Source organism: Streptomyces sp. NPDC038135, from assembly GCF_055601245.1.
Map to the genome: position 1 here is coordinate 201,059 of NZ_JBVJXS010000007.1, position 56,101 is coordinate 257,159.

A 56,101-nucleotide genomic window follows, 5' to 3' on the forward strand; every position below is an offset into this window, starting at 1 on the left:
CCAGGGCCGGGACGCCAGGGCCGACGGACCAGGCCGGGAGGCAAGGGCCGGGGAGCCGGCGCGGGCCAGGGCCGGGAGGCCGGGGCGGGGCCGGGAGGCCGGGGCCGACGGACCAGGGCCGGGACGCCAGGGCCGACGGACCAGGCCGGGAGGCAAGGGCCGGGGAGCCGGCGCGGGCCAGGGCCGGGAGGCCGGGGCGGGGCCGGGCCCGGGAGGCCCGGGCGGGCCGGCGCGCGGACGGGCGGTCACCCTTCCGTGTGGGCGAGTTGTCCACAATCCGCCGACCGTCCACCGGCGCCGGCGGGGTCCGGCACGAGGCGTCATCGTGGCACCGCAAGCCGATCTCCCTCGTCGCCGGCGGTGAATCCCATGGCTCTGGCCTCGTCGTACCCCGCTCCTCCCACGCCCTCGTCCCCGCACCCGCGCTCCCCCGCCCCGCCGGCCGTCCGGCTGCCCCGCCCGCTGGGCACCGACGCCCCGGCGATCTGTGAGGTGCCGCCCTTCGCCCCGGTGCGGGTGCGCGGCGGGCGGTACGGACTGGAGCGGCTGGTACGGCGACGCGGGCCGGTCCTCGCCGCCGGGCTCCTCGTGACCGCGGCCGCGCTGGTGGCGGCAGGGCCCCGGTCCGCGGGCGAGCCGCACCGGAGCGACCGGGCCCGCGGCCATCCGGCCACCCGTTCCGTGCGTGTCCCTCGGGCGGCGGACCTGGTCACGGCGCCGGTGCGCATCGCCGACGCCGCCACCGTGCGGCTGCTGCGGCCGGGCGACCGGGTCGACGTGATCGCGGCCGAGGACGCGTCGGCCGGCGGCGTCGCCCGGGTGCTCGTGCGCGGGGCGCGGGTGACGAAGGTGCCCGAGCCGCTGACGGGAGCGGCCGAGAGCGGGGCGCTGGTCGTGCTGTCGGTGCCGCGGCCCGCCGCGGCGGGGCTCGTGGGGGCGAGCGCCACGGCACGGCTGGCGGTGACGCTGTGCTGAGCCGCGCGGCCCATTACGCCTTCAGTCCGTTCTCCCGACCTTGGGACAAGCTGCCGAATTGGACATGGGGACCCCAGCGTGCCGTAGGTTGCGGAGCGTTTTGTTCCGCGTCCTGTGCACGTGAGGAGTGCCCTCGAGGTGATCGAGAAGAAGGAACCCACCGTCTGGCAGGGCTTCAAGGCCTTCCTGATGCGGGGGAACGTCATCGACCTCGCGGTCGCGGTGGTGATCGGCACCGCGTTCACGAACATCGTCAACTCGGTGGTGAAGGGTCTCATCAACCCGCTGGTCGGGGCCATCGGCACGAAGAACCTGGATCACTACACCTCCTGCCTGAGGGACCCGTGCGTGGTGAACCCGGACGGGTCGGTCAAGAGCGGTGTGCCGATCATGTGGGGCTCGGTCGCCGGGGCCACGCTCAGCTTCGTGATCACGGCCGCGGTGGTGTATTTCCTGATGGTCCTGCCGATGTCGAAGTACCTGGCGCATCAGGAGGCCCGCAAGAAGGCGCGCGAGGGCACGCACGAGGTCATCGAGGTGACCGAGCTGGCGGTCCTCAAGGAGATCCGCGACACCCTGGTCGCGCAGCGCACGGCGGGCCACGACCGGCGCTAGGCCGTGTCCGCAAAGTCGCGTCTGCGTCACGACGCCCGGCACGCACTCTCGCCGCACCGGCCGAAAGCCCGAGTACACCCAGTACGAGGGCATCCGGCCGGCACTCCCCCAGCCTTCGGCCGGGGGACCCCCAGAGCACGCACCGGACGCCGCGACGCCCGCCCTGCGGGCGAACGACGCGACTTTGCGGACACGACCGAGCGGCGCCGCCCGCGGTTCAGATGTGGTGGGGCGGCTTCTCGTCGAGGAAGCGCCTCAGGTCGGCGGCGCCGTCGCCGTCCGGGCGCTCGCCCCACCCGCGGTCGGTGTCGTCCGAACTCTGCCGGTTCAGCGGATCGTCGAAGATCAGCGCGGCCTTCGGATCGCGCTGCTCGGGCTCGGGGGCGGTGCTCATGCCTCAAGGGTACGGCCCCGGCCCGCCGCCCTCCCGGCCTCGTGAATCCGGTCACAAGATTTCGCCGCCGTCTTCTGCTCTCCTGGGAGACATGACGTCGAGTTCCGCTCCGTCGCCCGCCTCGCCGGGCGCACAGCAGTCCCAGCCGCTCCTGCGGCGGCTCACCGCGCGCGGGCGCGACGAGGCCCACCGGGTCTCCTCGCCGCTGGAGCTGTTCTTCGACCTCTGTTTCGTCGTGGCCATCGCCCAGGCGGGCGCCCAGCTCGTGCACACGGGGGCCGCCGGCCACGTGGCCGACGCGATCCTCAACTACGCGATGGTCTTCTTCGCCATCTGGTGGGCGTGGATGAACTTCACGTGGTTCGCCTCGGCGTACGACAACGACGACGCGCTCTACCGGGTCGTCACCCTGGTGCAGATCGCCGGTGTGCTGGTGCTGGCCGCGGGTGTGGCCCCGGCGTTCGAGCGCCATGACTACCTGGTGGTCTGGCTCGGCTACGTGATCATGCGGCTGGCGATGGCCGCGCAGTGGCTCAGAGCGGCCGGATCGGCCGAGGGCGCGGAGCGGACCACCGCGCTCAGATACGCCGGCGGTGTGCTGCTGTGCATGGTCGGCTGGCTCGGTCTGGTGCTGCTGCCCGAACCGCTACGGCCCTGGCTGTTCCTGGTGATGGCCGTCGCGGAGCTGTGCGTGCCGGTCTATGCGGAGAAGGCCCACGCGACGTCCTGGCACGCCCATCACATCGCCGAGCGGTACGGCCTGTTCACGATCATCGTGCTCGGCGAGTCGATCGCGGCGGCCACGGTCGCCGTGAAGTCGGCGGTGAGCGAGCACGACGCGCTGGGCGAGCTGCTGCCCCTCGCGGCGGGCGGCCTGCTGATCGTCTTCTCCGCCTGGTGGATCTACTTCGTGGTGCCCATCCACGGCCATCTGCGTTCCAGCACCCGGGCGTTCCTGTGGGGCTACGGCCACTACCTGATCTTCGCCTCGGCCGCCGCGATCGGCGCCGGTCTGGAGGTGGCGGTGGAGCAGACGGTCGGCCGGACGCGCATCTCGACGCTGTCGGCCGCGGCGGCCGTGACACTGCCGACGGCGCTGTACCTGCTGACGGTGTGGGCGCTGCACTCGCGGCACTTCAAGGCCGGCATAAGACAGCAACTGGTGCTCCCGGTCACGGCGCTGCTGGTGATCTGCTGCACCTTCCTGGGCGAGTGGGCGGTGCTCGCGGCGGGGCTGGTGTCGGCGGCCTCGGTGGCGACAGGGGTGACCCTGACGGCGCGCCGGGCCGCCCGCGGGCGGCACTCGGACACCGCCTCACCTGCCGCCTGACGCACCCTCACCCACGCCCGCCCGTGCCTCTCCCGCGCGGGCCGGCTGGGCCACACTGGCCCGCATGACAGTCGACGCTCTGACGGACGTCGCCGGAGTGCGGGTGGGGCACGCCACCCGCACCGGGGACGGCTGGCTCACCGGCACCACGGTCGTGCTCGCGCCGGAAGGGGGTGCCGTCGCCGCCGTGGACGTGCGCGGCGGCGGCCCCGGCACCAAGGAGACCGACGCCCTCGACCCCCGAAACGTGGTGCAGCGGGTGGACGCCGTCGTGCTGACCGGCGGCAGCGCGTACGGGCTCGACGCGGCGTCCGGGGTGATGGCCTGGCTGGAGGAGCGGGGGCGCGGGGTCCCGGTGGGGGCGGATCCGGCGCACGTGGTGCCGGTGGTCCCCGCCGCCTGCGTCTTCGACCTGGGCCGGGGCGGCGACTTCCGCGCCCGCCCGGACGCGGCGACGGGACGCGCGGCGGTGGAGGCCGCGGCGGCGAGCGCCCGGGGCGCCCGGGTGCCGGAGGGGTCCGTCGGGGCCGGCACGGGTGCGGTCGCGGGCGGGCTGAGGGGCGGGGTGGGCACCGCGAGCACGGTCCTGGACTCCGGGGTGACGGTGGCCGCGCTGGTGGTCGTGAACTCCGTGGGGTCCGTCGCGGACCCCGCGACGGGCGTGCTCTACGGCGAGTTGTTCCAGGGCCGGGTGGAGTACCCGGAGGCGCGGGTGCACGAGGCCGCGCGCCGGCGCCTCGCCGAGGTGGCGGCCGGGAACGCGCCCCCGCCGCTCAACACGACGCTCGCGGTGGTCGCGACCGACGCGGACCTGGGCAAGGCGCAGGCGCAGAAGCTGGCGGGCACCGCGCACGACGGCATCGCGCGCGGCGTGCGGCCGGTGCACCTGCTGCACGACGGGGACACGGTGTTCGCGCTGGCGACGGGCGCGCGCCCGCTCGGCGGCGGGCATCCGCTGGAGCTGAACGACGTCCTCGCGGCCGGCGCGGATCTGGTGACGCGGGCGATCGTCCGGGCGGTGCGCGCCGCCGAGCCGTTCTCGGGTCCCGGCGGGGTGTGGCCGTCGTACGAGGAGCTGTACGGCGCGCGGCGGGCGCCGGGCGCGTAACGGGCGCGGTCGCGGCGGCGGGACCCCGGGAAGCGTGACTCCGGGATGCGGATTGTCGCGGTTCTGTCACCAGACGACGCCAACGGGCACCGGCGGGAACCCCATCGGCGCCGCGGGCCTCTTTTCCCACGCACTGGAGCGGATCAAGCACATCACACGAACTGGGAGCAGCCCGTGACAACGCCGGACATCGCAACGCGGCGCGTACTGGGGGCCTGTGCCGCCCTGGTGGTCGGCGCCCTCACCCTGACGGCCTGCGGCGGCGACGCCAGCGCCACGGGCGAGGACGGAAAGAACGGCGAGGGCTCGGCCAAGAACTCCACGGCGACGATCGTGATCTCGGCGAAGGACGGTTCGACCGGCGCGTCCATCAACGCCACCGGCGTCAAGGTCAGCGACGGGCGGCTGACCGACGTGAAGATGACCGTGTCGGGGTCCAGCCAGGAGGTGCAGGGCGCGATCTCGGCGGACGGCCACACCTGGAAGCCGAAGCAGCAGCTCGAGCGCGGCACCAAGTACCGGATAGCGGCGACCGCGAAGGACGGCGACGGGCGCACCGCGGCGGCCAACTCCATCTTCACCACCGTCTCCTCGTCGAACAGCTTCATCGGCACCTACACGCCGGACAACGGCACCACGGTCGGTGCGGGCATGCCGGTGTCCTTCACCTTCGACAAGTCGATCAGCGACCGGAAGGCCGTGCAGTCGCACATCAAGGTCGCCTCCAGCAGCGGCCAGCAGGTCGTCGGGCACTGGTTCGGGGACCGCCGGCTGGACTTCCGGCCGCAGGAGTACTGGAAGGCCGGCTCCAAGGTCACGATGAAGATCGACCTGGACGGTGTGCAGGGCGCGAACGGCGTCTACGGCGTGCAGAAGAAGACGGTGACCTTCACCGTCGGGCGCTCGCAGGTCTCCACGGTGGACGTCGGCACCCAGACCATGACGGTGGTGCGGGACGGCCGGACGCTCAAGACGCTGCCGATCTCCGCGGGCAGCCCGCAGCACACCACGTACAACGGGCAGATGGTGATCTCCGAGAAGTTCGTGCAGACCCGGATGAACGGCTCGACGGTCGGCTTCGGCGGGGAGTACGACATCGCGGACGTCCCGCACGCGATGCGGCTGACGTCGTCGGGCACGTTCATCCACGGCAACTACTGGTACAACAAGGGCAACCCGCCGTTCGGCCGGGAGGGCACCAGCCACGGCTGCGTGGGCCTCGCCGACGTGCAGGGCGCGCAGGGCGACACCACGGCCAAGTGGTTCTACGACAACTCGCTCGTCGGGGACGTAGTGATCGTGAAGAACTCCCCCGACAAGACGGTGGCGCCGGACAACGGCCTCAACGGCTGGAACCTGTCGTGGAGCGACTGGACCGCCGGAAGTGCCGTCTGACGGGCGGGTTTTGACGGACGGTGGGGCCGCGCGGGAACTTTTCGCGCGGCCCTCGCGTTTTCCCCGCATACGTTTTCTCGGATCGGGGACATGATGTCCGACCGAGGGGCTACGGTATGCACCCACCAGGTGACATGCAGCAACGCCGGGAGAAACCTTGAGCGTTCCGTACGAGACGGCAGCGTACGAACCAGCCGAGTCGCCCGAGTCTCCGGAGGAGCACCTCGCGCGGCTCCTCGGCCGTGCCCTGAACTCCTTCGAGCTGCCCGACGAGGTGCTCCGCCTCCTCGAGTGCGCCCTGGCGCACGACGGCTCCCTGCACTCCGCGCACCACAGCGCCGGACTGCACCGGGAGACCTACCGGCACACCTGGCTGCTCGCCGACGGCTCGGCGGTGACCCTGTGGGAGCTGGTGCACAACACCGCTCCGGGCGGCGAGACGCAGCACGAGGTGTACGTCGACGAGGAGGAGCTGCACACCGCCACCGGCCGGCTCCCGCTGCCGCCGGACACGGCGGACTTCGAACTGCCCGTGGTGACGCAGCTCTCCGCGATACCCGAGCCCCGGCACGTGTACGCCCCGGACGACACGGCGGACCACGCGCGCCGGCTGCTGCGCCGCGCGGAGAACCCCGACCGGCCGGGAGCGGAGGTGGCGGCCCTGCTGGCGACGGCGTCCGCGCACCAGATCACCCAGGCGTTCGGACGACCGGGACGGCCCGCACGGGCGGGCCTGAGCTTCGCGCTGTACGAGCACGCGTTCCTGCTGCCGGACGGCGGCGAGGTCTCCCTGTGGGAGGTGGAGCACACGGCGACCCCCGACGGGCGGCACATGTGCGAGGTCTACATGTCGCAGGACGCGGCCCGGGACGCCATGGAGCGTCGGGCGGCGCGACAGGTCTGAGGCCGGCCGGCCCGGCGGGTCCGGGGTTCGGTGGTGCGGCCCGGTCCGCGGCCGTCAGCGGCCGCCGAGTCGCCGTACCAGGCCGGCGAAGGCGTCCTGCTCCTCGGGGCTCAGTTCGACCGACTCCCGCGACGGACCGGCCTGCCGCTGCTCGGGAAGGGCGGGCAGAGCCGGGAGGACCGGAAGCACGGGGAGAGCGGCGGCCCGGCGCCGGTCGGCGGCGGCCTCGACACGGAAGCGGCGCAGCAGGCGCATCACGATGACGGCCCAGACGACGCCCGCGGCGGTGAGGACGGCCGCGCCGGTCAGCTGGAGTGTCGAGACGTGCTCAGGCATGCCCCCCAGTAGACACCACGGTCCGGGACTTTGGTCCCGGACCGTGACGTATCTCGCAGGTGCCGTGAACAACTCACAGCGCACCAAAGGGACAAGAGGCGCGGCTGCCCGTCAGGCGGCGATCGCCTGCTTCGTCCCCGGCGCCGCCGTGGCGGGACCGGCGGCGGGGTCGCCGGCCGCGGCCCCCGGGACCGGCCGGCGCATGCCCTTGAGGACGACGACCAGGGCCGTGGTGACGAGGACGCCGGCCGCGATGGCGATCAGGTAGAGGAACGGGTTGCCGATCAGCGGGACCACGAAGATGCCGCCGTGCGGGGCGCGCAGGGTCGCGCCGAAGGTCATCGACAGGGCGCCGGTGAGCGCGCCGCCGACCATGGCGGACGGGATGACCCGCAGCGGGTCCGCCGCGGCGAACGGGATCGCGCCCTCGGAGATGAAGGACGCGCCCAGCACCCAGGCGGCCTTGCCGTTCTCGCGCTCGGTCTGGGTGAAGAGCCTGCCGCGCACGGTCGTGGCCAGGGCCATCGCCAGCGGCGGGACCATGCCGGCGGCCATCACCGCGGCCATGATCTTCATCGCGGAGTCGCTCGGGGCGGCGACCGCGATGCCGGCGGTGGCGAAGGTGTAGGCCACCTTGTTCACCGGGCCGCCCAGGTCGAAGCACATCATCAGGCCGAGCAGGCCGCCGAGCAGGATGGCGTTGGTGCCGGTGAGGCCGTTCAGCCAGTCGGTCATGCCCTTCTGGGCCGAGGCGATGGGTTTGCCGATCACGACGAACATCAGGAACCCGACGATCGCCGAGGAGATCAGCGGGATCACCACCACCGGCATGATGCCGCGCAATGCCGCCGGGATGCGGACCCGCTGGATCGCCATCACCACACCGCCGGCGATCAGACCGGCCGCGAGTCCGCCGAGGAAGCCCGCGTTGATCGTCAGCGCGATGGAGCCGCCCACGAAGCCGGGGACGAGGCCGGGACGGTCCGCCATGCCGTAGGCGATGTAGCCGGCCAGCACCGGGACGAGGAAGGCGAACGCGACGCCGCCGATCTGGAACAGCAGCGCGCCCCAGCTGTCGGCCTGGGCCCACACGAAGTGGTCCATCACCGAGGGCGCCTTGTTGATCTTGTAGCCGCCGATCGCGAAGCCGAGGGCGATCAGCAGACCGCCCGCGGCGACGAACGGGACCATGTAGCTGACGCCGCTCATCAGCCACTTGCGGAGCTTGGTGCCGTAGCCCTCGCGGGAGTCACCGGACCGCTCGACCGGTGTGCCCGCCGCGGCGGGCGCGGACACCTCGCCGCGCGCGGCCTTCTCCCGCACCTCGGTGATGAGTTCGCCGGGCCGGTTGATGCCCGCCTTCACCCCGACGTCGACGGTCGGCTTGCCCGCGAAGCGGCCCTTGTCGCGTACGGGGACGTCGTGCGCGAAGATCACGCCGTCCGCCGCCGCGATCACCTCGGGGTCCAGCCGGGTGAAGCCGGCCGAACCCTGCGTCTCGACGGCCACCTCGGCGCCGGCCTCGCGGCCCGCGTTCTCCAGCGACTCGGCCGCCATGTAGGTGTGGGCGATGCCGGTCGGGCAGGAGGTGACGGCGACGATACGGAAGGGCCGCTCGTCCGGGACGGAGTCGGCGACCGCACCGGCGGCGGCGCCTGCGGCGGGCCCGGAGCCGGGTGCCGCGGGGGCCGCCTGGGCCGGTCCGCCGGGTTCTTCGGTGGCCGCCGGGGCCGGTCCGCCGGCGTCCGACGGCTCCGGCGCACTGCCCGCCGCGGCGCCGGCGGAGGCCGCCCCCGGCGCCGCGGCGGTGTTCTCGGGAGCGCCGTCGGCCGGCGCCTCCTCCCCGCGGATGAGCGCCGCCGCCGCGCCCGCCGCGCCCACGGACCGCAGCGCGTCGGTGAACTCGGCGTTCATCAGCTGCCGGGCCAGCGACGACAGGATCGTCAGGTGGGCGTCGTCGGCGCCGGCCGGGGCGGCGATCAGGAAGATCAGGTCGGCGGGGCCGTCCGCGGCGCCGAAGTCGATGCCGTCGGCGCTGCGGCCGAAGGCGAGGGTCGGCTCGGTGACATGGGTGCTGCGGCAGTGCGGGATGCCGATGCCGCCGTCGAGGCCGGTGGGCATCTGCGCCTCGCGGGCGGCCACGTCGGCGAGGAAGCCGTCGAGGTCGGTCACCCGGCCGAGGGCCACCATGCGCTCGGCGAGTGCGCGCGCCGCCGCTTCCTTGGTGTCGGCGGACAGGTCGAGGTCGACCAGGTCCGCGGTGATCATGTCGCTCATCGCGGGCTCCAATGCACGCGTATCGCCCGGGGGATGGGGTGGGCGGGGGTGGGGACGGGGGTGCGGTCGGGGGAGGCTTCGGGACGGGTGGAGCCGGGGCCGGGCGGCCCCTGCTCCCTGGGGCCGGATTCGACGGGCGCCTGGGCGCCCCGCCGTTCGGGCTCCGGCGCGGTGGGGAGGTCCGGGCGGGCGGGCCGTGGGCTGGCGCCCAGATGCCTGCCGCCGGGGCGGATGCCGCGCACCGAGACGGGGCTCATGACACCGGCTCCCTCAGTTCGCGGTCGACGGGGATGTCGGCCGTGACCGTGACCGCCGCCGGGTCCAGGTCGGCCGGGGCCGGCATCACGCTGCCCGGGAGCTGCACGGCGGCGGCGCCGTGGGCGACGGCGGAGGCGAGGGCCCGGGGGCCGCTGCCGCCGGCGATCAGGAAACCGGCGAGGGAGGAGTCACCGGCTCCCACGTTGCTGCGGACGGTGCGCACCCGCGCGCTGCCGAACCAGGCGCCCGCGCCGTCCACCAGCAGCTGACCGTCGGCGCCGAGGCTCGCGAGCACGGCGCCCGCGCCCATTCCGCGCAGCTCCTCGGCGGCCTTCAGGGCGTCGCCCACCGTCGCCAGGGGGCGTGCGACGGCTTCCGCGAGCTCCTCGGCGTTGGGCTTCACCACGTCGGGCCGGGCGCGCAGCGCCTCCTGCAGCGCACGCCCCGAGGTGTCCAGGGCGATGCGCGCGCCCCCGGCGTGCGCCCGGGTGACGACATCGGCGTACCAGGAGGGAGCGAGCCCCCTGGGGAGGCTGCCGCAGCAGGCGATCCATTCGGCGTCGCGCGACTGCTCGCGGACGGTGTCCAGGAGCAGTTCCTGCTCGGCCGGGGACAGGTCCGGGCCCGGCGCGTTGATCTTCGTCAGCACGCCGTCCGCCTCCGCCAGCGCGATGTTGGACCGGGTGGCCCCGGCGACCGGGACCGGTGCGACCTCGATGCCCTGGGCGTGAAGCAGCTCGGCGACCAGCGCGCCAGGCGCACCGCCCAGGGGCAGGACGGCGACCGTGCGCCGCCCGGCTGCCGCCACGGCGCGCGAGACGTTCACACCCTTGCCGCCGGGGTCCATGCGCTCACCGGTGGCTCGGATGACCTCGCCGCGCTCCAGGGCGGGGACCTCGTAGGTGCGGTCGAGGGACGGGTTGGGGGTGACGGTGAGGATCATGCGCGCACTACTTCCGTGCCGCCGCGCTCGATGACGGCGGCGTCTTCTTGGCTCAGCCCGCTGTCGGTGATCAGCAGGTCCACGTCGCTCAGGCCGCCGAAGCGCGCGAAGTGCTCCTGGCCGTGCTTGGCGGAGTCGGCGAGGAGGACCACGCGGCGCGCGGCGGCGACGGCCGCGCGCTTGACGGCGGCCTCGGCGAGGTCGGGGGTGGTCAGGCCGTGCTCGGCGGAGAAGCCGTTGGCGGCGACGAACGCGACGTCGGCGCGGATCTCGCCGTAGGCGCGCAGCGCCCAGGCGTCCACGGCGGCCCGCGTACGGTGCCGGACCCGCCCGCCGATGAGGTGGAGCTGGATGCCGGGGTGGTCGGCGAGGCGGGCGGCGATGGGCAGGCTGTGCGTGACCACGGTGAGGGCGGACTCCAGCGGGATCGCCGCGGCCAGCCGTGCCACCGTGGTGCCGGCGTCGAGGACCAGCGTGCCCCCGGCGGGCAGCTCGGCGAGGGCCGCCTTGGCTATGCGGTCCTTCTCGTCGGCGGCGGTCGACTCGCGCTCGGCGAGGTCCGGCTCGAAGTCGAGACGGCCGACGGGGATCGCTCCGCCGTGCACCCGGCGGACGAGGCCGGCCCGGTCGAGGGCCTTCAGATCGCGGCGGATCGTCTCCGCCGTCACCTGGAACTCCTCCGCCAGCGACAGGACGTCCACCCGGCCGCCGTCGCGGGCGAGGCGGAGGATCTCCTGCTGTCGCTCCGGTGCGTACATGCCCGTTTACCTCCACCTCATGCCCGAACGTGTTGTTTCACTGCGAGGCTACGCCTGGAATTCCGCAAAGTAAACAAGTTCGGGCCTCGATCGGGCATGAACGGGCTTCCGGTTCCGTCCGGACATCGCTCGGAAGAAAGCGAGGCACCGGGAGAGGGCGGGGCGCGCGCCCGGAAGAGGGCCGGGCAGGCGGAGGGCCCGGCACCTGCTCGGGCCGGACCCTGTGAACACCGGGGGGAAGCACCCGCCCCGCCCCGTAGGACTACGCGGGCTCGGGCCAGGCGTAGTTCTCCAGGGCCGCCAGGTTCCGCAGGGCCAGGGTCGCCGGGCCGTCGGGGCCGGTGGACGGGGAGGCGGTGACGGCCCAGGACTCGACGGCCACGCGAATCGCCGCCCCGGCCACCGCCGCCGTGAGACGGAGGTGCGGCGGGATCGCGGGCGCCGGGGCAACGTTGTCGTCGGCGGAATCCGGCGCGTCCGCGGGGCCTCCGGATTCCGCCTCGCCCGCGGGATCCGCAGGGCCCTCGGACTTCGCGGGCGGCAGCCGTTCCGCCAGGGTCCTCGCCAGTGCGCCCTCGGACGTCCGGCAGACCTCCGCCCACACCTTGCCCAGGGCGGGGCTCGCGTCGGCCAGGCGGATCAGGGTGCGGACCCACTCCCAGGAGGCCGCCGAGACGCCGGCGCCCGGGCTGAGGGTGTGCTCGACCGCGTGACGCAGCGCCTCCGGCACGGAGAGGCCGGGCGGGGCGTCGTGGACCGCCTGGATGCAGAGCTCGGCGCCCGCCGCGTACAGCGGCGCCACCGCCTCCTCTTTCGAGGCGAAGTAGCGGTAGAAGGTGCGCGGGGCGATGCCTGCGGCCTGGGCGATGTCCTCGGCGCGTGTGGCGCGCAGGCCCTGGCGCACGAAGAGCGCGGCCGCCGCGCGGGCGATCTCCATGCGGGTCTCGGCCTTGCGGCGCTCGGTCAGGGACATCGCGGCGGTGGCGGAAACAGGCTGGTGGGCGGTGTTGCCGGTAGTACGGGGGGTGCTCACCTCGGCAGGCTATGCCGGTGTGGCAGAATCTGCCATTCGAGCGGGCCACCCCGGGGTTCAGGTACGGGGTGGCCCGCCGTACCTGCATGAGGCCGGGCCCCGGCGCCTGGGGGGGTAGGCGCCGGGGCCCGGCTGGAACGTTCCGACGCCGGGGGGGGTGGCGTAGGAACGTGGCTCACGCGGCGAGCGTCTGGCGGATGCCCGTCGTGCCACATGTGGGGGTGGGTACTGCGGCTGGGAGTGCGGCCCCTCCGTGCAAGTCCAACTCCGGTGCCCGCAATGGTTTTTCCCTCCGGCCCAGGAGTTGAAGCGACGGTACCGCGCCATGTTTGCGCCGTCTTTCGCCACCGGGTGTGCGCGGTCGTACGCCGGCCGGTCAGGCCGCCGCGTCGAACCCGGTGCCGCGGGCGAGCTTCTTCAGTTCGAGCAGTGCGTGCTTCTCGATCTGCCGGATGCGTTCGCGGGTCAGGCCGTGCTCCTTGCCGACTTCCGTCAGCGTGCGCTCACGGCCGTCCTCGATGCCGTACCGCATCTTGATGATGGAGGCGGTGCGCTGGTCCAGACGGCCGATCAGGTCGTCCAGCTCCTCGCTGCGCAGGAGCGTGAGGACCGACTGCTCCGGGGAGACCGCCGAGGTGTCCTCCAGCAGGTCGCCGAACTGGGTCTCGCCCTCGTCGTCCACCGGCATGTTCAGCGAGACCGGGTCGCGGGACCAGTCGAGCACGTCGGTCACGCGCTCCGGCGTCGAACCCAGCTCGGCGGCGATCTCCGCGGGCTCCGGCTCGCGCCCGTGCTCGCGGTTGAACTCCCGCTGGACACGGCGGATTCGGCCCAGCTCCTCCACCAGGTGGACGGGGAGCCGGATCGTGCGGGACTGGTCGGCTATCGAGCGGGTGATGGCCTGGCGGATCCACCAGGTGGCGTACGTCGAGAACTTGAAGCCCTTGCGGTAGTCGAACTTCTCGACGGCGCGCACCAGACCGGCGTTGCCCTCCTGGATCAGGTCCAGCAGCGGCAGGCCGCTGCGCGGGTAGCGCCGGGCCACCGCCACGACGAGGCGGAGGTTGGACCGGATGAAGACGTCCTTGGCCCGCTCACCGGCGTCGACCAGGGCCTGAAGCTCCTCGCGGGTGGCGTCGGACTTCGACTCCTCCTCACCGGCGAGGACCTGCCGCGCGAACACACCCGCCTCGATGGTCTGGGACAGCTCGACCTCCTTGGCGGCGTCGAGCAGCGGCGTACGCGCGATCTCGTCGAGGTACATGCCGACCAGGTCGCGGTCGGCGATCTCGCCGGCGTGGGCGCGAACACTGCCTGCCGAGTCGGCCGTCTCGCCAGTGGCGGACTTACGACGGGCGACGGCACGGGTTGCCATGCGTGCTCCCTTGCGATGGTGGGCTGGCGGGTGGTCCTTCGAACGCTCGGCACACGAACGGATCGTCTTGCGGATCTGACCCCTTTGGACTCTCCTCGAGTGCCCTGCATCCGTGGGAAACAACGACTGGAATCCGGACAGAATTCCCAACCCGACCCTCAATTTTTCTGATCATGCAGTACCCTGTCGGCCACACGGGGAGGCGCAATGCCGTCGACACACACGGAAGTGCAGGTCAGGCCGGGCATCGAGGCGGATCTCGAAGCCCTCACGGAGATCTACAACCACTACGTGCGTGAGACGGCGATCACGTTCGACACGGCCATCTTCACCGCGGAAGAGCGACGCCCTTGGCTGCTCTCCCACCCGGAAGACGGCCCGCACCGCCTGATGGTTGCCACGGCGGCGGACTCACAGCGGATCCTGGGGTACGCCACATCCAGCCCTTACCGCGCGAAGCCCGCCTACTCCACCTCCGTGGAGACGACCGTGTACGTCGCACCGGACTCCCTCAGAGGGGGCGCCGCCGGCCGCCGCGGCATCGGCACCCTGCTCTACCGCGCCCTCTTCAGGGCGCTGGCCGGCGAGGACCTGCACCGGGCGTACGCGGGCATCGCGCAGCCGAACGAGGCCTCGCGGCGGCTGCACGCCCGCTTCGGCTTCCGGCACGTGGGCACGTACCAGGAGGTGGGACGCAAGTTCGGCCGCTACTGGGACGTGGCCTGGTATGAGAAGGACCTCGGGCAGGCCCCCCTCGGCCAGGCGCTCCACGAGCGCCCTGCGTAGGCGCCGCGCGGGCACTGCGCGCCGACGGGCCGCAAGCGCACGGCGCGGGCGCCCCGCGGGCAGCCGCTCAGCCGAATTGCAGCGACCGCTTCGCCAGCCCCATCCAGAACCCGTCGATCACCGACTTCTGCGCGTCCAGCTCGCCGCCCGCCTCGGCCGCGCCCATGGTGACGAAGAGCGGGGCGAAGTGCTCGGTGCGCGGGTGGGCGTAGCGGCCCGCCGGGGCCTTGTGGAGGAAGTCCAGCAGGTCGTCCCAGTCGCGGGCCTCCAGGGCTCTGCGGCCCCAGTCGTCGAACTCGGCGGACCAGGTCGGCACGCCGGCCCCGGTGTGCCGCAGGGCGGCGAGGTTGTGGGTGAAGAAGCCGGAACCCACGATCAGCACGCCCTCGTCGCGCAGCGGGGCCAGCTTGCGGCCGATGTCCATCAGCCGGACCGGGTCGAGGGTCGGCATGGAGATCTGCAGGACGGGGATGTCGGCGTCCGGGAACATCTCGACGAGCGGCACGTAGGCGCCGTGGTCCAGGCCGCGGTCGGGCATGTCCTGGACCGGGACGCCGGGGGCGCGCAGCAGCTTGCGGACGGACGCGGCCAGCTCGGGCGCGCCCGGGGCGGCGTACCGGACCCGGTAGTAGTGCTCGGGGAAGCCCCAGAAGTCGTAGACGAGCGGGACGGTCTCGACGGCGCCGAGGGCGAGCGGGGCCTCCTCCCAGTGGGCGGAGACCATGAGGATCGCCTTGGGGCGCGGCAGACCGGCCGACCAGGCGGCGAGCTGCCCCGGCCAGACCGGGTCGTCGGCGAGCGGCGGGGCGCCGTGGCTGAGGTAGAGGGCGGGCATGCGCTCCCGCCCGGCAGCGGACGTCTCCTGCGGTGCGGCGGACATGACGGCGGCTCCCGGTGCTCGGTTCCTGCGAGACGCACCCTTCGAGACTCCGAAAGATGCTTTAAGTCTCAAGCTCTATGACTGCACACTACGCCCGACTTGTTCAAGTTTCAAGGAGATGCCTCGTACAGTGGGACACATGAACACGGCAACGGACTCCGCCGGCCGGCACCGCTGGCTCACCGACGAGGAGCAGCGCGTCTGGCGCGCCTACCTGCACGCCACCACCCTCCTGGAGGACCACCTCGACCGGCAGCTCCAGCGCGACGCGGGCATGCCGCACGTCTACTACGGCCTCCTCGTCGGCCTCGCCGAGGCGCCGCGCCGCCGGCTGCGGATGACCGAGCTGGCGATGAGGTCCAAGATCACCCGCTCCCGGCTGTCCCACGCGATCGCCCGGCTGGAGAAGAACGGCTGGGTCCGCCGCGAGGACTGCCCCTCCGACAAGCGCGGTCAGTTCGCGGTGCTCACCGACGAGGGCGCCGAGGTGCTGGGCCGCACCGCCCCCGGCCATGTGGCCGCCGTACGCCAGGCCCTGTTCGAGCGGCTGACCCCGGAACAGCAGAAGGCCCTCGGCGAGATCATGGAGATCGTCGCCGAGGGCCTCCAGCCCAACGAGGCGGGTGCGGACCTTCCCTGGCTCCGCTGACCCACCGCGCGCTACGCCCGGTGGGTCGTCACCCCGAGGCCGGTCAGTGGGCCACCACCGGCACCGGAATCTCGTCCTCGACGCCCTCGCCGGAGGCGACCGGGGTGGAGCCCGGGCGGCCGGCGTTGACGAAGGTGAAGGCGATCAGCGCGGCGAGGGCCAGGATGCCGACGGCGAAGCCGATCGCCGTGCTGTAGCCGTGCACCATGCCCTGCAGGCCCACGAGCTGCTGCTGCGGCTTGGTGGCCGCACCGGCGATGTGGTCCTCGATGTACGAGGTCTTCGCGGACGCGGCGATGGTGTTCAGCAGGGCGGTGCCGATCGCGCCGCCCACCTGCTGCGAGGTGTTGACCATCGCGGACGCGACACCGGCGTCCCGGGGCTCGACGCCCGAGGTGGCGAGGGACATCGCCGGCATGAACGCCGTGCCCATGCCGAGGCCGAGCAGCACCATCGCGGGCAGCAGCAGCGTCGCGTACGACGAGCCGATCTCCATCTGCGTCAGCAGCAGCATGCCGAACCCGGCGACCAGGAAGCCGGGGCCCATGAGCAGCCGGGCCGGGACGCGGGTCATCAGCCGGGTGCCGATCTGGGTGGAGCCGGTGATCATGCCCGCCACCATCGGCAGGAACGCGAAACCGGTCTTCACCGGCGAGTAGCCCTTCACGACCTGCAGGTAGTAGGTCAGGAAGAGGAACAGGCCGAACATGCCGATGATGGCGAGGCCGAGGGAGAGGTAGATGCCGCCGCGGTTGCGGTCGGTGACCACGCGCAGCGGCAGCAGCGGGGCCTTGACCCGGGACTCGACCAGCACGAAGGCGAGGAGCAGCACCGCGGACGCGACGAACATCGCGACGGTCACGGTGTCGCCCCAGCCGTCGGACTCGGCGCGGGTGAAGCCGTAGACGAGCGCGAACAGGCCGAGGCTGGAGAGGATCACGCCGGGGATGTCGAGCGGGGAGCGGTTGCGGCCGCCCTCGGGCTCACGGATGACGAACCAGGCGCCGAGCGCGGCGACGACGGCGAACGGGACGTTCACGAAGAAGGTCCAGCGCCAGTCCAGGTACTCGGTGAGGAAACCGCCGAGGATCAGGCCGACGGCGCCGCCGCCACCGGCGATCGCGCCGTAGATCCCGAACGCCTTGGCGCGCTCCTTGGCGTCCGTGAACATCACGGCGAGCAGGGACAGCGCGGCCGGGGCGAGCAGGGCGCCGAAGACACCCTGCAGGGCGCGGGCGCCGAACATCATGGTGCCGGTGGTGGCGGCGCCGCCGAGCGCGGAGGCGGCCGCGAAGCCGCCGAGGCCCAGCACGAAGGCGCGCTTGCGGCCCCACAGGTCGGCGACCCGGCCGCCGAAGAGCAGCAGACCGCCGAAGGCGAGGGCGTAGGCGGTGACGACCCACTGCCGGTTGCCGTCGGAGATGCCCAGGTCGGTCTGGGCGGAGGGCAGCGCGATGTTCACGATGGTGGCGTCGAGGACGACCATCAGCTGGGCGAGCGCGATGAAGACCAGCGCTTTCCAGCGGTTGGCGTCACCGCTCGGTGCGGTGAGGCCGGGAGCCTTGAGGGCTGCTTCGGACATGGAGGTACCCACTTCGGGACTTCGTGACGGAAAAAAGACGTAGGTATGGGCGGCTCGTCGGCAGCGACGGCGACGGCCGGAAGCTCGTTTCACCGGCCCGGTGCGGCCGGCAGCACCCCGGCGCTCCGGGTGCTTTCAGTGCTCTGCGTGCTGTGAATGCTGTGAGTGCTCTGCGTGCTGTGGGTGGGGACCGGAGCGCGGTCCCGGACTGATCGGTCGTGCCGGTCGGTCAGGCTGATCGGTCAGGCTTTGCGGAGGTCCTCCATGGTCACGGGTGTGCCCGGCAGGACGGAGCGGCCTGGAGCCCGCAGACCGTCCAGGAACAGCTGAAGATGACGGTGTGCGAAGCGGTCGACGCTGCAGCAGTCCGTGCCGGCCGGCGGCCGGCTGAGCTGGGCGACGGCGACCATCAGGTCACCGACACCCACGTCGGAGCGGAGCAGCCCGGCCCCCTTGGCCCGGTCCATGAGGTCCTCGACGATGCGCTCGACGCGCTCGCGGGCGGCCTCCAGATCGGGGTGGTGCTGGTCGAACGTGCTGGTGACCATCGGGCACAGGGCGCTGATCCGTTCGTCCGCGGCGGCGTGCACGAAGCGCTCCAGCGCCTCGAACGCGTCGCCGCCCTCGGACAGCGCCTGTTCGGCGACCCGTACGGTCCGGTCGAGGACCGAGCAGACGACCTCGCGGACGAGGGCGTCGCGGTCCGGGAAGTTGCGGTACACCGTGGCATTGCCGACACCGGCCCGGCGGGCGATCTCGTCGAAGGGCACGTCCGGCCCGTGTTCGACGAACATCTCCCGGGCGGCGGTGACGATCCGCTCCCGGTTGCGCAGGGCGTCGGCGCGAGGCCGGGACACCTTGCGCGGCGTGGGGAGGGCGGTCTGCACGGCGTACTCCTGGTCTGGTGACTCTGCGATCCGGGGAATGGATCCCCGTTTCGCGCGGACACAGGTCTAAACGGGGAGCAGGTCCCCGGTTATTTCCCCCTCGCCGAAAACATTCCCGTGACCTGGCTCACACCTGCCGCTCCGTGGATTCCCACGATCGGCTGCTCCAGCGCGCGCCCTCCCGCCCGTCGACCCAGGGTGATCACAGGTGCAGTCGTCAGACCTGCGGCTGCCGTGGAGCGGGAGGTCCATGCATGCAGCCGCCGTCGCCACGCCGCCGCATACGCCCGCGCCGCGCGACCGCCCTGGCCTCGGTGAGCATCCTGACCCTCGCGGTCAGCACCTCAGCCGGCAGCGGGCCGCTGACGGCGTCCTCGACCGCCGGCCCGGCCGGCCTGGTCCGCTCCTCCGCCCTCTCCCCCTGCATGATCCGCGGCGGCATGGACGTGCAGATGACGGAAGGCGTCCCCACCCCGGTCGGCTACTCCCGCTCCACCGGTACGGTCCGCGCCCTCACCCTGATGATCGACTTCTCCGACGCTCCCGGGCAGGGCAGCGCCGAGGACCGCTTCCACGAGTTCTTCCCGCAGACCCAGGAGTGGTTCCGCACGGCGTCCTACGGCCGGCTCGACTACCGCCCGGAGACCCCGATACCCGGCTGGCTGCGCATGCCGAAACCGTTCAAGGCGTACGGCATAGAGCGCGGCGCACCCTTCGACCCCGGCTACCGCCAGCTCGTGCAGGACATGGTGGCCGCCGCCGACCCCGACGTGGACTTCCGCTCGTACGACCTGCTGAACGTGCTGGTCACCCCCAACGCCGGCCCCTCCGCCCTGGACACCGTGCTGTCCGTGACCTTCGCCGGCAACTCCGACGCCCCGGTCGCCGACGGCGTCGTCGTCGCCAACGCCTCCTTCGTCTACTCCCGCCAGGACGACGGCTCCGGCTCCTACGGCCACACCGGCTACCGGGTACTCCCCCACGAGAACGGCCACACCTTCGGGCTGCCCGACCTCTACACCCAGGAGGGCGGCTCGGCGGTCGGGCACTGGGACATCATGAGCGAGGACTGGGGGGTCAACAACGACCTCCTCGGCTGGCACAAGTGGAAACTGGGCTGGCTGGACGGCACCCAGGTCGGCTGCGCGGCCCGCCCCGGCCGCACCGACTACACGCTGACACCGCTGTACCGGCCCGGCGGCGGGAAGCTGGTCCTCATACCGATAGACCAGCGCACCACCTACGCACTGGAACTGCGCGCGCCGGGGGGCAACGACGAGACGGTGTGCGAGCCGGGCATCCTCATTTACAAGGTCGACGCCACCGTGGACACCGGGCGCGGCCCGATCACGGTCTACGACGCCCACCGCCACAGCGGCGGCTGCACCCGAAGCCCCAACGTCCAAGCCGAACTCTCCGACGCCCCCTTCACCACCGGCGAGTCCTTCAAGGACCCGCGCCATGGGATCACGGTCGAGATGAAGGCGACGGGGAACGACGGGGAGTTCAAGGTACGGGTCACTCGGCGGTAGCCGGTGGTTCGGCGGTGGAAGGTCATCCGGCGGTGGTGGGCCACAGCGGATCACCCTGCAGTGGCGGGGACGCGGCAGCGTGACGACGCCGGCCGGGCACCGCACCGGGCGGTCTACCGTAGGCGTTCCCGCAAGTCGCCGTACCGGACCGGAGAACCGAGCCGATGCCCCCGAGAACCGCCCTGGACCAGGACGCCGCGCCCGGCCCGCCGGCCGAGGCGGTCGCGCCGCTGATGCGCGGGATCGCCGTGCTGCGGCGACTGACGCTGGCGGGCGGGACGCTCAGCCCCAGCGAGCTGGAACGGGCGACCGGGCTCGCCCGCTCCACGGTCGACCGGATCACCGCCACCCTGGCCCGCATGGGATACGTCCGCCACGACGCCCGGGACGTCGTCCTCACCCCCCGTGTGATGGAACTGGGCAACGCCTACCTGGCCGCCCTGCGCCTGCCCGCCCTGCTCGACGCCCGCGCGGACGCCCTGGCCGACGAACTGGACGAGTCGGTGTCCCTCGCGGTCGCCGACCTCGACGGCGTCCGCTTCATCCACCAGGCAACGCGCCGCCGCGCGATGTCCGTGAGCTTCCGCATCGGCGACCTGCTCCCGGCCGAACGCACCGCGCCGGGAGCGTTGTTCGCGGCCGAGTGGGACCAAATGGACTGGGCGCGCTGGCACTCCCGGCTGTCCGGCGACCCGGCGGACGCCCCCTTCCCCGCGCTGCCCCCTCAACCCACTTTCTCCTCCGCCCACTTGCCGGCTTTCGAGACGAGGGCGGCGCAGGCCCGCCGGGACGGCTGGGCGGTGGACGACCAGTTGATCGAGCCGGGCCTGGTCGCGGTGTCCGTGCCGGTACGGGACCCGGCGACCGGCCGGGTGGCGTGCGTGGCGAGCGTGGTCAGCCACACCAGCCGGCACACGGCGGCCGACCTGCGCACCACCCTGATCCCCAGGCTGCGCACGGCGGTCGCCGCCATGGAGGCCGACCTGCGCCAGGCGCCCCCGCCGGAGCCCGGCCCGGCGCCCTCGGGCCTGGCGGCCTGGACCACGGCGTCCAAGCACGAACTGGGGCGCGAGTTCATCGAGTCCCTGGCCCGGGGCCTGACCGTGCTGACCGCGTTCGGCGAGGGCCGCTCGGCGCTGCCGCTGACCGAGGTGGCCCGGGCGACCGGCCTGGCCCGGGCAACGGCCCGGCGGGCGCTGATCACCTACGAACACCTGGGCCTGGTGACCACCGGACCCGACCCCCGCACCTTCACCCTCACCCCGCGCGTCCTGGACCTGGGCTTCCCGCCGCTGTCCCGCACCACGCTCCCCCGGCTGGCCGCGCCCCACCTCAGGGCCCTCGCCGACCGGGTCCACGAGCCGACGGCACTGGCGGTCCTGGCGCCCGGCGCGGGAACGGAGATCCAGTACACGGCAGGAGCGGGCGCGAGCCGGGTCCTCACCGTGGACATCGCGGTCGGCGCACGTCTCCCGGCCGCCGGGACCTCGCTGGGCCGCGTCCTGCTCGCCGACGCCGAGGGCCCCCTGCCCTCCGCCCTCGCCGAGATCCGCGCCCAGGGCTACGCACTGGCCGACGAGGAGCTGGAATCAGGGCTGCGCTCCATCGCAGTACCGGTACGCGACCGGAGCGGCCGGGTGGTCGCCGCGGTGAACGTGGCCACACACGCGGCCCGCCGCACCCTCCAGAACTGCGTCACAGACCTGCTCCCCGCCCTCCGCTCCACCGCCGACCACATCCAGGCAGACCTCCACACCGCCTCCCGCTTCACCCACGTCCCCCCGTCCTGATCCACCGCCCCGCCCTGATCCGGTACCCTGTGGACCGAGTACAGCGCCTTCGTAGCTCAGGGGATAGAGCACCGCTCTCCTAAAGCGGGTGTCGCAGGTTCGAATCCTGCCGGGGGCACCAGTTCATAGGGCCCGCGCCTCCCACATCTGGGGGGCGCGGGCCCTCTGCCATCTCCGTCTGACATCAGCGGTGCCGGTCGCACACCTGGGGGCGCCGTTCCCGACTGCGGGCACATCGTGGCGTGCGCTGGTGGCATCCCGTTCGCGTCGACCCAGGCAGAGCCGGGCAGGGTGGCGGCAAGGAAGGAGGCACGTGCGGCTGCTCAATGCCAGCGTCACCCTATGATCCGTACCTCACACCATTGGGGATCACTAAGGCGAGGGCATGCAAGCGCTGACGCTGAGCTATGTGCCGGAGAGGGGCTACAGCTACCGCGCGTTCATCCTCTCCTCCCGCTGGGGCCTCCGTCGCAGCGCACGCAAGGTCTGGAACCGTTCTCCTGGCCTTCAGCAACATTACGAGCAGGTGATAACCGAGGAAGCGCTGACCGTGAGGACAGAAGGCGTTACGCACACTTACGCCTGGTCGAGGTTCGGTGAGCTGGTGGAGTACGACCGCCAGTTCGTCCTGATGGACCGCTCGGGCAAACCCTCTGTCGCGATACCCAAGCGTGGGCTATCGGACCCGTCACTCGTTCCAGTGTGCCGCCGCGTCCTCAGCAACTGCTTCGCCACTGCAGCGGATCAGCCCCCGGCTGCGCCCGACCGGTAGGACCGCCACCGACCGATCCACACAGAGCTACGGATCAGGTGTTGTCCCCCGCCCGTAGCTCTTCCGTCCGCCGGCGGGCGTAGCCCTCCAAGTCCTGCTTGATGGCCATGACGTCCTCCACGCGGATCCGGATGGGCCGGCAGTGCAGGGCATCGCAGGAGCGGGGAAAGCTGCCGTCGATGAGGGAGACGCCGCTGAGTACGACGCCCGCCACCTCATCAACCGCGGTGCACAGCACCGGGTGGAACGAGCAGTCCTCGTAGATGTCGCCCACCCGGATGCCGTTCGGGTTGCCGGGGTCTGGTGTCTCGCTCATGGGAAGAACCGTCTCAGTTTCCGTCTCGCTCAGCGACTGTCAGGCCCGTTGGGCCGGGCTCCGGGCAAGTGATGCGCCGCGCCCACCCATCCGCCTCTCGGGAGGCGGGGATTGTCTGATGCCCCATTGTGATTCGCGGGTGTACAACCCCGTGCGGGTGCCGGCTGTCTGTAAGGCGCTGGAGGGATGAGCCTTCTGTGCCTTCGCGTAGGACGATTGGGGATCAGGTGGGGAAGCAGGGCTGGAGAGTCGTCGTAGCCGGTGGTGCGGCGGCGGTGTTCACGGCCGTGGCCTCGGCGCCGGCCGGGGCGGCCGAGGGTGGGGTCTCGTTCACCCGTGTCCAGGTGAACGGCGGCAAGCCGATTGTGATCGGGGTGTCGGAGGTTGCGGTGCCCGCCTCCTTCCGAATGGCGACCACCCACAAGTGGCAGTGGCCGGCGGTGTTCCTGTACCGCGATGGTGCGGATGATCGGCTGTGGCACGCCATCGAGACGAGCGACTGCATCACCGTGAGCTCGGGCGTCTGCGACTTCAACGAGACGATGTACTTCGACCCGAGCGTGTGGGACATGCGTAACAGCGAGGCCGGGGCCTGGAAGGTCGGAGCCGAGGTGTCCTTCAAGGGCGGCGGCGGTGACACCGACGACAAGGGTCTGACGGTCCAGGTCAAGCGCAACTCCCGCCTGACCGTCAACGCCTCGCCCGAACCGGTGTCCAAGGACAGGACCATCACCGTGACCGGCAAGGTCACACGGGCCAACTGGGAGACCAAGAAGTACGCCTCCTACGGAGGCCGCCTGGTGAACCTGCAGTTCAAGCCTGCCGGCACCGCCTCCTACACCACGGTGAAGAAGGTGTACGCGAACGGCTCGGGTGATCTCAGGACGACCGTGAAGGCCTCCAAGACGGGCACGTGGCGCTGGCTGTACCACGGCAACGCCACCACCGGCCCGTCGACGTCGTCCGGGGACAACGTCGTGGTGAAGTGATGTGACGCCTGCCTAGGTCCGAGCCGCGACCCGGTGCCGCGTTGGATCTCGTACCTAGGATGGGCGGCATGCGATGGGGGACGCAGCCGCGCTGGGCGCGAGGGGTGGCGGCGGTGTACGTCATCGGGTTCGTGGAAGGAACCGGGTCGCACGCCTACGACGTGATCAGGGGTGGACTGCACGCGTACCGCTACTGGCCCCTGCCGAGCCAACTGCTCTTCCACGCCCTGCTCGTGCTCGACCTGCTCGTCGCCGTGTGGGTCGTGCTCGCGCGTCCGGCGGGACCGCCCCTCGGCGCGACCGTCATGGCCGCCGACCTGGCTGCGAACTGGTGGGGGAACCGGTATGGCATCCTGAGCGACCCGCTCGACTACGTGAGGCCGTCCGGGCTGGCGCCGATCACGCTCTTCGGAATTTTCGTCCTGGCGACGGCGCTCCCCCTGCGCAGGACGTTCCGCCAGGGGTTGCCGCGTCAAGGTCTGTCTCCGGACGCGCGCTGTCGCTAGCGGCGATGGCCGTCAAAGCCGCCCACTGACGTTTCCGTCATCGTCCGTTGATGTGATGCCAGGTCATCAGCCTGGCGCGCTTGTCCGAACACAGGAGGTCTCCATGGCCAAGGGCTACTGGGTCAGTGCGTACCGGACCATTTCCGACCCGGAGAAGCTGGCCGCCTACAACGAGCTGGCCGCTCCGGCCGTCCAGGCCGGGGGCGGGCGGGTGCTCGCCCGCGGCGGCCGGGTCGTCGCCCATGACGCCGGTATCGCCGAGCGCACCGTCCTGATCGAGTTCGACACCTTTGAACAGGCGGTCGCGGCACACGAGAGCGCGGCGTACCAGGAGGCGCTGGCCGTCCTTTCCGACGGCGTCGAGCGCGACTTCCGCATCATCGAGGGCGTCGACTGACCGGCGACCGCAGCCACGCGCCGCGGGGCGCTGCTACCGCCCCCGACGCCGGCCCTTCGAGCGGCGGGGGTAGGGGAAGAGACGGGGCCGGCGTTTGGCGGCCACGTCCTCTATCCAGCCGAAGAGCAGGATCGCAAGGCAGATCAGCGGGACGGCGATCACCAGCGGGGTCCACTGGCTCATCAGCAGCCACTGGGCGTGGTCGTAGAAGAACTTGTTGCTCCACAGCGGGTCGATCAGCGGCTCGGTCAGCACCAGCGCGAAGGAGTGCCACAGGTAGACGGTGACAGCGCGGGAGTTGAGCAGGCTGATGACGCCGTTGAACCGCTCCAGCGGTTTGGGCCACTGCTCCCAGGAAGGGCTCAGGTGGAGCAGCAGCATCACCGCGCCGAACGACCAGATCGCCTGGGCGACCGGCACCGCTTCCAGGTCGTGCCCGAGCCGTGGGTTGTCCACCGGTGACCGCAGCAGCCACCACAGGCCGAACATGAGCACCAGCGGTGCGACGGACGGCACGACGTACTGCGGAATTCTGCGCAGCAGCCCCTCCTGGTGGGCCATGCCGAGCAGCCAGCAGGCGCCGAAGGTGGTGAAGTCGGTGGCGGCCTCCATCAGCCGGCCGGACTGGTCGACCAGGCCCGAGTTGACGACGAACGCCAGCACCAGCGGTACCAGCAGGGTGACCCAGGGCAGCTTCCGCATCGCCTTGAGCATCAGCGGCGACAGCAGTACGTACCAGAGGTAGGCGCGCAGGTACCACAGCGGCACACAGATCTGCTCGGCCCAGGTGTTCGGCAGGTGGCCGCCGAAGGTGTGCAGTGTCGCCCCGAACGGCGGCTCGCTGAACGGCATGACCCAGTACGCCAGGTCGCCCCACCACCAGTTGGGGTGGTGGGCGTCGGGCCGCCAGCCCTGCAGGAGCATCAGCGGCACCACGACCGCGCCGAACAGCCACATCGGCGGCAGCAGACGGCGCAGCCGGCCGCGGATCACGCTCAGCGCCGGCCGGTTGAGGGAGCGCACCATCAGCGACCCGGCCAGCGCGAACATCACGCCCATGGAGGGGAAGACGATCGGCAGCCAGGACCAGCTGAAGTTGTGGTAGATCACCACGCGGACCAGTGCGAGCGCCCGCAGCAGGTCGAGGTAGCGGTCGCGGCCGGGCTTCCGCGCGGGCGCCGGGGCGGCCTCCTCGGGCTGCGGGCCGCGCTGCGCGGGGAAGGCGGCGGGGTCCATCACCCGCAGGGCGACGGTGTCGGAGGGGTCCTGGGTGCCGAAGGCACTTGGTTGCGCGTGACTCATGCGGACTTCGCCCCCGTTGTGAACTCGAGCCCCACCTCACCGGTGCGCCGCAGCTTCTGCCAGCGCAACCGGCCCCCGGTCAGGGCGGTGATGGCGGACTGCAGCAGCACCATGTACATGAGCACCCGGTAGACCACCTGCTGGGCCGGGAGCGTGATCAGGTGCCACGGCTTCTCCCTGTCCAGGTGGAAGGACCACCAGGCGCACACGGCCTGCAGGGCCATCACCGCGAACCAGGCGGCCAGGGTCTTGTACGCGTCGACGAAGACCACGCCGTAGACCATGCCGATGTCGATGGCGGGTGCGAGCAGCGGGGTGATCACCATGAACAGGGCGACGAACGGCAGCCCCACCCGGCCGAAGTGGCCGGCCGCGCCGCGCTCCAGCAGCGAGTGCCGGTGCTTCCACATCGCCTGCATGGTGCCGTAGCTCCAGCGGTACCGCTGGGACCAGAGCTGCTTCATGCTGACGGGCGCCTCGGTCCAGGCGCGGGCGTCCTCGGCGTAGACGACCCGCCAGCCGGCCCGGTGCAGGGCCATGGTCACGTCGGTGTCCTCGGCGAGCGTGTCGTCGCTCATGCCGCCCGCCTGCTGCAGCGCCGTACGGCGGAAGCCGCCCACGGCGCCGGGGATGGTCGGCATGCAGTTGAGCACGTCGTACATCCGGCGGTCGAGGTTGAAGCCCATCACGTACTCGATGTGCTGCCAGGCGCCGATCAGCGTGTCGCGGTTGCCGACCTTGGCGTTGCCGGCCACCGCGCCGACCCGGGGGTCGGCGAAGGGCTGCACCAGCTCGCGGACGGTGGACGGCTCGAAGACCGTGTCGCCGTCCATCATGACGATCAGGTCGTACGAGGCGGCCGCCACACCGGTGTTGAGAGCGGCCGGCTTGCCGCTGTTGGGCTGCCGGATCAGCCGGACCATCGGCAGGTCCAGCTCCTCCACGATGGCGGCCGTGTCGTCGCTCGACCCGTCGTCGACCACGATCACTTCGATGGGATGGTCGCTCGCGGCAAGTGAGAGCAGGGTGTTGGTGATGCACTCCTGCTCGTTGTACGCGGGCACCACCACGGTGACCGGTTCGGTGACCGGGTCGCCCCAGGAGAAGCCCGGCTTGCGGGTGCGCCGCACGTGGACGGCCGAGAGCACCAGCATCAGCGCGAACCGCGCCATGACCAGTACGCCGACGACCGCGAGCAGGCCGACCAGCCACGGCAGCAGCCACACCGAGAAGGTGGTGCACCACAGGAACGCCTTGCCGACCCAGAGGTTGTAGCTGGTGACCTTGGTGTTGGCGGAGCCGGTGCCGAGGGCCTCGCCGGTGGTCTTGAAGGTGTAGCCCTGGGCCTTGAGCTTGTCGATGATCACGGGCAGCGCGGCCAGCGTCTGCGCGCGGTTGCCGCCGGCGTCGTGCATCAGGATCATCTCGCCCTGGCCGGGGAGTTCGGGCATGGCGGCCTTGACGATGGAGTCGACGCCGGGGCGCTTCCAGTCGTCGGTGTCCTTGTCGATGAAGGCGGTCAGGTACCCCTCGGACCCGGCCTGTTTGGTCACCGGCCACGACCAGTCGTCCAGCGCGTCCACGGTGGAGGAGTAGGGCGGGCGGAACAGGCTGGTGTGGATGCCGGCGACACCGGCCAGGGCGAGCTGGGTCTCGCCCAGCTCCCAGGTGAGCCGGGTGCCGGAGTGCAGCGCGAGGTCGGGGTGGGTGAAGGTGTGCAGACCGATCTCGTGGCCGTCGGCCACGATCCGGCGGATCAGCTCCGGGTTGCGGGAGACCATCGAGCCGGTGACGAAGAAGTCGGCGCGGACGTTCTCCTCCTTCAGCACCTTGAGGATCTTCGGCGTCCACTGGGGGGACGGCCCGTCGTCGAAGGTGAGGACGACGGTCTTGTCCGGGATCGTGTAGTTGACCGGCTTGGCGTTCCGGTCGCCGCGCGCGTCGACGACCGGGCCGCCCTCCAGCACGCTGGTCGGGACGGTGCCCTTGTCCACCGAGACGGCGATCTTGTCGTCGTGGAAGGCCTCGTTGTTGGCCATGCCCCGGAGCACCATCAGCGCCAGCAGGGTCGCCAGTACGGTCACCGGCAGGAAGAAGCGCAGGGGAGGCGCGGCGAGTCGGCGCGGTCGCGCGATGGACTGCCGGGGGCGTTGGTGGCGGGACATGGACTTCCTGGTCGGTCGCGGCTGGCTACTGCGCGGTGACGGTCACGGGGCTCGACGCCACCGTTACGGGCGCCGCCGTGACGGTCGCCGCCGTAGCGGTCACCGCCGTACCGGGCGCCGTCGCGCCGGGCGCCGTCGCGCCGGGCACCGTCGTCGTGGGGACCGACTCCGTGACGACGGACGGGGGCACCGCGGCGGCGGTGCTCCGAACGGGCTGGGCGGCGGCGCCGGGGGCCGCGGGCAGCGGCGCGTTCAGGTACTGGCTGGGCGGTGTGGTGTCCGCGGTGCGGGGGACGGTGAGCGCGGGCGCCTGGGACTGGGTTCCGACCAGACCGGAGATCATCGCCACCACGCACCCGGCGCAGAGGATGCCCACCAGCCAGCCCAGTCCGCGCAGTCGGCGGCCGCGCAGCCCGGTCTGGTCCACGAAGACGGGAGTGGGCTCGAGCTCCGTGGAGGTACTGGTCATCGAGAGCGTCGAGCCTTCCTGCGTCCCGTCACATCTACCGGTCCGGCGCTGCGGAAAGCCGTGAGTAGTGCGGCAAAACCAATGAATCGTATGAGGAAGGGGAGATTATCCGACCGCTCCCGATCATGTGACCAGAGTAGTATGAAGATTCGGTGAAAGTCACGCGGGTCTCGTAGAGTTCGGGATGTCGTAGCCGACCCCTGCCCGATCGGACCCGCACCGCATGGCAATACCCCGCCGTCGCCTCCGCCTGCCGGCCGCCGCGATCCTCATGGCCGCCGTCCTGTTCCTGGTGGATGCCTGCGCGGGCGCGGGAAGCGGGGACGACGCCGAGAAGGGCGCGGACTCCGCCGCAGCCGCGCGCTACCGGGTCTCGTCCCTGCTCAGACCGTCCGGCCGCGCGCTGGGCGTCGTCGACGACAAGACGCCCTGGCAGTACGGCATCGTCACCACCTTCGCCGAAGAGACCGGGCGGACCCCCGACATCCGCGAGTATTACAGCTCCTGGGGCGACGACTTCGACGCGGAGGGCAACGCGTTCCTGTGGAAGCACGGCCAGTTGCCCCTGATGGCGCTGGTCCCCACCGACACGTCGCTCGCCGACATCGCGAAGGGCGGGGAGGACGCCTACATCCGCCGGCTGGCGGGCCAGATCGCCTCGTACGACGGCCCGCTGGCCCTCTCCTTCGCCGGCGAGATGAACGGCCCCTGGAACTCCTGGGGCCCCGAGCACGCCAAGCCCGCCGACTTCGTCGCGTCCTGGAAGCGCGTGCACCGCATCTTCGCCGAGCGGGGCGTCACCAACGTGATCTGGGTGTGGACTCCACACGTGGTCGACTCGGGCACCCCCGCCCGGCTGCGCCCCTACTACCCGGGCAGCGCCTACGTCGACTGGGTCGGCCTCATCGGCTACTACGGGCCGATCGACGGCGTCGCCTTCTCCAGCCTGTTCACGCCCACCCTGCGCCGGATCGCGGACTTCTCCGGCAAGCCGGTGCTGATCGCGGAGACCGGGGTGGCCGAGGGCAAGGACAAGCAGGCGCACATCCGCGACCTGTTCCAGGGCGCCGCCAAGGCCGGCGTCATCGGACTCGTCTGGTACGACCAGCGCAAGGACTGGCCGGGCGGCAAGCAGTTGATGGACTGGCGGATCAGCACCTCGGTGGGTGCGCGGGCCGCGTTCCAGGTGGAGTCGGCCCGCAACGGCTTCGGTCACTCGTTCAAGACCGGTTGATCCAGGGCCGCGCAGGAGCCGGGCTCGAGCCCGCGAGGAACGACATTCATCAGGGCGCATCACCGCGGCTGGCGCACGCGGATGCCCGACCAGGGGAGATCACGGAGATGACGGCAGAATCGTCGCCGGGCCAGGGCGCTCCGCAGGAGGACGGCTGGGCCTTCCGGCCCCGCCGGCCGGCCGCCGGCCCGCGGCCGTACCGGGAACAGCGGCAGCCTGAGCCGGTCGTGCCGTGGGACGCCCCGCCGGCGGCCGAGCCGTACGGCGGCTCCTCCGGCACGCGCTGGGACTCCACCATGCCGCTGCGCTTCCCCGAACCCCGTGCAGGCGGCCACGAGGCCATCCCCGGGGCGGATCGCCGGACGCGTCCGCATCCCGGGCACGGGGAGCCTGCGGACGAGGGCCACGGACGCCCGTCAGCGGCGACGACCGCCGCCGGCCGGACGGCCCCGCGCCGCTCCGAGCCTGACGCCGCGCGGCCGAACGCCCTCGCGGGAGGGGGCGGCAGGCGGGCCGCGAAGCCCAGGCGGACGGGCCGGGTCATGCTCACCCTCGCCGTCGTCGCCGCAGCGGCCGGGACCGCCGCCGTCATGCTCAAGCAGCAGGACGCCGCCGCCGTCGCCTCCAGGAGCCTGACGCAGGCGTGGCAGACACCGGCGCCCGCCGCCGACGACGCGCTGGTGGGCAGCTGGCTCACCGACAAGCTGCTCGTGCGCGCCAGCAGCCGGGGCGGCCTGCGCGCCTACGACCTGACCGACGGCAGGCGGGTGTGGAGCGCCGCGCCCTCCGCCGACGACAAGCACGGCAGCGTCCCGTGCGCGATGTCGCCGACGCTCGGCGCGCAGGGCATCGGCACGGTCGCCTTCGGCACGGACTCCGGTACCTGCACCCGGCTGGCCGGCGTCGACGCGTCCACCGGCAAGATCCTCTGGTCCCTGCCGCTGACCAGCGCCAAGCACCCCACGGCGACGACCGCCGCGACCTATGTGCAGGGCGGCGTCGCCACCGTCGTCGGCAAGAACTTCCTCGGCGGTGTCGACGTCCGCACCGGCGGCCGCGTGTGGGGCTACAAGGCCCGCGGTCACTACTGCAACGCCTACGACTGGGGCGCCGACGGCGTCGTGCTGGTGGCCGACTTCTGCCTCGACCGGAAGACCAGGTTCACCTTCAGCGCGCTCGACGGCAAGACGGGGAAGGTGATCTGGCGGAAGGCCGAGAGCGCCCACTCGGACGTGACGCACATCCTGTCCGGCTCCCCGCTGGTCGCCGCCGTCCACACGGCCCGTCAGGACGCCGTACGGGTCCTCGGCGCCACCGGTGACGGCCGCAGACTGGCCGTGGGCGACGACGAGCTCACGAGCGGCAACACCAGCGACGCCGACCACTCCGCCCGGCTGTACGGCAACGTCCTGGTCACCCCGGCCTCGGCCGCCGGGAACGCGGTGGTCGACGGCTTCGACACCACCACCGGCGCCAAGCTCTGGACCCAGCGCTCCGCCGTGCTCGCCGTCCCCGCGTCCGGCGCGCACGACAAGGTGTACGCCGTCACCACGACCGGCGCCCCGCAGCTCGTCAGCATCGACCCGCGCACCGGACGCACCGTCCCGGTCGCCGTCCTGCCGGTCGGGACCGGCAAGTGGAACTTCACCGCCGGCACCGTGTACGTCACCCGGGACGGCGGCGTGCTGGCGCTCAACGCCCTCGGGTCGAACGGCGGAGTGCGGCTCTACCGGTAGGGCTCGACGCCGCCCGGGGCGGGGCGTAGCGGGCCGGCGCCGTGGCCGCTCCGGCCCGCGGCGGCCAAGTCCGGTCGCAGGCGCTCGAGATGCGGTCACGGGCACCTGCTGGATACGCTCGCTGGGTGGCCGGGTGGCGATGGCCCCAGGCGGGGCCGTGGCGCGGCAGCCGCCCCACCCCGCCCGCGGAAACGAGGACGTCCGCAGTCCCAGCCTCCGCAGTGCTCACGCCTCCACGGGAGGAAGGTCGCGATGAGGTTCACCCGCATGCGTACAGCAAAGGCCGCCGCGGCGGCCGCGTTGGCCGTCCCGCTCACCTTCGGCGGAGTGGCGTCGCAGAGCCACGCACAGGACGCGTCGCCCAGCCCGTCGGGGACGTTCGGTTCCGGCTGCTCGGCGCTCTCCCAGAAGGCCGACACCGCCAAGGACAAGGTCGTGAACGCCGCGTCCGCGTATCCGCAGCTCAGCCAGCTGGTCTCGGCCGCGGTCAGGGCGAAGCTGACCGACACCCTGAACGGCAAGCCGCAGATCACGGTCTTCGCCCCCAACGACCAGGCCTTCAAGAACGTCACCGCCTCGCAGCTCACCTCGCTCCTCGCCAACGAGGGGCAGCTCAAGAAGGTGCTGACCTACCACGTCGTGGACCAGCAGATCACCCCCGACCAGCTCTCCGACGGCTCCTTCACCACGGTGGAGGGCGGCAAGCTGACCACGTCGGGCTCGGGCAGCGACTTCAAGGTCAACGGCAAGGCGAGCATCGTCTGCGGCAACATCAAGGCCGCGAACGCCACGATCTACGTCATCGACCAGGTCCTCCAGCCCCCGTCCTGACCCCGCCCGCACGCGCGCAGGCCCTCTCGTCCGGCGGACGGGAGGGCCCTCGCGCAAGGGCCCCGGCTGTCCGGCCCCGAGTCAGGGCCGGACAGCCCTGCCGGGGGTGCCCGCCGGCGCGGTGTGATGGGACGGGGCCGTCCCGACGGCCGCCGCGCCGGACGGACCGAGGTACGCCATGAACCACCACCGCACCCGCACCGGACCACCGCACCGCCTGGCCGCGGTGATCGCCTCGTCACGGGTCGAACCCGTCCTGCTGGCCGTCACCGCGGCGGCCCTGACCGCCGGCGGTATCGCCTGGCTGGCCGGCGGGACCGGCCTCGCCGACCTCTTCCGGGCGCTCGGAACCCTGTCGGCCGTGGTGCCCGCCGCGCGCTGGGTGGTCGCCGCCCTGCGGCAGGGACGCGCGGGCGTGGACCTCATCGCCGTACTCGCCCTCGGCGGCACCCTGGCCGTCCACGAGTACCTGGCCGGCGCCTGATCGCGCTGATGCTGGCTACTGACGCCCTGCGCGCCCTGCGCGTCGACCAGGCCGTGCGGCCGCCCCTGACGCCCGCCGCCGAGACCCTGATCCACCGCTTCGCCGCCGAGCACGACGACCTCCAGGACGTCCTCGAGTCGGTTCGCGACTCCGCGGACCGGCTCTCCGGCGATACCGGTCCCGAGGCACTGGCGGCCGTCGAGGAGACCCACCGGCTGCTCACCGAACGGCTGCTCCCGCACGAGTACGCCGAGGAGCACCAGCTTTACCCCGCTCTCGCCCCCACCCTCGGCGGGCCGGAGGCCACCGCCACCATGAGCCGCGCCCACACCGAGATCGAGCGCCTCTCCCGCCGGGTCGCCACCCATCTGCAACTCGCCCACGCCGACGGCGGCCTGTCCCCCGGGCAGCTCGACGACCTGCGTTCCTGCCTCTACGGCCTGAACACCGTGCTGCGCCTGCACTTCACCCAGGAGGAGGAGAACCACTTCTCCCTGGCGCCCTGACCGTCGGCCGTCCGGTAGGACCCGGCGCGGCTCGGGACGGTCCTCGGGTGACGACCGGTCGAACAATCATTGCGCTTTGTATTGACGGTGCCTCAGGCCGACCCTACCTTCCTTGCTTGAGAGCGCTCTCAAGGCACTAGGTTCCGGGCTCTCCGCCACAACGGCCTGCGATGTGAAAGGCCGGCCGGCCGCGTCACTCGCTCCACGGTCCGCCGCACCTGCCGGCCCGGGCCGTTCATCCGCCTCACCCCCCGTGCTGAAGGGTGCTCCCATGTCAAGAGACAGTGCTCGGCCGCCGAGAGCGGTCCCGTGGTCCCCGCCCTGGCGGCGGGCCGCGGCGTTCGTGGCTCTCGCCGCCCTCATCGGGGCGGTCCTCACCGTACTCGGCTCCGCGAAGGCCGGCGCCGACACGGTGGGCGCGGGCAGTTACACCACCACCGCGCCCGGACCGCTGCCCTCCGGCTGCGCGGACCTGTCCACCAACCCGCGTCACTGGGTGACCTCCGACGCCCCGGCCGGCGCCGTCCCCACCAACGACTGGTGGTCGTCGATCCTCTGGAAGCGCACCAATTGCGCTTACGGCGAGCCCCTGTTCGCCCAGCCGCTCGGCTTCCGGGCCGGCTCGCAGGGGCTGGGCGTCTCCTACAGCACCAAGCCGACGATCTCCGGCAGCGGCAAGGGCGTGGGCGAGTACCACTTCGAGTACAAGGAGGACTTCGTCGCCGGCGTCTCCGGTCTCGCCGCCCCCGAGGTCAAGGTCGACGACTGGAGCGACTGGACCGTCAGCCCCTACCTCAGCGACGGCGCGCACACCCTGCGGGCGACGATCGGCTCCGGGCTGCCGTTCGCCTACTTCCGCGCGAAGGGCGGCGACGCGCGGATCAAGGCCGCCTCGGACGCGACGGTGGACGTGTGGTCCCACTCCGGCCCGACGCTCGGCTACTCGGTCAACGGGCACGACTACGTCGCCTTCGCCCCGGCCGGCGCCACCTGGTCGGTCAGCGGGTCCACCTTCACCTCCTCGCTCGCCGGCAAGGACTACTTCTCCGTCGCCGTGCTGCCGACGACGCCGTCCACCCCGGCCGCCGACCGCACCGCGCTCGCGGAGGCGTACGCCGGGTACGCCCACGACCCGGTCACCGGCACCGCCGTGTCCTACCGGTACGACGAGGCGAAGAGCACCGTCACCACCACGTACCGCTTCACCACCGAGGCCCTCGAGGGATCGGCGACCGGGACGGTCGCGGCCCTGCTGCCGCACCAGTGGCGCCACCTGTCCGACGGCAGCCCGCTGCCGCAGACCTACGTCTCCTCCCGCGGCCCGCTCAAGGTGCTCACCGGCGTCACGTCCTTCACCACGACGATGGACTTCCACGGGGTGCTGCCCGAGATACCGGCCGTCGCCGACAGCTCCGGCGCCGACCTCGCGACCCTGCGGGACTACCTGAACGCCGAGAAGGCCGATCCGACCCGCCAGGTGAGCGACGACACCTACTGGACCGGCAAGGGGCTCGGGCGCGCCGCACGCCTGGCGGAGATCGCCGACCAGACCGGCGACACCGGAGTACGCGACGCCGCCCTGTCCGCCATCAAGTCCAAGCTCACGGACTGGTTCACCGCCTCGCCGAACAAGACGGGCCACCTGTTCTACTACGACAACAAGTGGGGCACGCTGATCGGCTACCCGGCCTCCTACGGGTCCGACCAGGAGCTGAACGACCACCACTTCCACTACGGCTACTACGTCGCCGCCGCCGCGACCCTCGCCAAGTTCGACCCGGTCTGGGCCGACTCCGACCACTACGGCGGGATGGTCGACCTGCTCATCCGCGACGCCGACAACTACGACCGCACCGACAAACGGTTCCCGTTCCTGCGGGACTTCGACATCTACGCGGGCCACGACTGGGCGTCCGGCCACGGCTCGTTCGCCGCGGGCAACAACCAGGAGTCCTCTTCCGAGGGCATGAACTTCGACAGCGCCCTCATCCAGTGGGGCATGGCCACCGGGAACAAGGCCGTCCGCGACGCCGGCATCTACATGTACACCACCCAGGCCGCCGCCATCGAGGACTACTGGTTCGACGTCCACGACCAGGTCTACCCGGAGGGCTTCCAGCACAAGCAGGTCGGCATGGTGTGGGGCAACGGCGGCGCCTACTCGACCTGGTTCTCCAGCGCCCCCGAGCAGATCCAGGGCATCAACCTGCTGCCGGTGACCGGCGGGCACCTCTACCTGGGCGACAACCCGGCCTACGTCAGGGCCAACTACCAGGAGATGCTCGACCAGGCCGGCAGGACCCAGCCCGGGATCTGGCCCGACATCTGGTACGAGTACCGGGCCCTGGGCGACGGCGACGCGGCGCTGGCCGACTTCCGCGCCCACAGCTCCCTCACCTCCGAGGAGGGCGAGAGCAAGGCCCACACCTTCCACTGGATCCGCAACCTCGCCGCGCTCGGCACCGTGGACGCCTCGGTCTCCGCCGACTCCCCGCTGAGCGCCGTGTTCGTCAAGAACGGCGACCGCACCTACGTCGCCGCCAACACCACGGCCACGGACGGCACCGTGCACTTCTCCGACGGCACCACCGTGCGGGTGCCCGCCGGGAAGACGGTCACGGCCGGGGCGTACACGTGGAGCGGCGGCAGCGCGACGGGCGGCGGCCCGGAGCCGACCCCCAGCCCCACGTCGACCGAGACGGCGACCCCCACGCCCTCGCCGACCCCGACGTCCTCGCCCACCAGCGGGACGGGTTCCTCGCCCACGCTGTACCCGGCCGGTGACGGCACGCTGACCGGCACCGCCGACGCGGCCGGCTCCGTGACCCTGGCGTCGGCCGACGGCGTCAACCACGACGGCACCCCCTACAAGCCGACCACCTTCACCGCCACCGGACTCGACCTCGCGTACGACGGCGGCGGCACCCGGTTCGACCTCGCCGTCGACGCCGCCGGCGCCGTGGGCGACGCGCCCCAGGCGCAGGTGTCCTACGACTGCACCGGCAACGGCACGTGGGACCGCGTGGAGACGTACCGGTACTTCGCCACCGACCCGGTCCCCGGCTGGGAGCACTACACCGACAAGGCCGGGACCCTCTCCAGCAGCGGCGCCCTCTGCGATCTGCGGAACGGAACCGTGCAGGTCAAGGTGTGGAACGCGATCGGCAACGCGCCCAGCACCCTCGGCACCGGCGAACGGTCGGTACTGCGGCTGCCCTACAGCTGACCCGCCGCGCGCCGGTGGTGACGGGTCCGCCCGCCGCCACCGGCGTCGCGTCCACCCGTGGGAACAGCCGCCGCCGGAGGGTGTGGATCAGTCCTGGGCCGCCGGGGCCGGCCGGCGGCGGAGCGGCGCGGGCTAGCATCCGGGCATGACTGCTACTGACCACAACGCTTCCGTGCTGGACGTCGAGATCGGAGCCCTCCAGGGCGGCTCCGCCAATCTGCCGGGTTACGCCGGCCAGGCCGTGCTCATCGTGAACGTGGCCTCCAAGTGCGGGCTGACCCCGCAGTACACGGGTCTTGAGCGGCTGCAGGAGCGGTACGCCGAGCAGGGCTTCACGGTGCTCGGCGTGCCCTGCAACCAGTTCCTCGGGCAGGAGCCCGGCAGCGCCGAGGAGATCGCCGAGTTCTGCTCGGCCACGTATGGGGTGACCTTCCCGCTGACCGAGAAGGTGGAGGTGAACGGGGAGGGGCGGCACGCGCTGTACGAGCGCCTCGTCGGTTTCGAGGACGGCGAGGGGCACAGCGGGGACATCCGCTGGAACTTCGAGAAGTTCCTGATCGGCCGGGACGGACAGGTCGCCGCCCGGTTCTCGCCGCAGACCGAGCCGGAGGCGGCCGAGGTCGTCGCGGCCATCGAGGGCCAGCTGGCCCGGTAGTACGGACGGAAGCCCGAACGGGCGCGCCGCTCAGGTGCGCAGAGCCCTCTCGGCAAGGACGGCGACTGGTCGAGAGGGCTCCGTGGGTGATGCCTGTGCGGTTGTCGTCGGGCGACGGCTATGCGCGAGGGGCAGGGAGTACCCCCTAGGCCTTGACCGAGGTGACGAAGACGTTCCACGCGTCGGCGGGGAAGGCCAGGACCGGGCCGTCGGTGACCTTGGAGTCGCGTACGGCGAGTACCGCGGTGGTGGGCGACTTGACCTCGACGCAGGCGCCGTTGCCCGCGGAATAGGAAGACTTCATCCACGTCTCCGAAGCGCCCTGAATCAGTGCCATGTCCACTCCTGTTGCCAGTTGCTGTAGTGCGGTTCGCGCCAACCCTGTCGTCTGATTGGCGTGATCGACGCTACCGGGCAACTGCCGCCCGCGGAGTAGGCGTTCACTCAAGCGGATGGCATATTCCAGGTGAGCCTTCCGCTGGAGTGGACCACTGGTGTACGATCCCGCGGCTCTGTGGGACTCGGCTCAGTCGGCGTACTCCTTCGCCACCTTCGCGATGAGTTGCCGGGACTGTTCCACATTGAGGGACTGTGCCCGCAGATGTTCGTACATCACGGCGTACTTCTGCACGTCCGGCGCCTTCTCCAGGTACAGGTCGCTGGTGACGCCCTCGAGGTAGACCACGCTCGAGTCGGCCGCGTCGGTGAACTCCAGGATGGCGTACTGGCCGTTGAGCCCCGGGTGGGCGCCCACCTCGAAGGGCAGCACCTGCACGGTGACGTGCGGCAGCTGCGACATCTCGACCAGGTGCTCCAGCTGTTCGCGCATCACCAGCCGGCTGCCGACGACCCGGCGCAGCGCCGCCTCGTCCAGCACCACCCACAGCCGCAGGGCGTTGCCCTCGGCGGTGATACGTTCCTGTCGCCGCATGCGGACCTGCACGCGCTTCTCGATCTCGGCCGTCGACGTCTCCGGCAGCGCGCCCTGCACCAGTGCCTCCGCGTAGGCGCGGGTCTGCAACAGACCCGTCACCAGCTGGGGTTCGTACACCCGCAGCGACTCGGCGTCGGTCTCCAGGCCGATGTACACGCTGTACGGGATGTCCCCGAACGTGTGCCACCAGCCCTGCTGGCGGGAGTCACGGGCCATCTCCATCAGCGAGTCGACGATCCGCTGGTCGTCGACCTCGTACACCCCGCACAGGTCGCGCACGTCGCGCTGGCTGATGCTTCTGCGGCCGTTCTCCAGCCGGCTGATCTTCGACTGCGACACGAGCAGCCGCTCCGCCACCTCTTCGGCCGTCATGCCCTTGAGCTCGCGGAGCCTGCGCAGCTCCTGGCCCAGCCGGCGCCGTCTGACGGTGGGATTGACATTGGACGCCACGGGACGTGCACCTCCGGCTGCCTGCCTGTACTGACCACTTTGCGTATCTGCTGCTGAGCAGACTGCCACCAAGGCGCTTTCCACCGCTGGAAAACGGCGGATATCCAGGGCGTACGCACCGATCCGGGCGTCGCCCGGCGCTCCGGACACGGCCGAGCGGGGCGGTGAGACCGCACGGATCTCACCGCCCCGCTCGAACCAGCGTCTCCCGTAACGGGTTTCGGGGACCGCGTACCGGTGTCGTGGGGACCGGCGGTGCGGCTCAGTGGGTCACGGCACGCGCCATGGACCCTCGGTGCGGCTGCATCGGAACCCCGCGCGCGGGTTCCACCGCGCCCCTGGCTCCGGGCCCCGCCGGGCGGCCGGCCGCGGCCGGACCGCGCCGTGGCTGGGCCACCGCGCCGTTCTGCACGTCCATCACGGCATGCGCCACCAGCCCGCCCATCGGGTCGTGCCGGATCAGGTCCCGCAGCCGGGAGCGGGAGGATCGTCCCTCGTTCCCCGGATACAGGTGCTTGCCCAGCCCGACCGCGTGCGCCAGCGCGGCGAGCGCCGCGGTCCGCGGGTCCGGCGGCACGCCGGTGCGGATCGCGTTGTCCAGCCGGGCTCGGATCTCCCGGCTGATTTCGGTGTCCGTCGCCTGGTAGCGCGTCGTCGGCAACACCCCGCACATCTGGCCCGGCACGGCGGCGACCATGCCGCACCGCTCCAGGTGCGAGAGGTAGATCTGGCGGAGCCCCAAACGCGGCCCGCCGATCCAGTGGACGGCACGCACGGGAGCGCCACGCCTTCGCAGCAACTCCAACGCGCAGTCCAAAGTCGGATCTCCAGTCGGCCGTGGCACCACCACGGCGATACGATCCCCGTCTGGGGCTATCCGTCCGGCCAGCGCCAGCTCCACTAGCTGTGCTCCGGCCAGGCCGAGGTCGAGCGACTGCGGCTGTGCAGTGGTACCCGTGGCCGGGTCCAGTGCCAGCAGCAGAAGCTCCTCCGGAATCGTTCTGCGGCTCCTGCCCATCCATGCCTCCCCGCGTGGATGAATGACAGGGTGACCCCTCTCACATTGGTCTGTCGAGGGTGCGTGACCGGTTCGTAAGGGAACCGGCAGGTATGTCGTTCTCGTCTACCGCAGGGGCCAAGTCCTCACACAGGACACTGGTACATGGTTCGGACAGGGCGCGCGAGTGTGCGTGCGGCGCATGGAGGAGGCATCGGTGGCGGGCGAGTCCCCCGACAGGTCGAAGCAGCGCGAGTCGTCGGCGGAACCGACGTCGGGGAGCGCGGGTTCGGTTCCCGAGGCGCGCGATCCGCGCCTCGCGGTGTCCCGAGAAAAGGATTCCTCGGGTGCCGTCGACACGGCGACGAAGATCCTTTCGGTGCGGGACGCGAAGGCCGCCGACGACTCGGACGGGTCCGAGCCCCAGAAGCCCGGGGAGGACCAGGACTCCGACCTCCGCGAGGCGGTCTCGGCCTGGATCCGCTCGGCCAAGAACCCGGAGTCGGAGTCCGAGGCGGGGTCCGGCACGGACGATGACGCCGACGCCGCCCCGGAGTCCGGCGCGGACGCGGAGACGGAGTCCGAGGCCGGCACCGGGGCCGCGGCTGCCGCGGGGTCGGGCGCGAAGTCCGGCGGAGAAGGCGGCGGGAAGGCCGCCACGGGCTCGGACACCGGCTCGAAGCCGGACGCGGACTCGGACCGGAAGCCGGCCACCGACGCCAACGGTGCGGCGGACACCAAGCCCGGCCGCGACGCGAGCCGCGACGCGGGTCAGAAGGCCGGCACCGGCTCCGCCGCGAAGACGGCCGCCGGCACCGCCCCCAAGGCCGCCACCCGCTCCCGCCCGGCCGCCACTTCCGCCGACCCGGACGCGGGCCCCCAGGCCGGCCAGAAGGCCGACGAGGACTCGGACGCGACCGAGGACGCCGACAGCAACGCGAAGGCCGCCATGGGGTCCGGCAAGGCCACCGCTGACGGTGGCGCGAAGGCCGCCGGCGGCTCCCGCACGGGTGCCGCTTCGGCGAGCGCCGACACGGGCCGCAAGGCCGGTGCCGGCTCGAACGCCACCGCGGACGCCGACGGCGACGCGAAGACCGCCGGCGGCTCCCGCACGGGCGCCACTTCCGCGAGCCCCGACGCGGGCCGCAAGGCCGACCAGAAGGCCGACGAGGACTCGGACGCGACCGAGGACGCCGACGGTGACGCGAAGGCCGCCGCCGGCTCCCGCACGGGCGCCGCTCCCGCGAGCCCCGACACGGGCCGCAACGCCGACCAGAAGGCCGGTGCCACCGCGGACGCCGGCACCGCCGACAAGGACGCCACCGGCTCCCGCACTGGCGCCACTTCCGCCGACCCCGACACGGGCCGCAAGGCCGGCTCGGGGGCGACCGCGGACGCCGGCACCGCAGCGAAGGGCGACGCGGGGGACGGGAAGGCCTCGGACGGGGCTTCCGGGGAGGCAGGGGCCGGCGACGGGGCGAAGGGCCCGGGAACGGCTCCCACGGACGCCAAGGCGGCCAAGGTCGCCGGTGCCAAGGCCGCCGCTGCCGCCGCCAGGGCGGCGAAGGCCGCCGGCGGCGAGGACGCCCCGCAGGGGGCACCCGCGGCCGACGACGAGAGCCGCGCGGGTGGGAAGACCCCCGCCGAGGCGAAGGGCGTCGACCAGCCCACCACCGCCTTCAAGGCCGTACGCCCGAAGAAGCCCGAGGTCGACCAGCCGACCACCATGCTCAAGCTCGGCACGGCCAAGCCGAAGCCGGAGACCGAGGCCAAGGGCTCCACCGAGCCCTCCGCCCCCGCAGCGGAGCGCACCAGCAAGTTCGTTCCGCTGCGCAACTCCGATCTCGCCGCGCCCACCGGCGCCTTCCCGCAGGTCGGCCCCGAGCGCACCACCCAGCAGCCGCTGCCGCCCAAGCCTCCGCTGGACCTGCTGGCGGAGCTGACGAACACGCCGCCGCCCCCGGAGACCCCGGTCCGCACTCTGGTCCGCCGGGTCAAGATCTGGACGCCGCTGGTCATCCTGCTGGCGATCGTCTTCGCGGTCGTACAGGCGATGCGCCCGCTCCCCCAGCCCACCCTGGACCTCACCGCGAAGGACTCCTACACCTTCGGCGGCGCCAAGACGGACATCCCGTGGCCGGCCCAGGGCCAGGCCGCGCTGGACGTCCAGGGCATCGGCACCTTCGGCTCCTCGGGCGCCCAGAAGCCCGTGCCGATCGCGAGCGTCGCCAAGGTCATGACGGCGTACATCATCCTGCGCGACCACCCGCTGAAGAGCGGCGCCGACGGCCCCAAGATCAAGATCGACCAGGCGGCCCAGGACCAGTCGAAGGCGGGCCAGGAGTCCACGGTCGACGTCACGGCCGGCGACACCATCTCCCAGCGCGAGGCCCTGGAGAGCATCCTCATCGCGTCCGCGAACAACGTGGCACGGCTGCTCGCGCGCTGGGACGTCGGGTCGGAGAAGGAGTTCGTCGCGAAGATGAACTCCACCGCCGGGAAGCTCGGCATGACGAACACCACGTACACCGACCCCTCGGGTCTGACGAACTCGACGGTGAGCACGGCCGTGGACCAGGTGAAGCTGGCCAAGGCCGCGATGGAGGAGCCCGCGTTCCGCGAGGTCGCGGCGATGATGTCGTACGACGACTACAAGGGCGTCAACCACTCCAACTGGAACCACCTGGTCGGCCACAACAACGTCGTCGGCATCAAGACCGGCACCACCACCTCCGCCCTCGGCAACCTGGTCTTCGCGGCCAAGCAGGAGGTCGGCGGTGAGACGCGGACCATCGTCGGCGCCGTGGTCCGCCAGCCCGCCGGCGGCTCGGACAACACCATCCTCAGCGGGGCGCTGGACGCGGCCGACAAGCTGATCCGCTCCGCGCAGGGCGCGCTGAAGTCGGCGACGGTGCTGAGGAAGGGCGATGTCGTCGGGTACGTGGACGACGGGCTCGGCGGCCGTACGCCGGTGGTGGCCACGAAGGACGTCGCCGCGGCCGGCTGGTCGGGCCTGAAGGTGAAGCTGTCCTTCACCTCCGACGTCGTGCCGCACACCGCCAAGACGGGCACCGAGGTCGGGACGCTCACCGTGGGCGACGGCGGCGCCGCCGGCGCGGTGAAGGTGCCGGTGGCCCTGCAGAAGGACCTGACCGAGCCCGGGTTCACCGACAAGCTGACCCGCGTCGGCTGAGCCGGCCCCCGGCCCGACCAGGCACGCACCCCGTCGACGGAGCCCGTCGGCGGGGTGCGTGCTAGCGTCACGAAACGGGGCAGGTCGACGGTCGGGGAACGGGACCGCGAACTGAACGGGAAACGGCCGGGAACACGAGGGACACGGCCGAGAACAGAAGACGGGACACGGGGAGTGCCTTCAGGTGGCCACAACCGAGCGGACACGCTCCGACGACGCCGATCCGGACCCGGGATCCGGCCCGCGAATACGTCCGTCCGCGACTGACGCGGACGGACGTCACACCGGCCACGCGGACAGCCGACACGACGACCGCGCCGACGGTCACCGCGGCGACCGCGTGGCCCGTCATCACGGCGACGGCGCCGGCGGCCCCGCCCCGGCGCGGCAGAGCCTGCCGCTCATCCGGCTGCGCCTCGCGGCCGAGCCCCTCCGGCAGCGGTTCCTGCGGCACCCCGTGCTGTCCGTCACCGTCCTCTCGGGCGCCCTGCACGTGATCTGGTTCTTCACGTTCGCGAACAGCGGCGGCGACCTCGCGGCCCAGGACGCCTGGGCGGAGTTCGTCGGCCGGCACCCGGACTCGGCGTACAACCTGGCCTGGTACGGCGGCATGCACCCGGTGTCGTACAGCGTGGTGTCGCCGTACCTGATGTCGCTGCTCGGCGTCCGCACCACGATGATGCTCGCCGGGACGGTCTCGGCGGGGCTGCTGACGCTGGTCCTGCTGCGCAGCCGGGTGGTGCGGAACCCGCTGTGGGCCTCGCTCGCCGGAGTCCTCGCGTTCGTCTGCAACGCGGTGTCGGGGCGGGTGACCTTCGGTCTCGGCACCATGTTCGCGCTCGGCTCGGTCGCCGCCGTCTTCTGCTGGCCCCACCGGTGGCGCTTCAAACGCTGGGCGAAGGCGCTGGTGGCCGCCCCGCTGGCGGCGCTCGCCACGATGTCCTCGCCGGTCGCTGGGCTCTTCGTCGGCCTGGTCGCGGTCGCGCTGTTCCTGCAGAAGCGGCGGCCCGGCGCGTGGGCGCTGGGGCTCGCGCCGTCGGCCGTGGTCGCCGTGTCGGCGTGGCTGTTCCCCTTCTCCGGCACCCAGCCCATGACCTTCGGCTCGGTGGTGATGCCGCTGCTGTACGGGCTGCTGTGCCTGTTCCTGGTGCCCAAGGAGTGGATCACCGTCCGGCTGACGGCGGGCGTCTACAGCCTGGGCGTGGTGCTGGTGTGGCTGATCAGTTCGCAGATCGGCTCGAACATCTCCCGGCTGCCGATGCTGTTCGCCGGTGTGACGCTGGTCGCCGCGCTCCCCTACACCGTGCCGCGCTCGCGCAAGTGGTACGTGACCGTGCTGGCGTTCCTGGGCTTCGCCGGCTGGATAGGCTTCAAGTCGGTCGACGACATCGTGCACACGACCCCGACCGCGTCCTGGGCCCGTGAGCTGGCCCCGCTGGTCAACCAGTTGCAGAACGTCGGCGCCGAGAAGGGACGCGTCGAGGTGGTCCCGGCGCGCTCGCACCGGGAGGCCTCCGCGCTCGCGCCGTACGTCAACCTGGCGCGCGGCTGGAACCGGCAGGCCGACATGGAGCGCAACCCGCTCTTCTACGACGACACCCTCAACTCGGCGAACTACCACGAGTGGCTCCAGCGGTGGGCCGTGCACTTCGTGGTGCTGCCGAAGGACAACCCGGACGGCAACGGCGGCGGCGAGCGCGAGCGGACGCTGCTGCGGCGCGGGATGCCGTATCTGCGGCAGGTCTGGGGCGACGCCAACTGGCAGTTGTTCAAGGTGACCGACCCGACGCCGCTCGCCGAGCCCGACGCCGTGGTGGACCGGGCCGAGCAGGGCGAGATGACCCTCCAGGTGCGCAAGCCCGGGCGGATCCTCATACGGATCCCGTACTCGCCGTGGCTGAGCATCGTCGACGGCGAGGGCAAGAGCCTGAAGCCGCCGCAGGAGACGGACGCCTCGAAGCACCGGGACGAGGGCACGCCCAAGACGTACGAGAACGTCAACGGGTGTCTGGCGGAGACGGCCGAGGACGCCAAGGGCGACCGCTGGACGATGCTGCTCGCCCCGAAGGCCGGGACGTACCACCTGGCAGCGCCGTACCAGCTGCCGCGCGGCACCCCCTGCCCCGACGAGCTCAAGTAGGTTCCGGGCCTCTTCGGCCCCAGGTCCCCCGGTCTCCGGCCGGGGGACTTCTCGCACTCTCCACCGTTCACATGGATGAACCACGATCACCAAGTCGAACATTTTTACTGTCTCTTGACGTTCCCGTTCCTTGCCGCGCGTACACCTCCGAAACCAGAGTTCACGTGCCTGACCCTGGCTCGTGACTCTGGAAGGGGACACATGAACGGTCTCGACTGGGCCGTACTGATCGGCTACTTCGGAGTGATGGTCGCGATCGGCGTCTGGTCGCACAAACGCGTCGACAACGTCTCCGACTTCTTCACGGCCGGCGGCAAGATGCCGTGGTGGCTCTCCGGCATCTCGCACCACATGTCGGGCTACAGCGCGGTGATGTTCACCGGGTACGCGGGCATCGCCTACACCTACGGCGTCACCTCCTTCGTCACCTGGTCCTTCCCCATCGCGCTCGGTATCGCCATCGGCGCCAGGCTGTTCGCGCCGCGCATCAACCGGCTGCGCTCCCGGCTCCACGTGGCGTCACCGCTCGAGTACCTGAAGAACCGCTACAACCTCTCCACACAGCAGGCGCTCGCCTGGTCGGGCATGCTGCTGAAGATCGTGGACGTGGGCGCCAAGTGGGCCGCGATCGCGACCCTCCTGTCGGTGTTCACAGGTGTGTCGCTGAACCAGGGCATCCTCATCACCGGCGCGATCACCGCCGTCTACTGCACGATCGGCGGCCTGTGGGCGGACGCACTGACCGAACTCGGCCAGTTCGTCATCCAGTTGCTGGCCGGCGTCTCGATGTTCGTCGCGGTCGTGCTGAAGCTGAACGACAAGGGCATCGGTCTCTTCGACGCCTTCGACCAGCCCGCGCTGCACGGCCACGGCAAGCCGCTGGTCGGCCCGTACGGCACGGTGTTCCTGCTCGCCTTCCTGTTCATCAAGCTCTTCGAGTACAACGGCGGCATGCTCAACCAGGCCCAGCGCTACATGGCGACGGGCAGCGCGCGGGAGGCCGCGCGGTCGGCGCGGCTGTCGGCGGCGCTCTGGCTGGTGTGGCCGGTGGTGCTGTTCTTCCCCATGTGGATGTCCCCGCTGCTGGTCCACGCGCAGAAGCCGGACGGCTCCGACTCCTACGCCCTGATGACCGAACAGCTCCTGCCGCACGGCCTGCTGGGCCTGGTCATCGTCGGCTTCTTCTCGCACACCATGGCCATGTGCTCCTCCGACGCCAACGCGATCGCGGCCGTGTTCACCCGGGACGTGGCGCCGGTGCTGTCGGCGCGGGCCCGGGCGTGGGGCGAGCGGTCGGGACTGGTCGCGGCCCGGGTGACGACCGTCGTGTTCCTCGGGCTCTCCATGGCGGTGGCGACCCAGGTCAACTCCCCGGCCTTCAAGGACATCATCACGGTCGTCATCAAGTGGGTGGCGGGTCTGATGGGGCCGATCGCGATCCCGATGATGCTGGGTCTGCTCCGCCCGTTCCGGCGCTCCGGCCCGACGGCGGCCCTCACCAGCTGGGCGGCGGGTCTGCTGGCCTTCTGGCTGGTGAACTACCCGGTCAACTGGCAGGTGGACGGCGGAGTCCCGCTGCAGTACCAGGTCTCCATCCCGCTCGCGGTCTCCCTGGTGCTGTACGTCCTGGTCGGCTACCTCAGGCCGGAGGACACCCCGGAGCGGCTGGCGGTCATCGAGAAGGTCAACACGGACGGGGACGCGGCGGCGGCCGTGCCGGTGCCCGCGAGCGCCGGGGACGACGTGGTGGGAGCGCCGTAGCGGGCCCCCGTCCCCGGTCGGTTCAGGCCCGGGGGTAGCGGGCCAGCCAGCCCGGTGACGACCCGGCGGGGCCGTGCAGCGCGGGTCCCTGGGTCATCTCCATCGCGAAGTCGTCGGCCAGTTCCAGGACGGTGGGGCGGCCCTCCAGCTCGGCGAGCCAGGCCGGCGGGAGGGCCGTCTCGCCGTGCAGGGCGCCGAGCAGACCGCCGGTCAGGGCGCCCGCCGCGGCCGAGGGCCCGCTCTGGTTGACCGCCAGGCACAGGCCGTGGCGTACGTCCTCCCCCACCAGGGCGCAGTAGACGGCGGCGGCCAGCAGCCCGTCGGCGGTGCCGTCGCCGGCCAGCTCCTCCACCCGGCCCGGGCCCGGCAGGCCCTGCCGGACCGCGCCGAGCGCGTGCTGGAGGGCGTCGGCGACGGGCTGGTGGCCGGGGCGCGCGGCGAGCAGGGCGAGGGCCCGCTGCACGGCCGCGTCCAGGCTCTCGCCGCGGGCGAGGCCGTGCACGATGACGGCGTACGCCCCCGCCGACAGGTAGGCGATGGGGTGCCCGTGGGTCTGGGCCGCGCACTCCACGGCGAGCTGCGCCACGAGCTGGGGCTCCCAGCCGACGAGGAGCCCGAAGGGCGCGGAGCGGGCCACGGCCTCCGGGCCCAGCTCACCGGGGTTCTTCGGGGTGTCCAGGGTGCCCATGGTCTCGTCGCCGAGGCCCAGCAGCAGGGCCCGGGTCGGGTCCCGGCGGGCGTACAGCCACTCCTCGCGGGCCAGCCAGCCGTCGTCCTTGCGGCGCTCGTCCGGTCCCCAGTCCCGCTGGGTGGCCGCCCAGCGCAGATACGCCCGGTGCAGGTCGGTCGGCGGGTGCCAGGCGCCGGTGTCGCGGCGCACCTGGGCCCGTATCAGCCCGTCCACCGTGAAGAGGGTGAGCTGGGTGTGGTGGGTGACCGTGCCGCGCCGGCCGTGCCCGAAGGCGAGGTCGAGCAGTCCCTCGCCGCCGTAGGCGGCCCGGATCTCGTCCAGGTCGAGGGCGTCGGCGGGGCCGCCGAGCGCGTCGCCGACGGCCACCCCGAGCAGGGCCCCGCGCACCCGGCTGCGGAAGTCCTGCTGCTCGGCGCGGCCCCAGACGGCACCGGACGTCGCCTCCATGCAGGCCTCCTCGGCACCGTCCGTACGTACGACGCCCAGCACTGTAATCGACCGGGGACGGTCGGTTCACCGGGGCGAACCGGTCCCGCCCGGCCATTCCCGTACAGCTGTGGGCGCTGCCACCCGGTCGTCGGCGGCAGCCGGCGGCGGGCCGTGCGGGGCCGGGGCGCACCGGCGGCCGCGGGGGCGTGAACTCGGCCTGAACCGAGCGGGATTCTGGCGCATTGCGCAGGGGGAAACTTCTCTTCCGGCGGGGAGAATCCCGCCATGACCACCACCCCCACCCCAGCAGCCACCGCCGCCACGCGCACCGCGGGCACCGGTGTCCACCTGGCCGCCGGTGTCCTCACCGGCGTCGTCGCCCTCTACATCGCACTCGTCGCACTGGGGAACGTCACCGACTTCGGGACCAACCAGCAGTTCGTACGGCACGTGCTGGCGATGGACACGACGTTCAAGGACGACGACCTGATGTGGCGGGCGATCACCAGCACGGCGCTCCAGGACACCGCCTATGTGGCGATCATCGCGTGGGAGACGGTGGCGGCCCTGGTGCTGATAGCGGGCACGTACCTGTGGGCGCGCCGGGACCACGAGCGGGCCCGGCGGTTCTCCGTGTACGGGCTGCTGATGCTCGTGCTGCTCTTCGGCGCCGGGTTCGTCGCCGTCGGCGGCGAGTGGTTCGCCATGTGGCAGTCGAAGACGTGGAACGGGCTGGACGCGGCGACCCGGGTGCTCGTGCTCAGCGGCGTCGCGCTGATCGTCAACCTCCTGCCGGGCGGGCGGCGGGACGCGGCTAGCTGACGACGGTCACCTTGGCGCCCAGGTCCCCGAAGGACCACAGGGCGGCGCCGTCCTGCTTGTGCATGCGTATGCCGCCCAGCTTCTGGCCGCCGGCCGGCGGGGGCGAGGAGCCGTCGAGGGCGTTGGAGAAGGCTATGTTCACGCCCTCCACCTTGGTGAAGTACATCACGTGCTCGATCTCGACCCCGTCCGAGCCCTTGAGGGACTGGGTGCGCAGGGTGATCGAGTAGCGGCCGGGCTGCGGGTCCACCGTGCCCGGCCACACCGTGAACGTGCGGGCGGCCTGGCCGGTCGCGTCGACCAGCCACACGCGCTTCTCGCCGACGGAGTAGACGATCCGGCGGCCCGACCCGGACCCGTCCGGCAGGGCGGGCGGGGCCGACGGCTTCGGGTCCGCGGACGCGTGCGGGCGCGGCGACGCCGACGCGGACGCGCTGGGCCGGGCCGCCGCGGCCGTGGGATGCGGCCCGTGCTCGGCCTGCACGCCAAGGGCGACGACGGCGGCGGTCCCCGCCACCGTCAGACCGGAGACCCAGGCCCACGAGGGCAGTCGGGCAGCCACGGGTACGCATCTCCTCCGCTATGGATCCCCTTGTCGGAACCGGGGTCGGATCATCGTACTCAGTCCGCCCTCAGTCCAGGACCGGCAGCAGGTCGGGCAGGTGGCCGTCGGAGGCCTGGGCCGCCCGCCGCCGCTCCTCGGGCACCTCTCCGTACAGGGTCGTGCGCGGCTTCGCCGGGCGGCCGGCCGCCTCCGCCACGGCGATCAGGTCGCGGACCGACTTGTAGGAGCCGTAGGAGGAGCCCGCCATGCGGGAGATCGTCTCCTCCATGAGGGTGCCGCCGAGGTCGTTCGCGCCGGAGCGGAGCATCTCCGCGGCGCCCTCGGCGCCCAGTTTCACCCAGCTCGTCTGGATGTTGGGGATCCAGGGGTGCAGCAGCAGCCGCGCCATCGCGGTCACCGCCCGGTTGTCCCGGGTGGTGGGGCCGGGCCGGGCGATGCCGGCCAGGTACACGGGCGCGTTGGTGTGGATGAACGGCAGGGTGACGAACTCCGTGAAGCCGCCCGTCTCGCGCTGGATGCCGGCCAGGGTGCGCAGGTGGCCGAGCCAGTGGCGGGGCTGGTCCACGTGGCCGTACATCATCGTGGACGAGGACCGGATGCCCAGTTCGTGGGCGGTCGTGATCACCTCGGTCCAGGTGGCCGTGGGCAGCTTGCCCTTGGTGAGCACCCAGCGGACCTCGTCGTCCAGGATCTCCGCCGCCGTGCCGGGGATGGAGTCCAGGCCCGCCTCCTTGGCGGCGGTCAGCCACTCGCGGATCGGCATGCCCGTCCGGGTGGCGCCGTTGACCACTTCCATCGGCGAGAAGGCGTGGACGTGCATCCCGGGGACGCGCTCCTTCACCGCCTTCGCGATGTCGAAGTAGGCGGTGCCCGGCAGGTCCGGGTGGATGCCGCCCTGCATGCACACCTCGACGGCGCCCACGTCCCACGCCTGCTGCGCCCGGTCGGCGACCTGCTCCAGCGAGAGCGTGTAGGCGTCGGCGTCGGTGCGGCGCTGGGCGAAGGCGCAGAACCGGCAGCCGGTGTAGCAGACGTTGGTGAAGTTGATGTTGCGGGTGACGATGTACGTGACGTCGTCGCCCACCGCCGACCTGCGGACGTCGTCGGCCACCCGGCACAGCGCGTCCAGCGCCGGGCCGTCCGCGTGCAGCAGGGCCAGCGCCTCGGCGTCGGTGAGGCGGGTGGGGTCGTCGGCCGCCGTGCGCAGGGCCTCGCGTACGTCCGTGTCGATGCGCTCGGGCGCCATGCCGGGGGCGGCCGCCTCGCGCAGCGCCTGCCAGTCGCCGTACACCTCGTCGAAGTCGTCGCGCCGGTCCGTCGTACGGCCCTCGGTGTCGATCGACGCGTGCAGATCCGTACGGCCGGAGGCCGTGAAGGCCTCCTCCGGCTCCTGCCACGGGTGTCCCTCGACGACGGCGTCGGCACGCGCCAGCCCCGTCTCCGGATCCGCCAGCGCCCGTACGTGCGGCAGCAGTCGCGGGTCCAGCCAGGGCTCGCCGCGCGTGACGAACTCCGGGTAGACGCAGAGACGTTCCCGCAGCTCGAATCCGGCCGCCTCGGACTTCCGCGCCAGCTCCTCGATCCGCGGCCAGGGGCGTTCGGGGTTGACATGGTCGATGGTCAGGGGCGACACCCCGCCCCAGTCGTCGATGCCCGCGCCGATGAGCCGCTCGTACTCGGAGTCGACGAGGTTGGGCGGGGCCTGGAGACAGGCCGCGGGCCCCATGATGTGGCGGGCCACGGCCACCGTGGCGACCAGGTCGTCGAGTTCGGCGTCCGGCATGCCGCGCATCGCCGTGTCCGGCTTGGCGCGGAAGTTCTGGATGATCAGTTCCTGGACGCCGTGGTACGCCCGGGAGACCTTGCGCAGCGCGAACAGGGACTCGGCGCGCTCCTCGTAGGTCTCGCCGATGCCGATCAGCAGGCCGGAGGTGAAGGGGACGGAGGAGCGCCCCGCGTCCTCCAGCACCCTGAGCCGTACGGCCGGTTCCTTGTCCGGGGAGCCGAAGTGCGGGCCGCCGGGCTCGGACCACAGGCGGGTCGCGGTGGTCTCCAGCATCATGCCCATGGACGGGGCGACGGGCTTCAGGCGCTGGAAGTCCGTCCAGGTCATGACGCCCGGGTTGAGGTGGGGCAGCAGGCCCGTCTCCTCCAGGATGCGGATGGAGACGGCGCGGACGTAGGCGATGGTGTCGTCGTAGCCGTGCGCGTCCAGCCACTCGCGGGCCTCGGGCCAGCGGTCCTCGGGCTTGTCGCCGAGGGTGATGAGGGCTTCCTTGCAGCCGAGGGCGGCGCCCTTGCGGGCGATGTCCAGCACCTCGTCGGGGGACATGAACATCCCGTGGCCCGCGCGGCGCAGCTTGCCGGGGACGGTGACGAAGGTGCAGTAGTGGCACTTGTCGCGGCACAGCCGGGTGAGGGGGACGAAGACGCTCTTCGAGTAGGTGATGACGCCGGGACGGCCGGCCGCCTCCAGGCCCGCGTCACGCACCCGGGCGGCGGACGCGGTGAGCGCGGTGAGCGCCTCGCCGCGGGCCTGGAGCAGCACCGCCGCCTCCGCGACGTCGAGGGCGACGCCGTCCCGGGCACGTTTGAGGGCGCGACGCATGGAGTTCTCGGTGGGGCCGGTTCCGGAGGTCGCGGAAGTCGTCATCCCCTGAGCATACGTTCGGGGTGATCAGCGCGCGGGGGCCGCCGCATCGCGTTGACGCACCGGCCGTGCCCCGGAAAGCTCGGGTGGCACATGGCCCGCACGGGGTCGGCACCGCCTCCGTGCGGGGCTTCACGGGACCGGAGAGAACGGGAGATCCAGGGACATGTCGGACCGTGCGGACCTCAAACAGCGCGTCGTCACCCGCTTCCAGCGGCATCTCGCCAATCCGCTCAACCGGCGCCTGCCCTTCCAGACCCTCCTGGAGACCACCGGCCGCAGGAGCGGCGAGGCACGGCGCACGCCGGTCGGCGGCCGCCGGGTCGGGGACTCCTTCTGGATCGTCTCGGAGTTCGGCCACAAGTCGCAGTACGTGCGCAACATCCAGGCCGACCCGCGGGTCCGGGTCCGCTTCGCCGGCCGCTGGCACCACGGCACCGCTCATCTGCTGCCGGACGACGACGCCGTGGCCCGCCTGCGCTCCCTGCCCCGCTTCAACAGCGCAGCGGTCCGGGCGTTCGGCACGGATCTGCTGACGGTGCGCGTGGACCTGACGGACTGACCGCGCCCTCGCCCGGCCGCACGCCGAGGCGGGGACCGGTCCTCCGTCTGAGGAGACTGTGTGCAGACCATGTGGACCCAGGTGTACCGGTCTGTGATCGGCGTCTCCCGCTGCTGACGCAACCGCCCCGAACAAGGCAAACTGACGGGGTTGTTCGGGATGACAGGTCCTAGGGGGTCGAACGCATGGACGGTGGGCCGCGAGTGCCTGAGCAGCGGCGTCCCGGCTCCGCGGCCGCCGCGGAACCGGAGGGGACACGCTTCGGGGTGCTCGGTCCGGTGCGGGCCTGGCGCGGCGCGCAGACGCTGAACACCGGCTCACCCCAGCAGCGGGCCCTGCTGGCCGCCCTGCTGCTGCGCGAGGGCCGCACGGCGACGGCGGCGGAACTCATCGACGCGCTCTGGAGCACCGAGCCGCCGTCCCAGGCGCTGGCGGCGGTGCGCACGTACGCCTCCCGGCTGCGCAAGGTCCTCGGCCCCGGTGTCCTGGTGAGCGAGTCCGGCGGTTACGCGGTACGGGGCCTCGGCGAGGGCGCCCTGGACCTGGCGGTGGCGCAGGAGCTTGCCACGGAGGCGGACAAGGCGCGCGGCACCGGGGACCTGCGGACCGCGCGGGAGGCGCTGGGCCGCGCCCTGGCCCTGTGGGACGGCGAGCCGCTGGCCGGCGTCCCCGGGCCGTACGCGGAGGCGCAGCGCGTGCGGCTGGAGGAGTGGCGGCTGCAACTCCTGGAGTCCAGGCTGGACATGGACCTGGAGCAGGGCTGCCACGCCGAGGCGGTGTCGGAGCTGACCGCCCTGACGGCCGCGCACCCGCTGCGTGAACGCCTGCGCGAGCTGCTGATGCTGGCGCTGTACCGCAGCGGCCGCCAGGCGGAGGCCCTCGCGGTGTACGCGGACACCCGGCGGCTGCTCGACGAGGAACTCGGCGTGGAACCGCGCCCCGGCCTGCGGGAGCTCCAGCAGCGCATCCTCCAGGCGGACCCGGCCCTCGCCGAGCCGTCCGCCCCCGCGGCGGAACCGGCCGTGGTGGCCGTTCGCCCAGCGCAACTGCCGGCTTCTGTGCCCGACTTCACCGGCCGCGCCGCCTTCGTGGACGAGCTGAGCGAGGTGCTGGCGTCGGCGTCCGAGGCGGAGGGCCGGGTGATGGCCGTCTCGGCGCTCGCCGGGATCGGCGGCGTGGGCAAGACGACCCTGGCGGTGCACGTGGCGCACCGGGCGCGTACCGCCTTCCCCGACGGCCAGTTGTACGTGGACCTGCAGGGCGCCGGTTCGCGCGCGGCGGAGCCGGAGACGGTGCTGGGCTCCTTCCTGCGGGCCCTCGGCACGGCGGACTCCGCGATCCCGGACAGCCTGGAGGAACGGGCCGCCCTGTACCGCTCGGTGCTCGACGGGCGCCGCGTCCTGGTGCTGCTGGACAACGCCAAGGACGCGGCCCAGGTACGGCCGTTGCTGCCGGGCACGGAGGGCTGCGCGGCGCTGGTCACCTCGCGGGTGCGGATGGTGGGTCTGGCCGGCGCCCATCTGGTGGACCTGGACGTCATGTCCCCCGAGGAGGCCCTGGCCCTCTTCACGAAGATCGTCGGCGAGGAGCGGGTCGCGGCGGAGCGGGAGGCCGCGCTGGACGTGGTCGGCGCCTGCGGCTTCCTGCCCCTGGCCATCCGCATCGCCGCGTCCCGCCTGGCGGCGCGCCGCACCTGGACGGTCTCGGTCCTCGCCGCCAAGCTCGCGGACGAGCGGCGCCGGCTGGACGAGCTCCAGGCGGGCGACCTGGCGGTCAAGGCCACGTTCGAGCTGGGCTACGGCCAGCTGGAGCCCGCCCAGGCCCGCGCCTTCCGGCTGCTGGGCCTCGCCGACGGCCCCGACATGTCCCTGGCGGCGGCGGCCGCGGTGCTGGACCTCCCGGTGGACGACACGGAGGACCTGCTGGAGTCCCTGGTCGACACCTCGCTGCTGGAGTCGGCGGCCCCCGGCCGCTACCGCTTCCACGACCTGGTCCGCCTCTACGCCCGCTCCTGCGCGGAGCGGGACGAGCAGCCGCCGAGCGAGCGGGAGGCGGCGATGTCGCGGCTGCTGGACTTCTACCTGGCGTCGGCCGCGCGGGTCTACGCGATAGAGCGGCCGGGTGATCGCACGGTGGATCATCTCGAGGCGACCAGCCAGACGGGTCAGCACTTCAGCGACGACGGGAAGGCTCTGGACTGGCTGCACGTCGAGGCCGCGAGCCTTCTCGCATGCGTTCAGCAGTCCCTGGAGGCGGGGACGCTGAGGCGGGGTGTCGACCTCCTGTTGGCCGCCAAGGACCTGGCGGAATCGGGGGCCAGTTCACTTGCCTACGAGGCTGCCACCCGGGCGGCACGCGACGCCGCCGACATCCTGGGCGACCCGCACGCGGCGGGCCGTGCCCGGGTCACCCTCACCCAGGTACTCATCAAGGCCGGGCTCTTCGAGGAGGCCACCGAGCTGGCCCAGGAGGCCCTGGCTCTCGGTGAGGCCGCAGACGATCCATGGACGTGCGGAAACGCGCCCAACGAGCTGGGCATCATCGCCATCTGCAAGAACGAGCACGCCGTCGGTGAGGCCCATCTCCTCAAGGCCATAGACGCCTTCCGCGCGGACAACAACCGCCCCGGGGAGGCCAGTGCGCTGTGCAACCTCTCCCGCGTCCTCGTCTCCATGGACCGCGCGCTGGCGGGCATCGAACTCGTCCAGCAGGGCATCGCCATCTACGACGAGCTGGGCCTGACGGTACGGCTCGCCAACGCCAGGTACGCCCTGGGCATCGCCCTGAGTCACGCCGGCCGGACGACCGAGGCGCTGGAACAGTTCGCCGAGGCGCTGAGCATCTTCGTCGAGAACCGGCAACGGCTGTGGGAAGGGACCACCCACTTCCGGATCGCGCAGGTGCACCTGACCTGCCGCAGGCCGGCACCGGCCGCCCAGCACGCCGAACAGGCCCTCAGCACCGGCTGCATCGGCGGTGACTGGATGCGCGCCAACGTACTGACGCTCCTTGGCCGTTCGCTGGACGCCTTGGGACAGGTCGACCGGGCGCGGGCCTGCTGGCAGGAGGCGCTCAGCATCCATGAGGCGTCCGGAGCTGTCGAAGCGGCTGAGCTACGAAATCTGCTGGACCCTGTCGCGGCGGCCTGACCCGAGCCCGGAGCGTTCAGCAAACGTTTATGGCCGACTGCCAGTCTCAGTACGTCGAAGCCGTCGCGTCGGGGGGCAGGCGGCTCGGCAAGGGGCTCACGGATAAGGTGATCGGCCCCAGGAACGCTCGCCCGGCGACCACGGGGGAGTTGCCGAGCGAGCGTTCTCCACCGCAGTTCTAGAAATTCCAGGGGAGTTGCCCACCATGAGCGACATCAAGCAGAGCAACGAGGACATCACGACGCTGGACAGCCACGCGCCGGCTCCGCCGAGCAAGGACACCGAGCTCACCACGCAGGACAGCCACGCCCCTGTCCCCGGCGACGACTCCGTCACCACGCTGGACAGCCACGCCCCGGCCCC

General features: G+C 72.1%; 48 protein-coding genes, 1 tRNA gene and 1 pseudogene (1 of these 50 only partly in view). 29 read left to right on the forward strand and 21 right to left on the reverse strand.

Annotated elements, in window-relative coordinates:
• The first annotated feature begins 369 nt into the window (after window positions 1–369).
• Both ACZ7JA_RS21245 and mscL read left to right on the forward strand, forming a co-directional pair.
• Window positions 370–975, forward strand: coding sequence for a hypothetical protein (locus ACZ7JA_RS21245; RefSeq protein WP_470809722.1), 606 nt, complete (start codon window positions 370–372; stop codon window positions 973–975).
• A 138-nt stretch (window positions 976–1,113) separates the two neighbouring features.
• On the forward strand, window positions 1,114–1,590 hold the full coding sequence (mscL, locus tag ACZ7JA_RS21250) for a large conductance mechanosensitive channel protein MscL (protein ID WP_389303402.1): 477 nt from the start codon (window positions 1,114–1,116) through the stop codon (window positions 1,588–1,590).
• Between the two features lie 217 nt (window positions 1,591–1,807).
• On the opposite strand, the gene ACZ7JA_RS21255 is transcribed toward mscL, so the two are convergent.
• Window positions 1,808–1,984: a hypothetical protein gene (locus ACZ7JA_RS21255; RefSeq protein ID WP_389303399.1), complete on the reverse strand. Its 177-nt coding sequence runs from the start codon at window positions 1,982–1,984 to the stop codon at window positions 1,808–1,810.
• A 91-nt stretch (window positions 1,985–2,075) separates the two neighbouring features.
• Here ACZ7JA_RS21255 and ACZ7JA_RS21260 point away from each other — a divergent pair, with 91 nt between their 5' ends.
• The 4 genes from ACZ7JA_RS21260 to ACZ7JA_RS21275 all read left to right on the forward strand — a co-directional run bounded on the left by ACZ7JA_RS21260 (window position 2,076) and on the right by ACZ7JA_RS21275 (window position 6,721).
• Window positions 2,076–3,314 (forward strand): low temperature requirement protein A, encoded by a 1,239-nt coding sequence (locus ACZ7JA_RS21260; protein ID WP_470809725.1) that lies wholly within the window; start codon window positions 2,076–2,078, stop codon window positions 3,312–3,314.
• Between the two features lie 64 nt (window positions 3,315–3,378).
• On the forward strand, window positions 3,379–4,422 hold the full coding sequence (locus tag ACZ7JA_RS21265; RefSeq protein ID WP_470809727.1) for a P1 family peptidase: 1,044 nt from the start codon (window positions 3,379–3,381) through the stop codon (window positions 4,420–4,422).
• A gap of 174 nt (window positions 4,423–4,596) precedes the next feature.
• A complete protein-coding gene (locus ACZ7JA_RS21270; protein WP_470809729.1) occupies window positions 4,597–5,817 on the forward strand; it encodes a L,D-transpeptidase in 1,221 nt (406 codons plus the stop codon).
• Window positions 5,818–5,974: 157 nt separating this feature from the next.
• Window positions 5,975–6,721 (forward strand): DUF6227 family protein, encoded by a 747-nt coding sequence (locus tag ACZ7JA_RS21275; RefSeq protein ID WP_351664946.1) that lies wholly within the window; start codon window positions 5,975–5,977, stop codon window positions 6,719–6,721.
• Window positions 6,722–6,775: 54 nt separating this feature from the next.
• Here the strand turns inward: ACZ7JA_RS21275 and ACZ7JA_RS21280 are convergent, their stop codons facing one another.
• The 7 genes from ACZ7JA_RS21280 to ACZ7JA_RS21310 all read right to left on the reverse strand — a co-directional run bounded on the left by ACZ7JA_RS21280 (window position 6,776) and on the right by ACZ7JA_RS21310 (window position 13,701).
• Window positions 6,776–7,057: a hypothetical protein gene (locus ACZ7JA_RS21280; protein WP_403682195.1), complete on the reverse strand. Its 282-nt coding sequence runs from the start codon at window positions 7,055–7,057 to the stop codon at window positions 6,776–6,778.
• A gap of 111 nt (window positions 7,058–7,168) precedes the next feature.
• A complete protein-coding gene (locus tag ACZ7JA_RS21285; protein ID WP_470809732.1) occupies window positions 7,169–9,334 on the reverse strand; it encodes a PTS fructose transporter subunit IIABC in 2,166 nt (721 codons plus the stop codon).
• Window positions 9,331–9,591 carry a hypothetical protein gene (locus ACZ7JA_RS21290; RefSeq protein WP_351664952.1) on the reverse strand — a complete coding sequence of 87 codons (261 nt, stop codon included), beginning with the start codon at window positions 9,589–9,591 and terminating at the stop codon, window positions 9,331–9,333. The genes ACZ7JA_RS21285 and ACZ7JA_RS21290 overlap by 4 nt, the downstream gene beginning before the upstream one ends.
• Window positions 9,588–10,535 carry a 1-phosphofructokinase gene (gene pfkB / locus ACZ7JA_RS21295; RefSeq protein WP_470809734.1) on the reverse strand — a complete coding sequence of 316 codons (948 nt, stop codon included), beginning with the start codon at window positions 10,533–10,535 and terminating at the stop codon, window positions 9,588–9,590. Before pfkB ends, ACZ7JA_RS21290 begins: the two co-directional genes overlap by 4 nt.
• On the reverse strand, window positions 10,532–11,293 hold the full coding sequence (locus ACZ7JA_RS21300; protein WP_351664956.1) for a DeoR/GlpR family DNA-binding transcription regulator: 762 nt from the start codon (window positions 11,291–11,293) through the stop codon (window positions 10,532–10,534). Before ACZ7JA_RS21300 ends, pfkB begins: the two co-directional genes overlap by 4 nt.
• Window positions 11,294–11,555: 262 nt before the next feature.
• Window positions 11,556–12,230, reverse strand: a complete 675-nt coding sequence (locus ACZ7JA_RS21305) for a TetR/AcrR family transcriptional regulator (RefSeq protein WP_450748630.1) — start codon at window positions 12,228–12,230, stop codon at window positions 11,556–11,558.
• A gap of 472 nt (window positions 12,231–12,702) precedes the next feature.
• A complete protein-coding gene (locus ACZ7JA_RS21310; protein WP_351664958.1) occupies window positions 12,703–13,701 on the reverse strand; it encodes a sigma-70 family RNA polymerase sigma factor in 999 nt (332 codons plus the stop codon).
• A 207-nt stretch (window positions 13,702–13,908) separates the two neighbouring features.
• On the opposite strand from ACZ7JA_RS21310, the gene ACZ7JA_RS21315 reads away from it, so the two are divergent.
• The gene (locus ACZ7JA_RS21315; protein WP_389449990.1) at window positions 13,909–14,487 is read left to right on the forward strand and encodes a GNAT family N-acetyltransferase; all 579 of its coding nucleotides are present in this window, start codon (window positions 13,909–13,911) and stop codon (window positions 14,485–14,487) included.
• Window positions 14,488–14,554: 67 nt separating this feature from the next.
• Here ACZ7JA_RS21315 and ACZ7JA_RS21320 read toward each other — a convergent pair whose 3' ends face one another.
• Window positions 14,555–15,367, reverse strand: coding sequence for a dioxygenase family protein (locus ACZ7JA_RS21320; RefSeq protein WP_389303374.1), 813 nt, complete (start codon window positions 15,365–15,367; stop codon window positions 14,555–14,557).
• Window positions 15,368–15,506: 139 nt separating this feature from the next.
• On the opposite strand from ACZ7JA_RS21320, the gene ACZ7JA_RS21325 reads away from it, so the two are divergent.
• Window positions 15,507–16,016 carry a MarR family winged helix-turn-helix transcriptional regulator gene (locus ACZ7JA_RS21325; RefSeq protein WP_351664964.1) on the forward strand — a complete coding sequence of 170 codons (510 nt, stop codon included), beginning with the start codon at window positions 15,507–15,509 and terminating at the stop codon, window positions 16,014–16,016.
• A gap of 43 nt (window positions 16,017–16,059) precedes the next feature.
• On the opposite strand, the gene ACZ7JA_RS21330 is transcribed toward ACZ7JA_RS21325, so the two are convergent.
• The gene (locus ACZ7JA_RS21330) at window positions 16,060–17,598 is read right to left on the reverse strand and encodes an MFS transporter (RefSeq protein WP_450748610.1); all 1,539 of its coding nucleotides are present in this window, start codon (window positions 17,596–17,598) and stop codon (window positions 16,060–16,062) included.
• Window positions 17,599–17,840: 242 nt separating this feature from the next.
• Window positions 17,841–18,485, reverse strand: coding sequence for a TetR/AcrR family transcriptional regulator (locus ACZ7JA_RS21335; RefSeq protein ID WP_389303369.1), 645 nt, complete (start codon window positions 18,483–18,485; stop codon window positions 17,841–17,843).
• Window positions 18,486–18,739: 254 nt separating this feature from the next.
• On the opposite strand from ACZ7JA_RS21335, the gene ACZ7JA_RS21340 reads away from it, so the two are divergent.
• The 4 genes from ACZ7JA_RS21340 to ACZ7JA_RS21355 all read left to right on the forward strand — a co-directional run bounded on the left by ACZ7JA_RS21340 (window position 18,740) and on the right by ACZ7JA_RS21355 (window position 22,579).
• Window positions 18,740–20,017 carry a M6 family metalloprotease domain-containing protein gene (locus ACZ7JA_RS21340; RefSeq protein ID WP_450744483.1) on the forward strand — a complete coding sequence of 426 codons (1,278 nt, stop codon included), beginning with the start codon at window positions 18,740–18,742 and terminating at the stop codon, window positions 20,015–20,017.
• A gap of 164 nt (window positions 20,018–20,181) precedes the next feature.
• On the forward strand, window positions 20,182–21,807 hold the full coding sequence (locus ACZ7JA_RS21345) for an IclR family transcriptional regulator domain-containing protein (RefSeq protein WP_470809738.1): 1,626 nt from the start codon (window positions 20,182–20,184) through the stop codon (window positions 21,805–21,807).
• A 45-nt stretch (window positions 21,808–21,852) separates the two neighbouring features.
• Window positions 21,853–21,928: transfer RNA gene (locus ACZ7JA_RS21350), tRNA-Arg, on the forward strand.
• Window positions 21,929–22,192: 264 nt separating this feature from the next.
• Window positions 22,193–22,579, forward strand: coding sequence for a YcxB family protein (locus ACZ7JA_RS21355; RefSeq protein ID WP_470809740.1), 387 nt, complete (start codon window positions 22,193–22,195; stop codon window positions 22,577–22,579).
• A gap of 34 nt (window positions 22,580–22,613) precedes the next feature.
• Here the strand turns inward: ACZ7JA_RS21355 and ACZ7JA_RS21360 are convergent, their stop codons facing one another.
• Complete coding sequence (locus ACZ7JA_RS21360; RefSeq protein ID WP_389450002.1) at window positions 22,614–22,895, reverse strand: hypothetical protein; 282 nt, start codon at window positions 22,893–22,895, stop codon at window positions 22,614–22,616.
• A gap of 227 nt (window positions 22,896–23,122) precedes the next feature.
• On the opposite strand from ACZ7JA_RS21360, the gene ACZ7JA_RS21365 reads away from it, so the two are divergent.
• From ACZ7JA_RS21365 to ACZ7JA_RS21375, 3 genes are all read left to right on the forward strand, one after another.
• Complete coding sequence (locus ACZ7JA_RS21365) at window positions 23,123–23,884, forward strand: hypothetical protein (protein WP_470809742.1); 762 nt, start codon at window positions 23,123–23,125, stop codon at window positions 23,882–23,884.
• A gap of 68 nt (window positions 23,885–23,952) precedes the next feature.
• Window positions 23,953–24,390, forward strand: a complete 438-nt coding sequence (locus ACZ7JA_RS21370) for a hypothetical protein (protein WP_470809744.1) — start codon at window positions 23,953–23,955, stop codon at window positions 24,388–24,390.
• 103 nt (window positions 24,391–24,493) lie between these two features.
• Window positions 24,494–24,787, forward strand: coding sequence for a DUF1330 domain-containing protein (locus ACZ7JA_RS21375; RefSeq protein ID WP_389303306.1), 294 nt, complete (start codon window positions 24,494–24,496; stop codon window positions 24,785–24,787).
• A gap of 33 nt (window positions 24,788–24,820) precedes the next feature.
• Here the strand turns inward: ACZ7JA_RS21375 and ACZ7JA_RS21380 are convergent, their stop codons facing one another.
• The 3 genes from ACZ7JA_RS21380 to ACZ7JA_RS21390 are packed head-to-tail and all read right to left on the reverse strand — an operon-like array spanning window position 24,821 to window position 28,723.
• On the reverse strand, window positions 24,821–26,089 hold the full coding sequence (locus ACZ7JA_RS21380; protein WP_470809747.1) for an acyltransferase family protein: 1,269 nt from the start codon (window positions 26,087–26,089) through the stop codon (window positions 24,821–24,823).
• Window positions 26,086–28,254 (reverse strand): bifunctional polysaccharide deacetylase/glycosyltransferase family 2 protein, encoded by a 2,169-nt coding sequence (locus tag ACZ7JA_RS21385; protein WP_470809750.1) that lies wholly within the window; start codon window positions 28,252–28,254, stop codon window positions 26,086–26,088. Before ACZ7JA_RS21385 ends, ACZ7JA_RS21380 begins: the two co-directional genes overlap by 4 nt.
• 25 nt (window positions 28,255–28,279) lie before the next feature.
• The gene (locus ACZ7JA_RS21390; protein WP_470809752.1) at window positions 28,280–28,723 is read right to left on the reverse strand and encodes a hypothetical protein; all 444 of its coding nucleotides are present in this window, start codon (window positions 28,721–28,723) and stop codon (window positions 28,280–28,282) included.
• 223 nt (window positions 28,724–28,946) lie between these two features.
• Here ACZ7JA_RS21390 and ACZ7JA_RS21395 point away from each other — a divergent pair, with 223 nt between their 5' ends.
• The 7 genes and pseudogenes from ACZ7JA_RS21395 (at window position 28,947) to ACZ7JA_RS21425 (ending at window position 37,395) form a co-directional block, all read left to right on the forward strand.
• Window positions 28,947–29,957, forward strand: coding sequence for a glycoside hydrolase family 26 protein (locus ACZ7JA_RS21395; protein WP_470809754.1), 1,011 nt, complete (start codon window positions 28,947–28,949; stop codon window positions 29,955–29,957).
• 107 nt (window positions 29,958–30,064) lie between these two features.
• Window positions 30,065–31,693 (forward strand): outer membrane protein assembly factor BamB family protein, encoded by a 1,629-nt coding sequence (locus ACZ7JA_RS21400; RefSeq protein ID WP_470809757.1) that lies wholly within the window; start codon window positions 30,065–30,067, stop codon window positions 31,691–31,693.
• Window positions 31,694–31,945: 252 nt separating this feature from the next.
• Window positions 31,946–32,524: a fasciclin domain-containing protein gene (locus tag ACZ7JA_RS21405; RefSeq protein WP_470809759.1), complete on the forward strand. Its 579-nt coding sequence runs from the start codon at window positions 31,946–31,948 to the stop codon at window positions 32,522–32,524.
• Between the two features lie 178 nt (window positions 32,525–32,702).
• A complete protein-coding gene (locus tag ACZ7JA_RS21410; RefSeq protein ID WP_389450019.1) occupies window positions 32,703–33,008 on the forward strand; it encodes a hypothetical protein in 306 nt (101 codons plus the stop codon).
• Between the two features lie 20 nt (window positions 33,009–33,028).
• Window positions 33,029–33,514: pseudogene (locus ACZ7JA_RS21415) on the forward strand (hemerythrin domain-containing protein); the annotation flags it as partial.
• A 271-nt stretch (window positions 33,515–33,785) separates the two neighbouring features.
• The gene (locus tag ACZ7JA_RS21420) at window positions 33,786–36,740 is read left to right on the forward strand and encodes a glycosyl hydrolase (protein ID WP_470809761.1); all 2,955 of its coding nucleotides are present in this window, start codon (window positions 33,786–33,788) and stop codon (window positions 36,738–36,740) included.
• 145 nt (window positions 36,741–36,885) lie between these two features.
• A complete protein-coding gene (locus tag ACZ7JA_RS21425) occupies window positions 36,886–37,395 on the forward strand; it encodes a glutathione peroxidase (protein ID WP_470809763.1) in 510 nt (169 codons plus the stop codon).
• 145 nt (window positions 37,396–37,540) lie between these two features.
• Here the strand turns inward: ACZ7JA_RS21425 and ACZ7JA_RS21430 are convergent, their stop codons facing one another.
• From ACZ7JA_RS21430 to ACZ7JA_RS21440, 3 genes are all read right to left on the reverse strand, one after another.
• Complete coding sequence (locus ACZ7JA_RS21430) at window positions 37,541–37,732, reverse strand: DUF397 domain-containing protein (protein ID WP_351664998.1); 192 nt, start codon at window positions 37,730–37,732, stop codon at window positions 37,541–37,543.
• Window positions 37,733–37,921: 189 nt separating this feature from the next.
• Window positions 37,922–38,779, reverse strand: coding sequence for a helix-turn-helix domain-containing protein (locus ACZ7JA_RS21435; RefSeq protein ID WP_351665000.1), 858 nt, complete (start codon window positions 38,777–38,779; stop codon window positions 37,922–37,924).
• A gap of 262 nt (window positions 38,780–39,041) precedes the next feature.
• On the reverse strand, window positions 39,042–39,797 hold the full coding sequence (locus ACZ7JA_RS21440) for a GOLPH3/VPS74 family protein (protein WP_351665002.1): 756 nt from the start codon (window positions 39,795–39,797) through the stop codon (window positions 39,042–39,044).
• A 181-nt stretch (window positions 39,798–39,978) separates the two neighbouring features.
• Here ACZ7JA_RS21440 and ACZ7JA_RS21445 point away from each other — a divergent pair, with 181 nt between their 5' ends.
• The 3 genes from ACZ7JA_RS21445 (at window position 39,979) to ACZ7JA_RS21455 (ending at window position 46,870) form a co-directional block, all read left to right on the forward strand.
• The gene (locus ACZ7JA_RS21445; protein WP_470809766.1) at window positions 39,979–42,969 is read left to right on the forward strand and encodes a D-alanyl-D-alanine carboxypeptidase; all 2,991 of its coding nucleotides are present in this window, start codon (window positions 39,979–39,981) and stop codon (window positions 42,967–42,969) included.
• Window positions 42,970–43,153: 184 nt separating this feature from the next.
• The gene (locus ACZ7JA_RS21450) at window positions 43,154–45,109 is read left to right on the forward strand and encodes an MFS transporter (protein ID WP_404028318.1); all 1,956 of its coding nucleotides are present in this window, start codon (window positions 43,154–43,156) and stop codon (window positions 45,107–45,109) included.
• Window positions 45,110–45,310: 201 nt separating this feature from the next.
• Window positions 45,311–46,870, forward strand: a complete 1,560-nt coding sequence (locus ACZ7JA_RS21455) for a sodium:solute symporter family protein (protein WP_351665008.1) — start codon at window positions 45,311–45,313, stop codon at window positions 46,868–46,870.
• A 22-nt stretch (window positions 46,871–46,892) separates the two neighbouring features.
• Here ACZ7JA_RS21455 and ACZ7JA_RS21460 read toward each other — a convergent pair whose 3' ends face one another.
• A complete protein-coding gene (locus ACZ7JA_RS21460; RefSeq protein ID WP_351665010.1) occupies window positions 46,893–48,008 on the reverse strand; it encodes an ADP-ribosylglycohydrolase family protein in 1,116 nt (371 codons plus the stop codon).
• A gap of 267 nt (window positions 48,009–48,275) precedes the next feature.
• Here ACZ7JA_RS21460 and ACZ7JA_RS21465 point away from each other — a divergent pair, with 267 nt between their 5' ends.
• Window positions 48,276–48,812 carry a DUF2165 domain-containing protein gene (locus ACZ7JA_RS21465; protein WP_351665012.1) on the forward strand — a complete coding sequence of 179 codons (537 nt, stop codon included), beginning with the start codon at window positions 48,276–48,278 and terminating at the stop codon, window positions 48,810–48,812.
• Here ACZ7JA_RS21465 and ACZ7JA_RS21470 read toward each other — a convergent pair.
• Together ACZ7JA_RS21470 and ACZ7JA_RS21475 are read right to left on the reverse strand one after the other, a co-directional pair.
• A complete protein-coding gene (locus ACZ7JA_RS21470; protein WP_351665014.1) occupies window positions 48,805–49,374 on the reverse strand; it encodes a hypothetical protein in 570 nt (189 codons plus the stop codon). The genes ACZ7JA_RS21465 and ACZ7JA_RS21470 overlap by 8 nt on opposite strands.
• Window positions 49,375–49,444: 70 nt before the next feature.
• Window positions 49,445–52,030 (reverse strand): bifunctional FO biosynthesis protein CofGH, encoded by a 2,586-nt coding sequence (locus ACZ7JA_RS21475; protein WP_389450037.1) that lies wholly within the window; start codon window positions 52,028–52,030, stop codon window positions 49,445–49,447.
• Window positions 52,031–52,193: 163 nt separating this feature from the next.
• Between ACZ7JA_RS21475 and ACZ7JA_RS21480 the strand changes: the two genes are divergently transcribed.
• The 3 genes from ACZ7JA_RS21480 to afsS all read left to right on the forward strand — a co-directional run.
• Window positions 52,194–52,589 carry a nitroreductase/quinone reductase family protein gene (locus tag ACZ7JA_RS21480; RefSeq protein ID WP_351665018.1) on the forward strand — a complete coding sequence of 132 codons (396 nt, stop codon included), beginning with the start codon at window positions 52,194–52,196 and terminating at the stop codon, window positions 52,587–52,589.
• A 185-nt stretch (window positions 52,590–52,774) separates the two neighbouring features.
• A complete protein-coding gene (gene afsR, locus ACZ7JA_RS21485; RefSeq protein WP_470809771.1) occupies window positions 52,775–55,738 on the forward strand; it encodes an SARP-family global regulator AfsR in 2,964 nt (987 codons plus the stop codon).
• A gap of 205 nt (window positions 55,739–55,943) precedes the next feature.
• Window positions 55,944–56,101, forward strand: partial view of a regulatory protein AfsS gene (gene afsS, locus ACZ7JA_RS21490; protein WP_389303265.1) — the 5' portion only. The gene runs 28 nt beyond the window's last position; 158 of the gene's 186 nt are visible here — the first part of the coding sequence; the start codon lies at window positions 55,944–55,946; its stop codon lies beyond the right edge, outside the window.

Coding starts and splice junctions, on each gene's coding strand:
- ACZ7JA_RS21245 (WP_470809722.1), top strand. CDS start 370: ATGGCTCTGGCCTCGTCGTACCCCGCTCCTCCCACGCCCTCGTCCCCG.
- ACZ7JA_RS21255 (WP_389303399.1), bottom strand. CDS start 1,984: ATGAGCACCGCCCCCGAGCCCGAGCAGCGCGATCCGAAGGCCGCGCTG.
- ACZ7JA_RS21260 (WP_470809725.1), top strand. CDS start 2,076: ATGACGTCGAGTTCCGCTCCGTCGCCCGCCTCGCCGGGCGCACAGCAG.
- ACZ7JA_RS21265 (WP_470809727.1), top strand. CDS start 3,379: ATGACAGTCGACGCTCTGACGGACGTCGCCGGAGTGCGGGTGGGGCAC.
- ACZ7JA_RS21280 (WP_403682195.1), bottom strand. CDS start 7,057: ATGCCTGAGCACGTCTCGACACTCCAGCTGACCGGCGCGGCCGTCCTC.
- ACZ7JA_RS21285 (WP_470809732.1), bottom strand. CDS start 9,334: ATGAGCGACATGATCACCGCGGACCTGGTCGACCTCGACCTGTCCGCC.
- ACZ7JA_RS21290 (WP_351664952.1), bottom strand. CDS start 9,591: ATGAGCCCCGTCTCGGTGCGCGGCATCCGCCCCGGCGGCAGGCATCTG.
- pfkB (WP_470809734.1), bottom strand. CDS start 10,535: ATGATCCTCACCGTCACCCCCAACCCGTCCCTCGACCGCACCTACGAG.
- ACZ7JA_RS21300 (WP_351664956.1), bottom strand. CDS start 11,293: ATGTACGCACCGGAGCGACAGCAGGAGATCCTCCGCCTCGCCCGCGAC.
- ACZ7JA_RS21305 (WP_450748630.1), bottom strand. CDS start 12,230: ATGGAGATCGCCCGCGCGGCGGCCGCGCTCTTCGTGCGCCAGGGCCTG.
- ACZ7JA_RS21310 (WP_351664958.1), bottom strand. CDS start 13,701: ATGGCAACCCGTGCCGTCGCCCGTCGTAAGTCCGCCACTGGCGAGACG.
- ACZ7JA_RS21315 (WP_389449990.1), top strand. CDS start 13,909: ATGCCGTCGACACACACGGAAGTGCAGGTCAGGCCGGGCATCGAGGCG.
- ACZ7JA_RS21320 (WP_389303374.1), bottom strand. CDS start 15,367: ATGTCCGCCGCACCGCAGGAGACGTCCGCTGCCGGGCGGGAGCGCATG.
- ACZ7JA_RS21325 (WP_351664964.1), top strand. CDS start 15,507: ATGAACACGGCAACGGACTCCGCCGGCCGGCACCGCTGGCTCACCGAC.
- ACZ7JA_RS21330 (WP_450748610.1), bottom strand. CDS start 17,598: ATGTCCGAAGCAGCCCTCAAGGCTCCCGGCCTCACCGCACCGAGCGGT.
- ACZ7JA_RS21340 (WP_450744483.1), top strand. CDS start 18,740: ATGCAGCCGCCGTCGCCACGCCGCCGCATACGCCCGCGCCGCGCGACC.
- ACZ7JA_RS21345 (WP_470809738.1), top strand. CDS start 20,182: ATGCCCCCGAGAACCGCCCTGGACCAGGACGCCGCGCCCGGCCCGCCG.
- ACZ7JA_RS21355 (WP_470809740.1), top strand. CDS start 22,193: ATGCAAGCGCTGACGCTGAGCTATGTGCCGGAGAGGGGCTACAGCTAC.
- ACZ7JA_RS21360 (WP_389450002.1), bottom strand. CDS start 22,895: ATGAGCGAGACACCAGACCCCGGCAACCCGAACGGCATCCGGGTGGGC.
- ACZ7JA_RS21370 (WP_470809744.1), top strand. CDS start 23,953: ATGCGATGGGGGACGCAGCCGCGCTGGGCGCGAGGGGTGGCGGCGGTG.
- ACZ7JA_RS21375 (WP_389303306.1), top strand. CDS start 24,494: ATGGCCAAGGGCTACTGGGTCAGTGCGTACCGGACCATTTCCGACCCG.
- ACZ7JA_RS21380 (WP_470809747.1), bottom strand. CDS start 26,089: ATGAGTCACGCGCAACCAAGTGCCTTCGGCACCCAGGACCCCTCCGAC.
- ACZ7JA_RS21385 (WP_470809750.1), bottom strand. CDS start 28,254: ATGTCCCGCCACCAACGCCCCCGGCAGTCCATCGCGCGACCGCGCCGA.
- ACZ7JA_RS21390 (WP_470809752.1), bottom strand. CDS start 28,723: ATGACCAGTACCTCCACGGAGCTCGAGCCCACTCCCGTCTTCGTGGAC.
- ACZ7JA_RS21395 (WP_470809754.1), top strand. CDS start 28,947: ATGGCAATACCCCGCCGTCGCCTCCGCCTGCCGGCCGCCGCGATCCTC.
- ACZ7JA_RS21400 (WP_470809757.1), top strand. CDS start 30,065: ATGACGGCAGAATCGTCGCCGGGCCAGGGCGCTCCGCAGGAGGACGGC.
- ACZ7JA_RS21405 (WP_470809759.1), top strand. CDS start 31,946: ATGAGGTTCACCCGCATGCGTACAGCAAAGGCCGCCGCGGCGGCCGCG.
- ACZ7JA_RS21410 (WP_389450019.1), top strand. CDS start 32,703: ATGAACCACCACCGCACCCGCACCGGACCACCGCACCGCCTGGCCGCG.
- ACZ7JA_RS21420 (WP_470809761.1), top strand. CDS start 33,786: ATGTCAAGAGACAGTGCTCGGCCGCCGAGAGCGGTCCCGTGGTCCCCG.
- ACZ7JA_RS21425 (WP_470809763.1), top strand. CDS start 36,886: ATGACTGCTACTGACCACAACGCTTCCGTGCTGGACGTCGAGATCGGA.
- ACZ7JA_RS21430 (WP_351664998.1), bottom strand. CDS start 37,732: ATGGCACTGATTCAGGGCGCTTCGGAGACGTGGATGAAGTCTTCCTAT.
- ACZ7JA_RS21440 (WP_351665002.1), bottom strand. CDS start 39,797: ATGGGCAGGAGCCGCAGAACGATTCCGGAGGAGCTTCTGCTGCTGGCA.
- ACZ7JA_RS21445 (WP_470809766.1), top strand. CDS start 39,979: ATGGAGGAGGCATCGGTGGCGGGCGAGTCCCCCGACAGGTCGAAGCAG.
- ACZ7JA_RS21455 (WP_351665008.1), top strand. CDS start 45,311: ATGAACGGTCTCGACTGGGCCGTACTGATCGGCTACTTCGGAGTGATG.
- ACZ7JA_RS21460 (WP_351665010.1), bottom strand. CDS start 48,008: ATGGAGGCGACGTCCGGTGCCGTCTGGGGCCGCGCCGAGCAGCAGGAC.
- ACZ7JA_RS21465 (WP_351665012.1), top strand. CDS start 48,276: ATGACCACCACCCCCACCCCAGCAGCCACCGCCGCCACGCGCACCGCG.
- ACZ7JA_RS21475 (WP_389450037.1), bottom strand. CDS start 52,030: ATGACGACTTCCGCGACCTCCGGAACCGGCCCCACCGAGAACTCCATG.
- ACZ7JA_RS21480 (WP_351665018.1), top strand. CDS start 52,194: ATGTCGGACCGTGCGGACCTCAAACAGCGCGTCGTCACCCGCTTCCAG.
- afsR (WP_470809771.1), top strand. CDS start 52,775: ATGGACGGTGGGCCGCGAGTGCCTGAGCAGCGGCGTCCCGGCTCCGCG.